Origin of the sequence: Pseudolabrys sp., assembly GCF_035943735.1 — a bacterium.
In the GTDB taxonomy this organism is placed as follows: domain Bacteria; phylum Pseudomonadota; class Alphaproteobacteria; order Rhizobiales; family Xanthobacteraceae; genus Pseudolabrys.
Map to the genome: position 1 here is coordinate 1 of NZ_DASZBV010000020.1, position 56443 is coordinate 56443.

Annotated in this window: 53 protein-coding genes and 1 tRNA gene (1 of these 54 cut by a window edge); 27 read left to right on the forward strand and 27 right to left on the reverse strand. The window is 65.5% G+C overall.

All coding sequences use genetic code 11. The features are described 5' to 3' along the window. Window positions 1-424 precede the first annotated feature (424 nt). Window positions 425-2236, reverse strand: coding sequence for a gamma-glutamyltransferase family protein (locus VGV41_RS15405; protein WP_326864777.1), 1812 nt, complete (start codon window positions 2234-2236; stop codon window positions 425-427). A gap of 109 nt (window positions 2237-2345) precedes the next feature. Between VGV41_RS15405 and VGV41_RS15410 the strand changes: the two genes are divergently transcribed. Beyond that, entirely contained in the window at window positions 2346-3623 is a 1278-nt protein-coding gene (locus VGV41_RS15410; RefSeq protein WP_326864778.1) for an MFS transporter, read from the forward strand. On the opposite strand, the gene VGV41_RS15415 is transcribed toward VGV41_RS15410, so the two are convergent. The 5 genes from VGV41_RS15415 to VGV41_RS15435 all read right to left on the reverse strand — a co-directional run bounded on the left by VGV41_RS15415 (window position 3620) and on the right by VGV41_RS15435 (window position 9174). Beyond that, window positions 3620-4585, reverse strand: coding sequence for a dipeptide ABC transporter ATP-binding protein (locus VGV41_RS15415; RefSeq protein ID WP_326864779.1), 966 nt, complete (start codon window positions 4583-4585; stop codon window positions 3620-3622). The two genes, VGV41_RS15410 and VGV41_RS15415, sit on opposite strands and share 4 nt — an antisense overlap. Next, window positions 4582-5637: an ABC transporter ATP-binding protein gene (locus VGV41_RS15420; protein WP_326864780.1), complete on the reverse strand. Its 1056-nt coding sequence runs from the start codon at window positions 5635-5637 to the stop codon at window positions 4582-4584. The genes VGV41_RS15415 and VGV41_RS15420 overlap by 4 nt, the downstream gene beginning before the upstream one ends. Further along, window positions 5637-6539 (reverse strand): ABC transporter permease, encoded by a 903-nt coding sequence (locus VGV41_RS15425; protein WP_326864781.1) that lies wholly within the window; start codon window positions 6537-6539, stop codon window positions 5637-5639. The genes VGV41_RS15420 and VGV41_RS15425 overlap by 1 nt, the downstream gene beginning before the upstream one ends. Before the next feature lie 10 nt (window positions 6540-6549). Beyond that, window positions 6550-7497, reverse strand: coding sequence for an ABC transporter permease (locus VGV41_RS15430; protein ID WP_326864783.1), 948 nt, complete (start codon window positions 7495-7497; stop codon window positions 6550-6552). Window positions 7498-7575: 78 nt separating this feature from the next. Continuing rightward, the gene (locus VGV41_RS15435) at window positions 7576-9174 is read right to left on the reverse strand and encodes an ABC transporter substrate-binding protein (RefSeq protein WP_326864784.1); all 1599 of its coding nucleotides are present in this window, start codon (window positions 9172-9174) and stop codon (window positions 7576-7578) included. A gap of 219 nt (window positions 9175-9393) precedes the next feature. Here VGV41_RS15435 and VGV41_RS15440 point away from each other — a divergent pair, with 219 nt between their 5' ends. From VGV41_RS15440 to VGV41_RS15455, 4 genes are read left to right on the forward strand one after another with little or no spacing between them, the layout of a single operon-like run. After that, complete coding sequence (locus tag VGV41_RS15440) at window positions 9394-10455, forward strand: acyl-CoA dehydrogenase family protein (protein WP_326864786.1); 1062 nt, start codon at window positions 9394-9396, stop codon at window positions 10453-10455. After that, a complete protein-coding gene (locus tag VGV41_RS15445; protein ID WP_326864787.1) occupies window positions 10452-11612 on the forward strand; it encodes an acyl-CoA dehydrogenase family protein in 1161 nt (386 codons plus the stop codon). The genes VGV41_RS15440 and VGV41_RS15445 overlap by 4 nt, the downstream gene beginning before the upstream one ends. Window positions 11613-11627: 15 nt before the next feature. Next, complete coding sequence (locus VGV41_RS15450) at window positions 11628-13808, forward strand: acetate--CoA ligase family protein (protein WP_326864789.1); 2181 nt, start codon at window positions 11628-11630, stop codon at window positions 13806-13808. 10 nt (window positions 13809-13818) lie between these two features. Further along, window positions 13819-14619, forward strand: coding sequence for an enoyl-CoA hydratase/isomerase family protein (locus VGV41_RS15455; RefSeq protein WP_326864790.1), 801 nt, complete (start codon window positions 13819-13821; stop codon window positions 14617-14619). A gap of 5 nt (window positions 14620-14624) precedes the next feature. Here the strand turns inward: VGV41_RS15455 and VGV41_RS15460 are convergent, their stop codons facing one another. Further along, complete coding sequence (locus VGV41_RS15460; protein ID WP_326864792.1) at window positions 14625-15386, reverse strand: Crp/Fnr family transcriptional regulator; 762 nt, start codon at window positions 15384-15386, stop codon at window positions 14625-14627. Window positions 15387-15740: 354 nt separating this feature from the next. Between VGV41_RS15460 and VGV41_RS15465 the strand changes: the two genes are divergently transcribed. Both VGV41_RS15465 and VGV41_RS15470 read left to right on the forward strand, forming a co-directional pair. Next, the gene (locus VGV41_RS15465; protein WP_326864793.1) at window positions 15741-16730 is read left to right on the forward strand and encodes an extradiol ring-cleavage dioxygenase; all 990 of its coding nucleotides are present in this window, start codon (window positions 15741-15743) and stop codon (window positions 16728-16730) included. Window positions 16731-16759: 29 nt separating this feature from the next. Further along, window positions 16760-19081, forward strand: coding sequence for a xanthine dehydrogenase family protein molybdopterin-binding subunit (locus tag VGV41_RS15470; protein WP_326864795.1), 2322 nt, complete (start codon window positions 16760-16762; stop codon window positions 19079-19081). Window positions 19082-19378: 297 nt separating this feature from the next. Here the strand turns inward: VGV41_RS15470 and VGV41_RS15475 are convergent, their stop codons facing one another. From VGV41_RS15475 to VGV41_RS15485, 3 genes are all read right to left on the reverse strand, one after another. Continuing rightward, entirely contained in the window at window positions 19379-19981 is a 603-nt protein-coding gene (locus tag VGV41_RS15475; RefSeq protein WP_326864797.1) for a hypothetical protein, read from the reverse strand. Window positions 19982-20022: 41 nt separating this feature from the next. Beyond that, a complete protein-coding gene (locus tag VGV41_RS15480) occupies window positions 20023-21921 on the reverse strand; it encodes a hypothetical protein (protein ID WP_326864798.1) in 1899 nt (632 codons plus the stop codon). Between the two features lie 64 nt (window positions 21922-21985). Then, the gene (locus VGV41_RS15485; protein WP_326864799.1) at window positions 21986-22879 is read right to left on the reverse strand and encodes a c-type heme family protein; all 894 of its coding nucleotides are present in this window, start codon (window positions 22877-22879) and stop codon (window positions 21986-21988) included. 82 nt (window positions 22880-22961) lie between these two features. Between VGV41_RS15485 and VGV41_RS15490 the strand changes: the two genes are divergently transcribed. Continuing rightward, window positions 22962-23732 carry a toll/interleukin-1 receptor domain-containing protein gene (locus VGV41_RS15490; protein WP_326864800.1) on the forward strand — a complete coding sequence of 257 codons (771 nt, stop codon included), beginning with the start codon at window positions 22962-22964 and terminating at the stop codon, window positions 23730-23732. 264 nt (window positions 23733-23996) lie between these two features. On the opposite strand, the gene lepB is transcribed toward VGV41_RS15490, so the two are convergent. The 4 genes from lepB to VGV41_RS15510 all read right to left on the reverse strand — a co-directional run bounded on the left by lepB (window position 23997) and on the right by VGV41_RS15510 (window position 28879). After that, a complete protein-coding gene (lepB, locus tag VGV41_RS15495; protein WP_326864801.1) occupies window positions 23997-24866 on the reverse strand; it encodes a signal peptidase I in 870 nt (289 codons plus the stop codon). 148 nt (window positions 24867-25014) lie between these two features. Beyond that, on the reverse strand, window positions 25015-26823 hold the full coding sequence (locus VGV41_RS15500; RefSeq protein ID WP_326864802.1) for a hypothetical protein: 1809 nt from the start codon (window positions 26821-26823) through the stop codon (window positions 25015-25017). Between the two features lie 15 nt (window positions 26824-26838). Beyond that, window positions 26839-27483, reverse strand: coding sequence for a hypothetical protein (locus VGV41_RS15505; protein WP_326864803.1), 645 nt, complete (start codon window positions 27481-27483; stop codon window positions 26839-26841). Window positions 27484-27490: 7 nt separating this feature from the next. After that, on the reverse strand, window positions 27491-28879 hold the full coding sequence (locus VGV41_RS15510) for a caspase family protein (RefSeq protein ID WP_326864804.1): 1389 nt from the start codon (window positions 28877-28879) through the stop codon (window positions 27491-27493). 318 nt (window positions 28880-29197) lie between these two features. Here VGV41_RS15510 and VGV41_RS15515 point away from each other — a divergent pair, with 318 nt between their 5' ends. Continuing rightward, window positions 29198-29695: a hypothetical protein gene (locus VGV41_RS15515; protein ID WP_326864805.1), complete on the forward strand. Its 498-nt coding sequence runs from the start codon at window positions 29198-29200 to the stop codon at window positions 29693-29695. Between the two features lie 53 nt (window positions 29696-29748). On the opposite strand, the gene VGV41_RS15520 is transcribed toward VGV41_RS15515, so the two are convergent. Together VGV41_RS15520 and VGV41_RS15525 are read right to left on the reverse strand one after the other, a co-directional pair. Continuing rightward, window positions 29749-30804, reverse strand: coding sequence for an OmpA family protein (locus VGV41_RS15520; RefSeq protein ID WP_326864806.1), 1056 nt, complete (start codon window positions 30802-30804; stop codon window positions 29749-29751). A gap of 49 nt (window positions 30805-30853) precedes the next feature. Further along, window positions 30854-31561 carry a hypothetical protein gene (locus VGV41_RS15525; RefSeq protein WP_326864807.1) on the reverse strand — a complete coding sequence of 236 codons (708 nt, stop codon included), beginning with the start codon at window positions 31559-31561 and terminating at the stop codon, window positions 30854-30856. Between the two features lie 588 nt (window positions 31562-32149). Between VGV41_RS15525 and VGV41_RS15530 the strand changes: the two genes are divergently transcribed. Continuing rightward, complete coding sequence (locus VGV41_RS15530; RefSeq protein ID WP_326864808.1) at window positions 32150-33073, forward strand: hypothetical protein; 924 nt, start codon at window positions 32150-32152, stop codon at window positions 33071-33073. Between the two features lie 120 nt (window positions 33074-33193). Here VGV41_RS15530 and VGV41_RS15535 read toward each other — a convergent pair whose 3' ends face one another. Beyond that, on the reverse strand, window positions 33194-33469 hold the full coding sequence (locus VGV41_RS15535) for a hypothetical protein (protein WP_326864809.1): 276 nt from the start codon (window positions 33467-33469) through the stop codon (window positions 33194-33196). A gap of 340 nt (window positions 33470-33809) precedes the next feature. On the opposite strand from VGV41_RS15535, the gene VGV41_RS15540 reads away from it, so the two are divergent. Next, complete coding sequence (locus tag VGV41_RS15540) at window positions 33810-34577, forward strand: type II CAAX endopeptidase family protein (protein ID WP_326864810.1); 768 nt, start codon at window positions 33810-33812, stop codon at window positions 34575-34577. Window positions 34578-34753: 176 nt separating this feature from the next. Here VGV41_RS15540 and VGV41_RS15545 read toward each other — a convergent pair. The 4 genes from VGV41_RS15545 to VGV41_RS15560 all read right to left on the reverse strand — a co-directional run bounded on the left by VGV41_RS15545 (window position 34754) and on the right by VGV41_RS15560 (window position 38639). Further along, window positions 34754-34830 (reverse strand) — tRNA-Arg (locus tag VGV41_RS15545). Window positions 34831-34912: 82 nt separating this feature from the next. After that, window positions 34913-36292, reverse strand: a complete 1380-nt coding sequence (locus VGV41_RS15550) for a HAMP domain-containing sensor histidine kinase (protein ID WP_326864845.1) — start codon at window positions 36290-36292, stop codon at window positions 34913-34915. A gap of 118 nt (window positions 36293-36410) precedes the next feature. Continuing rightward, window positions 36411-37841 carry a dihydrolipoyl dehydrogenase family protein gene (locus tag VGV41_RS15555; RefSeq protein ID WP_326864811.1) on the reverse strand — a complete coding sequence of 477 codons (1431 nt, stop codon included), beginning with the start codon at window positions 37839-37841 and terminating at the stop codon, window positions 36411-36413. 9 nt (window positions 37842-37850) lie between these two features. After that, window positions 37851-38639 (reverse strand): TVP38/TMEM64 family protein, encoded by a 789-nt coding sequence (locus tag VGV41_RS15560; RefSeq protein ID WP_326864812.1) that lies wholly within the window; start codon window positions 38637-38639, stop codon window positions 37851-37853. 249 nt (window positions 38640-38888) lie between these two features. Here VGV41_RS15560 and rpmH point away from each other — a divergent pair, with 249 nt between their 5' ends. The 14 genes from rpmH (at window position 38889) to dapE (ending at window position 50958) form a co-directional block, all read left to right on the forward strand. Then, complete coding sequence (rpmH, locus tag VGV41_RS15565; RefSeq protein WP_326864813.1) at window positions 38889-39023, forward strand: 50S ribosomal protein L34; 135 nt, start codon at window positions 38889-38891, stop codon at window positions 39021-39023. A 30-nt stretch (window positions 39024-39053) separates the two neighbouring features. After that, entirely contained in the window at window positions 39054-39389 is a 336-nt protein-coding gene (gene rnpA, locus VGV41_RS15570) for a ribonuclease P protein component (protein WP_326864814.1), read from the forward strand. 10 nt (window positions 39390-39399) lie between these two features. Then, window positions 39400-41289 (forward strand): membrane protein insertase YidC, encoded by a 1890-nt coding sequence (yidC, locus tag VGV41_RS15575; RefSeq protein ID WP_326864815.1) that lies wholly within the window; start codon window positions 39400-39402, stop codon window positions 41287-41289. Between the two features lie 64 nt (window positions 41290-41353). Then, window positions 41354-42001 (forward strand): ribosome biogenesis GTP-binding protein YihA/YsxC, encoded by a 648-nt coding sequence (yihA, locus tag VGV41_RS15580; protein WP_326864816.1) that lies wholly within the window; start codon window positions 41354-41356, stop codon window positions 41999-42001. A gap of 133 nt (window positions 42002-42134) precedes the next feature. Next, entirely contained in the window at window positions 42135-42677 is a 543-nt protein-coding gene (locus VGV41_RS15585) for a PRC-barrel domain-containing protein (RefSeq protein ID WP_326864817.1), read from the forward strand. A gap of 80 nt (window positions 42678-42757) precedes the next feature. Then, on the forward strand, window positions 42758-43123 hold the full coding sequence (locus tag VGV41_RS15590; RefSeq protein WP_326864818.1) for a DUF423 domain-containing protein: 366 nt from the start codon (window positions 42758-42760) through the stop codon (window positions 43121-43123). A 62-nt stretch (window positions 43124-43185) separates the two neighbouring features. Beyond that, window positions 43186-44070, forward strand: coding sequence for an acetylglutamate kinase (gene argB / locus VGV41_RS15595; RefSeq protein ID WP_326864819.1), 885 nt, complete (start codon window positions 43186-43188; stop codon window positions 44068-44070). Window position 44071: 1 nt separating this feature from the next. Further along, on the forward strand, window positions 44072-45019 hold the full coding sequence (locus VGV41_RS15600; protein WP_326864821.1) for a phosphoribosylaminoimidazolesuccinocarboxamide synthase: 948 nt from the start codon (window positions 44072-44074) through the stop codon (window positions 45017-45019). A 10-nt stretch (window positions 45020-45029) separates the two neighbouring features. Continuing rightward, a complete protein-coding gene (locus tag VGV41_RS15605; RefSeq protein ID WP_326864822.1) occupies window positions 45030-46028 on the forward strand; it encodes a DUF1036 domain-containing protein in 999 nt (332 codons plus the stop codon). Beyond that, a complete protein-coding gene (locus VGV41_RS15610) occupies window positions 46028-46741 on the forward strand; it encodes a pyrimidine 5'-nucleotidase (protein WP_414705132.1) in 714 nt (237 codons plus the stop codon). The genes VGV41_RS15605 and VGV41_RS15610 overlap by 1 nt, the downstream gene beginning before the upstream one ends. A gap of 333 nt (window positions 46742-47074) precedes the next feature. After that, window positions 47075-48367 (forward strand): oxalate/formate MFS antiporter, encoded by a 1293-nt coding sequence (gene oxlT, locus VGV41_RS15615; protein WP_326864824.1) that lies wholly within the window; start codon window positions 47075-47077, stop codon window positions 48365-48367. Window positions 48368-48499: 132 nt separating this feature from the next. Then, window positions 48500-49345 (forward strand): 2,3,4,5-tetrahydropyridine-2,6-dicarboxylate N-succinyltransferase, encoded by an 846-nt coding sequence (gene dapD, locus VGV41_RS15620; RefSeq protein WP_326864825.1) that lies wholly within the window; start codon window positions 48500-48502, stop codon window positions 49343-49345. An 84-nt stretch (window positions 49346-49429) separates the two neighbouring features. Then, window positions 49430-49732, forward strand: a complete 303-nt coding sequence (locus VGV41_RS15625; protein ID WP_326864827.1) for a TM2 domain-containing protein — start codon at window positions 49430-49432, stop codon at window positions 49730-49732. Window positions 49733-49788: 56 nt separating this feature from the next. Continuing rightward, complete coding sequence (dapE, locus tag VGV41_RS15630; protein ID WP_326864829.1) at window positions 49789-50958, forward strand: succinyl-diaminopimelate desuccinylase; 1170 nt, start codon at window positions 49789-49791, stop codon at window positions 50956-50958. A gap of 3 nt (window positions 50959-50961) precedes the next feature. On the opposite strand, the gene VGV41_RS15635 is transcribed toward dapE, so the two are convergent. Together VGV41_RS15635 and truA are read right to left on the reverse strand one after the other, a co-directional pair. Further along, window positions 50962-51387: an OsmC family protein gene (locus tag VGV41_RS15635; RefSeq protein WP_326864830.1), complete on the reverse strand. Its 426-nt coding sequence runs from the start codon at window positions 51385-51387 to the stop codon at window positions 50962-50964. A 61-nt stretch (window positions 51388-51448) separates the two neighbouring features. Then, window positions 51449-52189 (reverse strand): tRNA pseudouridine(38-40) synthase TruA, encoded by a 741-nt coding sequence (gene truA, locus VGV41_RS15640; RefSeq protein ID WP_326864831.1) that lies wholly within the window; start codon window positions 52187-52189, stop codon window positions 51449-51451. Between the two features lie 68 nt (window positions 52190-52257). On the opposite strand from truA, the gene VGV41_RS15645 reads away from it, so the two are divergent. Next, complete coding sequence (locus tag VGV41_RS15645) at window positions 52258-52770, forward strand: pyridoxamine 5'-phosphate oxidase family protein (RefSeq protein WP_326864832.1); 513 nt, start codon at window positions 52258-52260, stop codon at window positions 52768-52770. A 3-nt stretch (window positions 52771-52773) separates the two neighbouring features. Here the strand turns inward: VGV41_RS15645 and VGV41_RS15650 are convergent, their stop codons facing one another. From VGV41_RS15650 to VGV41_RS15665, 4 genes are all read right to left on the reverse strand, one after another. Then, complete coding sequence (locus VGV41_RS15650) at window positions 52774-53802, reverse strand: fatty acid desaturase (protein WP_414705131.1); 1029 nt, start codon at window positions 53800-53802, stop codon at window positions 52774-52776. A gap of 138 nt (window positions 53803-53940) precedes the next feature. Then, window positions 53941-54267 (reverse strand): hypothetical protein, encoded by a 327-nt coding sequence (locus VGV41_RS15655; RefSeq protein ID WP_326864834.1) that lies wholly within the window; start codon window positions 54265-54267, stop codon window positions 53941-53943. An 83-nt stretch (window positions 54268-54350) separates the two neighbouring features. Further along, window positions 54351-55271, reverse strand: a complete 921-nt coding sequence (gene fmt / locus VGV41_RS15660; protein WP_326864835.1) for a methionyl-tRNA formyltransferase — start codon at window positions 55269-55271, stop codon at window positions 54351-54353. A 6-nt stretch (window positions 55272-55277) separates the two neighbouring features. Beyond that, entirely contained in the window at window positions 55278-55835 is a 558-nt protein-coding gene (locus VGV41_RS15665; protein ID WP_326864836.1) for a peptide deformylase, read from the reverse strand. A gap of 139 nt (window positions 55836-55974) precedes the next feature. Between VGV41_RS15665 and VGV41_RS15670 the strand changes: the two genes are divergently transcribed. Then, window positions 55975-56443 carry the 5' portion of a DNA recombination protein RmuC gene (locus VGV41_RS15670; protein WP_326864838.1) on the forward strand. Its footprint extends 668 nt past the window's final position, so 469 of the gene's 1137 nt are visible here — the first part of the coding sequence; it begins with the start codon at window positions 55975-55977; its stop codon lies beyond the right edge, outside the window.

Sequence of the window (56443 nt, forward strand, 5' to 3'; positions counted from 1 at the left end):
GCTGCCCGCAGTTCTACGGAACGATGGGCTGCACGCGGCGGCGACGAAGGAGCGGTGGCCACCGCTCCGGATCGGGGGCTTGAACACGGGCCCCGTCGCTGCCCGGAAGTACGGCCCAAAGGGTCTTCAAGAACGCCGCAAGTGGAGCGCCGGGAGGCGCCTCGTCCCGATCGCAAGGGATGAGGAGACGCCTCGCAAGCGTCTCATCGGGCGGCTTCGCCAGCCGCCCCGGGAGCGATCGCAAGCTCCCGCGTCTGCCGGCGCTCCGCTCCCCTTAAGGGAGCGAAGAATTGGACTGCGGACTGCGGCGTACCCGACGCCGACCAAACAATACGGGCGATGAGTCATGCCCGGCGCGAAGCCGGCAAGCCCGCCACGCGCTGCATTGGCTGTTTGAAATTTGAATCGGGACAGCGCGCAAAACTTACCGTCCCGCCGCGTACCCCTGCATGCCGCGCGGATTGGCGGCGGCGCGGCGCCGCGGGCCGACGCGCGAGGCCGCCGTCAGCCGCCCTTCCGACCAGCCCGGCCCGACCTCGACCTCATGGCCGCGCGCACGCAATTCCTTGATCGTCGCCTCCGGCACGCGCGACTCGATAACGAGCACGCCGGGACGCGCGGTGCGCGGCCAGAACGAAATCGGGAAATGCTCGGAGTGCCAGGCCGGCGCGTCGATCGCTTCCTGCAAATTCATGTCGCAATGGACGTGGCGCAGGAAGAACTGCGTCGTCCATTGATCCTGCTGGTCGCCGCCGGGCGAGCCCCAGGCGAGATACGGCTCGCCGTCGCGCAACGCCATCGTGGGCGACAATGTCGTGCGCGGTCGCTTGCCGGGCACGAGCGCGGCCGGATGCTTCTCGTCGAGCCAGAACATCTGCGCGCGCGTGCCGAGGCAGAAGCCGAGCTCCGGGATCACCGGCGACGATTGCAGCCAGCCGCCGGACGGCGTCGACGAGATCATGTTGCCGTCGCGGTCGACGATGTCGAAATGCACCGTGTCGCCATTGACCTCGCCGAGGCGGCCGACGGTCGGCTCGCCGGCGCCGAAGGCGCCGACCGCGCCGCGTGCCCCCTCTGCGCGCCGCATCGCGACCACCGCGCCGAAGCCTTCGATCGAGCCGGGCCGCAAATCGAGCGAGGCCTTGTCGGTCACGAGCTTGCGCCGTTCGTCGTTATAGCGATCCGACAGCAGCGTCGCCGCAGGAATGTCGGAGAAGTCCGGATCGCCGTAGAACTTCTCGCGGTCGGCGAAGGCGAGCTTGGCGCATTCGACCTGCAGATGGATGAACTCGGTGCCGGTCGGATCGAGCCCGTCGAGATCGAAGCCCTTCAACAGCGCGAGCTGCTGCAGCAGCACCGGCCCCTGACTCCAGATGCCGGCCTTGCACACGGTATAGCGGCCGTAGTCGTAGGTGAGCGGCGCCTCGACATGCGCCTGCCACGCCGCCATGTCGGCGCCGGTCAGCACGCCGCGATGACGCTCGCCGGTGACGTCCATCACCTCCTGCGTACGGCAGAATTTGTCGATCGCCTCGGCGACGAAGCCCTGCGACCAGATTTTGCGCGCGCGCTCGATCTGCGCGACGCGATCGGAGCCGGCGCTCTCCGCCTCGCGCAGCACGCGTTCATACGTGTCGGCAAGTGTCGGGTTGGTGAACAGGACGCCGGGCTGCGGCACCTTGTCGTCCGGCAGATAGACCGCCGCCGAGGTCGGCCAATGGTCGCGGAAGAGATCGGCGACCACGCCGATCGTGGCGCTGGCGCGCTCGACCAGCGGATGTCCGTTGCGCGCATAGAAGATCGCCGGCGTCAGCACGTCGGCGACGCGCATCGTGCCGTAGTCGCGCAGCAGCAGCATCCAGGCGTCGAACATGCCGGGCACGCAGGCGGCGAGCAGGCCGGTGCCCGGCACCATGTCGAGGCCGAGGCTGCGGTAATGGGCGATGGTGGCGCCGGCCGGCGCGGGCCCCTGCCCGCAGACGACCTCGGTCTTGCCGCGCTTCACGTCGTGCACGATGACCGGCACGTCGCCGCCGGGACCGTTCAGATGCGGTTCGAGCACCTGCAGCGCGAAGGCCGTTGCGATGCCGGCGTCGAAAGCGTTGCCGCCCTTCTCCAGCACCGACATGCCGACCGCCGTGGCGATCCAGTGCGTCGAGGTGACGACGCCGAAGGTTCCCTCGATCTCGGGACGGGTGGTGAACGGATTGGGATTGATCTTGGAGACTTCTGCCATGGCCACACACTAATTGACGCCCTGCGAGGGCGCCACCTTGTCGCAGGCCGGGCTTCGCGGCAACCTTGCCCTACCGGTAGAGGGGGGCTCGCCGGCCGAGGGGAAACACATGTCGTCAGCATCAGCCGCGGCGTCGGGCGCGCCGCATCAAGCAAGCACGTTCCGGATTCTGGCCGCCGCGTCGATCGGCAATGCGCTCGAATGGTACGACATTCTCGTCTACGGCTATTTCGCCGTCACCATCTCGCATCTGTTCTTTCCGAACGCCAATCCGACGACGGCGCTGCTTCTGACCTTCGGCACCTTCGGCGTCTCGTATCTGGTGCGGCCGCTCGGCGCGCTGGTGTTAGGGGCCTATTCCGACCGCAAGGGCCGCCGCGCCGCGATGCTGCTGTCGATCGTCATCATGGTCATCGGCACCGCGCTGATGGCCGTCATGCCGACCTACAGCATGATCGGCATCCTCGCGCCGATCGCAGTGCTGATCGCGCGGCTGTTGCAGGGCTTCGCCGTCGCCGGCGAATTCGGCAGCGCCACGGCGTTCCTGGTCGAGCATTCGCGCGAGCGCAAAGGCTTCTTCGCCGCCTTCCAGTGGTTCGGCCAGGGGCTCGCCGCCATGCTCGCCTCGCTGTTCGGCGTGATCCTGTTCGGCCTGTTGACGCCGGAGCAGTTGAGCAGTTGGGGCTGGCGCGTGCCGTTCTTGTTCGGCCTCCTGATCGGGCCGATCGGCTATTACATTCGTCAGCACGTCGGCGAGACGCCGGAGTTCGAGGCCCAGGGTCCGGCGCGCGCACCGATCCGCGAACTCTTCCGCGATCACTGGGACCGGCTCTTGATGTGCATCGGCATCGTCGTGCTCTCGACCAGCGCAAATTACATCATCCTGTACATGCCGACCTATGCGATCCGGCAATTGCACCTGCCTCAAACGCTTGGCTTCATCGCCACCACCGTCGGCGGCGCGCTGCTGATGGTGGGCGCGCCCTACTTCGGGCATCTGTCGGATCGCATCGGCCGGCTGCGGCTGATGGTCGTCGTCTGCGTGCTGTTTGCCGTGTCCGCCTATCCGGCCTTCGTGCTGCTGGTGGCGAACCCGTCGCTCGTGGGCATCGTCGGCATCGTCTGCTGGCTGAGCATCCTGAAGGCCGCCTACAGCGGCGTGCTGCCGGCGCTGATGTCGGAGCTGTTCCCGACGGCGACGCGCAGCACCGGCATCGCGCTCGCCTACAATATCGCGGTGCCGATCTTCGGCGGCTTCGCGCCGCTGATCGCGTCGTGGCTGGTGGCGGTGACGCACTCGTCGCTGGCGCCGAGCTTCTATTTGATCGCGACGTCGCTTTTGAGCCTGATCGTGCTCGGCATCATCCACTGGCGCGTGCGGCTCTAGCGCAGGTGACAGGCGACCATCTGCCCGGGGCGTACCTCGCGCAGGGCCGGCGACTCGGCGCGGCAGCGGTCGACCGCGTAGGGACAGCGCGTGTGGAAGTGGCAGCCGGACGGCGGGTTGACCGGGCTCGGCACGTCGCCCTGCAGCACGCGCTTCTGGCGCTTCACGCGCGGGTCCGGCACCGGCACCGCGAGCAGAAGCTGCTCGGTGTAGGGATGCAGCGCGCGCGTGAACAAGGTCTTCTTGTCGGTGTATTCGACGATGCGGCCGAGATACATCACCGCGATACGATGGCTGATGTGCTCGACCACCGCGAGATTGTGCGAGATGAACAGGTAAGCGAGCCCCATCTCCTTCTGCAGGTCGAGCATCAGGTTCAAGACCTGCGCCTGGATCGAGACGTCGAGCGCCGACACCGGCTCGTCGCCGACGATCAATTTGGGTTGAAGCGCGAGCGCGCGGGCAATCCCGATGCGCTGGCGCTGGCCGCCGGAGAACTGGTGCGGGTAGTTGTCCATCTGCGCCTTGCGCAGGCCGACGCGGTCGAACAGTGCCGCGACCTGCTTCTTTACCTCGCCGCCCTTGGCGATGCCGTGCACGCGCAACGGCTCGGCAACGATGTCGCCCGCCGACATACGCGGGTCGAGCGAGGAGAACGGGTCCTGGAAGATGATCTGCATCTGCCGCCGGAACGGGCGCAGCTCGGCCTTGGACAGTTTGGTGATGTCGCTGCCGCCGACGCGGATCTCGCCGGCGGTCGGCTCGATGAGCCGCAGCACGGTGCGGCCGACCGTCGACTTGCCGCAGCCGGATTCGCCGACCAGCGCCAGCGTCTCGCCGTGACCGATCGAGAAGCTGACGCCGTCGACCGCGAACACGGTGCCGCCGGCGCGCTGCAGCAGGCCGGTGCGCACCGGAAAATGCTTCTTGAGATCGCGGACCTCGAGCACGGGTTCGGTCATGGCGCGTCCCCGAACAGTTCGCGCGAGCGCCAGCACGCGGCCCAGTGCCCCGGCCGCTTCTCTTCGTACGGCGGGTATTCGGTGCGGCAGCGGTCGATCGCGTGCGCGCAACGCGGCGCGAACACGCAGCCCGGCGGCAGGTTTGTCAGCGCCGGCACCGTGCCGGGGATTTCCTGCAAGCGCTCGCCGGCAGCCTCCGTGTCGCCGCGCATCAAAGGCAGCCGCGGGATCGAGGCCATCAGCCCGTGCGTGTAGGGATGCTGCGGCCGCGCGAACAATTCCTCGACCGCCGCCTCCTCCACCTTGCGCCCCGCATACATGACGATGACGCGGTGCGCCGTCTCGGCCACCACGCCGAGATCATGCGTGATGAGGATCACCGCGGTGCCGAGTTTCTGCTGCAGGTCGAGGATGAGATCGAGGATCTGCGCCTGGATGGTGACATCGAGCGCCGTGGTCGGCTCGTCGGCGATCAGCACCTTCGGATTGCATGCCAGGGCCATGGCGATCATCGCCCGCTGGCGCATGCCGCCGGAGAGCTGGTGCGGATATTCGTGCGCGCGCTGCTCCGGCGCCGGAATGCGCGTCAACCGCAGCATGTCGACCGCCTTGGCCCAGGCCTCCTTGCGGCTGACGTTCTCGTGCAGCAACACGACCTCCGCGATCTGGCTGCCGATGGTCAGCACCGGATTGAGCGAGGTCATCGGCTCCTGGAAGATCATTGCGACGTCCTTGCCGCGGACGCCGCGCATCGCTTCCTCGTCGAGCGCCAACAGGTCGCGGCCGTCAAGCACGACGCGGCCGCCGGCGATACGCCCAGGCGGCTCGGGCACCAGCCGCATCAGCGACAAGGCCGTGATGCTCTTGCCGCAGCCGGACTCGCCGACGATCGCCAGCGTCTCGTGGGGCATCACGGCGAACGAGACGCCGTCGACCGCCTTCACCTCGCCGTGGCGCAGGTCGAACACCGTGCGCAGGTCGTCGACGACGAGCAGCGGCACGGCCGGTTCGGCCGCAGGCAGCGCATGTGCTGTGTCGGTTGCCAAAGCCATCAGTCGCGCAGCCGCGGATCGAGGATGTCGCGCAAGGCGTCGCCGAACAGGTTGGTGCCGAACACGGAAAGGCTGATGGCGATGCCGGGGAAGATCACCAGCCATGGCGCCGTGCGTACGTATTCGGCGGCCGATTCCGACAGCATCCGGCCCCAGGACGGATGCGGCTCCGGCACGCCAAGACCGAGGAAGGAGAGCGACGCTTCGGTCAGGATCGCCGCGCCGAGCTGCGCCGTCATGATGACGATGAGCGGCGCCAAAGTGTTCGGCAGCACATGGCGCACGGCGATGCGGAATTCGCTCATGCCGATGGCGCGTGCCGCCTCGACGAACGGCAGTTCGCGCAGCGCCAAGGTGTTCGAGCGGATGACGCGCGCGGTGTAGGGAACGAGCGGGATGGCGATGGCGACGATGGTATTGTCGAGCGCCGGGCCGAGCGAGGCGGCCATCACCAGCGCCAGCACCAGGAGCGGCACCGCCTGCAGCACGTCGACGATGCGCTGGATGATCAGATCGACCCAGCCGCCGATGTAGCCGGAGGCCAAGCCCAGCGCGACGCCGAACACCGAGCCGAGGAAGGTCGAGCCGACGCCGACGGCGAGCGAGATGCGCGCACCGTAGACGATGCGCGAATAGATGTCGCGGCCCATGGCGTCGGCGCCGAAAATATGCACCGCGCTCGGCGGCTTCAACGCCACCGCCGGGCTGGTGGCGGTCGGATCGTAGGCGGTCAGCAACGGCGCGAACAGCGCCGCGAACACGAACATCAGCATGATCAGCGCGCCGACGACGCCGAGCGGATGCGAAGCCGCGTAGTAACGCAGGTTCGACCACACGCTTTCGCCGCGATCGGCGGCAGGCGCGAGCGGCGCGGGCGGCGGAGCGATGTCGATGCTGGCCATTCGTGTCACCTCACCCCGAATACCGGATGCGCGGATCAAGCACCGCGTAGAGCACGTCGATGAGGAAATTCATGCCGACGGCGACGACGGCGATGAACATCACCAGGTTCTGCACGATCGGATAATCGCGCCAGCGGATTGCCTCGACCAGGAAGCGGGCAACGCCGGGAATATTGAATACGGTCTCCGTGACGATGAGCCCGCCCATCAGGAACGCAGCCTCGATGCCGATGACGGTGACGACCGGCAACAGCGCATTGCGCAGCGCGTGGTGATAGTTGACACTGCGCAGCGAGGCGCCCTTGGCGCGCGCCGTGCGGATGTAGTCCTGGCGCAGAACTTCGAGCATCGACGACCGCGTCAGCCGCATCACCAGCGCCGACGAGCGGAAGCCGACAGCCGCGGCCGGCACGCTGTAGAGCCAGAGCGTATTCCAGAAACCGACGGGCGGATCGGTGTAGATGGGAATCTCGCCGAACCAGGCGACGAAGGCCATCAGGATCAACAATCCGAGCCAGAAGGCCGGCATCGACAGACCGCTCAGACTGATGACGCGCAATACGTAATCGATGGCCGAGTTCTGCTTCACGGCGCTGATGACGCCGAGCGGCACGCCGAACATCACAGAGAACGCCAGCGCGAGCCCGGCGAGCTTGGCGGTGATCGGAATGCGCGGGGCGATCTCCTGCAGCGCCGGCTTCTCCGACACGTAGGAATAACCAAGATCGCCGTGCGCCAGCCCGTTCACCCAGTGCGCGTACTGGATGACGATCGGCTGATCGATGCCGAGGTCGTGCTCGAGCTTGGCCTTGTCGGCGGTGTCGATCAGGCCGGCGGCATCGAACAGGATGTCGGCGATGTTGCCGGGCACCAGCCGCAGCATCACGAACACCAGCACCGAGATGCCGAACAGAGTTACGAGCATCAGGCCGAAGCGCCTGATCAGATAGCCCGCCACGATGACCTCCCGCCTCGCGCGACGAAAATAAAGGCGCCCGGCCGTCCCACCACGGCCGGGCGCAGACCGGTCAACCGCTTATTTGTCGAGCCACAGGTCCTCGTAGCGGTAGCCGTTGTAGGCGCTGTTGGTCATGATCGTCAGGTTCTTCACGTAGGGCTTCCAGCAGGTGCCGGTGCGCGCATGGAACAGGATCGGGCGCGCGACATCCTCCTGGATCTTCTTGTCGATTTCCCAGACCAGTTTCTTGCGCTTGGCGAGGTCGGTCTCCTGTGACTGCTGGTCGAACAGCTTCTGCAGGTCGCGATTGCAGTAGTGGGTGTAGTTGCGCTGCGAACCGCAGCCGTAGTTCTCGTAGAAGGCCTGGTCGGGATCGTCGATACCGTTGCCGGTGAGGTTGAGGCCGACGGCATAGTCGCCGCGCGCCACCTTGGCGAACCACGCGCTCGACTCCACCGGATCGAGCTCGGCGTCGATCCAGATGGTCTTCAGCTGGTCGATCAGCACGACCGCCGGATCGCGATAGGTGGCGAGATTGCGCGTCGACACCTTGATCTTGAGCGGCTTGTCCTTGCTGTAGCCGAGCTTGGTCATGATCGCGCGCGCCTGCTCGCGATCCTTGGCGACGTCGCCGTAGCCGGGGATCGTCTTGAGCATGTCCGGCGGCATGCCCCAGACGCCTTCCGGCGCCGGCAACAGCGAGCCGCCGGCATCGCCCTGCCCCTGCAGGATCAGGTCGATGAACGCCTTGCGATCGAGCGCCATGTTCATCGCCGAGCGCAGCTCGGCATTGTTGAACGGCGGCTTGTCGCGGTTGATGATCAGGTTGGTATTGACGTTGATCGGCGCCAGTTCGCAGATCGCCTTCGGATCCTGCTTCTTGATGTCGTCCTCGAGCGCCTTGGTCATCTCGGTCGGGAAGGTCACGTCGACCTTGCCGGCGACGAAAGCGAGCACCGCGGTCGCGCGACTCTTGATGATCGTGTACTCGATGCCGTCGAGATAAGGCAGGCCCTTCTTCCAGTAGTGCGGGTTTTTCACGAGCTTGATCGACTCGTTCTGCTGCTCGCTCTGGAACATGAACGGCCCGGTGCCGATCGGATGCGTGCGCTGCTGCGCCGACGGTACGTGGCACGGATACATCGGGGTGTAGCCGGAAGCGAACATCGCCAGCAGCGACGGCTGCGGCCGCTTGAGGTGCATCGTGACCTCGAAGTCGCCGTTCGTCGTCACGTCGCTGATTTCCTCGAACCAGCCCTTGCGCGGATTCTTGCGCAATTTGTCGTTCGGATTTTTGTCGAGCAGCAGGTCCATGGTGCACTTCACGTCTTTCGCCGTGAAGGGCTTGCCGTCGTGCCAGGTGACGCCCTGCCGCAGCTTGAAGGTGAGCGCGGTGTTCGTCTTGTCCCAGGACCAGCTCGTCGCCAGCTCGGGCACGATCGTGTCCATGCTGTTCTGCGGCTTGTGCTGGTCGTACACGATCAGATTGTTGAAAAAGGCCATCGCCGGCGCGTTGACCGAGAACGTCGCCTCTTCGAGGATCGACAGGCTCGGCGGCGTTTCGCGGTGATAGAAGCGCACAATGCCGCCGTGCTTCGGTTGGTCGGCGGCGTGCGCGGCGGCGATGGACGCGACCGCCATTGCGGCAGCCGCCAAGGCGGAAAGCCCGGCTTTCATCATATCCTCCCCTGGTCTGTACGACGATGCGGGCCTCGCCCGCTCGCTCTTTTTCTTGACGAGCACGCTAGCGTGGCGGCATCGCACGATCAACCGCACAATGCGGCCGCAACGCAGCAAATGCGCACCGCGCGAACCGCCTTGCCAAGCCGCCCGCTTCGCCTCACCATGCCTGCGATAAAAAGAAGTGACAGGGCGGAAGGCGGGAGCGGATCGAACGTGGCGGAGGGTAGTGACAGCATCGTCGCCGACACCGCTGCACGCATTTTTGCGGATCTCGCCGAGCCGCAGGCGGTTAACCGGGCAAAAGACGGCGCCTGGAAAATGCCGCTCTGGAACGCGCTGTCCGAAGCCGGCCTGCCGCTTGCCTGGGTGCCCGATCGTCTTGGCGGTTCCGGCGCCGATTTGACGGACGGTTTCGCCGTGCTCGGCGTTGCCGGCCGCTATGCGCTGGCCGTCCCCTTGGCGGAAACGCTGCTCGCCGGCTGGCTGCTGGCGCGCGCCGGGATCGTTGCGCCGGCAACCGCGATGACGGTCGCGCCGGTGCGCTTGCACGACCGCATCACGCTCGATGGCGCTGGCAGACTTGCCGGACACGCCAGCGCCGTCCCGTTTGCGGCCGAGGCGGAACATGTCGCCGTGCTGGCCGACGGCGCGCAAGGTCCCGTCGTCGCGCTCGTCGCGACGCGCGATTGCCGCGTCACTCCGCGCCGTGGCATCACCGACGATGCCGGCGCAATGATCGGGTTCGATGGCGTGACGCCGCTCAAGCATGCACCGGCGGGCATCGACCGCGACACGCTGATGCTGATGGGTTCCGTCGTGCGCGCGGTCGAGACCGCCGGCGCGCTGGAAGCGATTTTGACGATGAGCGTCGCCTACGCCAACGAGCGCGTCGCCTTCGAGCGGCCGATCGGCAAATTCCAGGCGGTGCAGCAGAACCTCGCGCGCCTCGCCGGCGAGGTGGCGGCGGCGCTGGCCGTCTCCGGCTCAGCCGCCGACGCGATGGCTCAGGCGGACGATATCGACGAAGGCGTCTTCCTCGAAGCCGCATCCGCGAAAATTCGTTGCGCCGAGGCCGCGCAGGAAGGCGCAGCCATCGCGCATCAGGTGTTCGGCGCCATCGGCTTCACGCAGGAGCATGTCCTGCACCGATTCACCTTGCGCATGCTCGCCTGGCGCGACGACTTCGGCAACGAAAGCCATTGGGCAGCCGAGCTCGGCAGGCGCGTCGCCGCCCGCGGGGCCGACGATTTCTGGCCTTTGGTGGCGTCGCGATGACGGCGGTTTTGCAATTCGACCAGATCCGCCTGCCCGGCGAATGCGAGGCGTTGCGCGAAGAGGTGCGCGCCTTCCTCGCCGAGGAGATCGCCGCCGGCACCTTCGATCCGTACCGGCCGGGCCACGGCGATTCGCACAATCCTGCCTTCAGCCGCCGCGTCGGCGCCAAAGGCTGGATCGGCATGACCTGGCCGAAGCAATACGGCGGCCGGGCGCGCTCCTTCCTCGAACGCTACGTCGTCACCGAGGAATTCCGCGTCGCCAATGCGCCGGTGCGGCTGCATTTCGTCGCCGACCGGCAGAGCGGGCCGGTGCTTTTGAAATACGCGCCCGAGCACATCAAGCAGGACATCCTGCCGCGCATCTGCCGCGGCGAACTCTGCTTCGTCATCGGCATGAGCGAGCCGAATTCCGGCTCTGACCTGTTCGCCGCCACGACCAAGGCGACCAAAGTCGATGGCGGCTTCAGGATCAACGGCACCAAGATCTGGACCTCGAACGCCCACATCGCCGACTACATGCTCGGCCTGTTCCGCACCTCGCCGTCGACCAAGGAGAACCGCCGGCACGGCCTGACGCAGTTCCTGGTCGACATGAAGACGCCGGGCATCGCCGTCAATCCGGTGTACCAGATGAGCGGTCAGCACGACTTCAACGAGGTCGTGTTCGACGACGCTTTCGTCCCGGATGATCACGTGCTCGGCGAAATCGACGGCGCGTGGAAGCAGGCGACCAGCGAGCTCGCCTACGAGCGCAGCGGCCCGGAGCGCTTCCTCGAGACCTTCTACGTGATGCTGGAGCTGATCCGCGCGCTCGGTCCGGAGCCGGACCTGCGCGGCGCCGAAGGCCTCGGCCGCCTGGTCGCGCAACTGCATACGTTGCGGCGGATGTCCGTGTCGGTCGCCGGCATGCTGCACGCCGGCAAGGAGCCGGTGGTGGAAGGCTCGCTGGTGAAGGACGTCGGCACGATCTGGGAGCAGAAGCTGCCGAACCGCGTGCGCGAGCTCACTGCGTTCCTCGCACCGGAGGCCGGCAACCGCGAGACGCTCGAAGAGCAGCTCGCCTTCGCCACCATGATCGCGCCGAAGCTGACCATCCAGGGCGGCACCACCGAGATCCTGCGCGGCATCATCGCGCGCGGCCTCGGACTGCGCTGACAGCGGAGCGTCACCGTGCCGGATTTGCAGAAACTGCTGTGGCCGAAATCGGTGGCGGTGGTCGGCGCGTCAAACGATCTGCATAGCCTGCGCGGCCGCATCTTCGAGACCATCCTCAGCCATCCGTACGAGGGCCGGCTCTATCCGGTGAGCCGCAGCGCCGTCGAAGTGCAGGGCCACAAGGCTTTTCCGTCGGTCGAGGCGCTGCCGGAGACCGTCGACATGGCGGTGCTGATCATCCCCGCCGTGCACGTCGCCGCCGAGCTCGAACGCTGCGGCAAGGCCGGCATCAAGGCAGCCGTCATTCTCTCCTCCGGCTTCGCCGAGGAGCCGGGCGGCGGCGGTGCGCGCATGCAGACGGAGATCGCGGCCATCGCGCGACGCTACGACATGGCCGTCACCGGGCCGAACTCGGAAGGCTTCGCCAATATCGCCGCCGGCTTCTGCCCGACCTTCTCGCCGGCGCTCGACAAATCCGCCGGTGCGATAAGACCGACGCAGTCGATCGGCAGCGGCCAGATTTCGGTGATCTCGCAGAGCGGCGGCGCGGGCTTTGCCTTTTTTGATCGCGCGCGGCCGCGCAATCTCCTGTTTCGCCAGGTCATCACCACCGGCAACGAAGCGGCGCTCGACGTCGCCGACGTGCTCGATTTCCTGCTCGACGAGGGCGGCACCGATGTCTTCCTGCTGCTGGTCGAGGACGTGAAATCGCCGGACAAATTCCGCCGCGCGGCGGCGAAGGCGCTCGCCGCCGGCAAGCCGCTGATCGTCGGCAAGATCGGGCAGTCGGAGCCGGGCGTGCGCGCGGTCGCCTCGCACACCGCCTCGCTCGCCGGCTCGCAGGCGGCCTACCGCGCCATCTTCGAGCATGACGGCCTGATCGAGGGCCGCGACTTCGACGAAATGCTCGATCTCGCCGTCGGTTTTCTCGCCTGCGGCGACCGGTTGCCCGCCGGAAAGCGCATCGGCATCTGCACCGCCTCCGGCGGCGCCGGCGTGTGGATGGCGGATGCCTGCGCCGCGGTCGGGCTCGACGTGCCGGTGCTCGACGGCGCGACGCGCCAGGCGCTCGATGCGCAGATCCCCTCCTACGGGACGTCGCAGAACCCGGTCGATTCGACGGCGCAGGGCGTGCAGAAGATGGGCTACGCCGGCCTCGCCCGCGTCGTTGCGGATTCGCCGCTGATCGACGGCGTCATCGTCGTGATTACCGCACGCCGCTCGGCCTTCCTCGAAGGCGATTTGCAGAAGCTCAAGGATCTGCGGCGCGACGTGAAGAAGCCGGTATTCATGTGGACCTACACGCTGCCGTCCGAGCGCAGCGTCGAAATCCTGAACGAGGGCGGCTACCCGCTGTTCACCGGCGCGCCCGGCTGCGCGCGCACGATGCGGGCGCTGTGCGATTATCGCGAGCGGCGCGCGCGGCTGACCCGGCGGCCCGCGGCGCGGGTGTCATCGCCGCAGGCGCGCAATGCCGTGCGCGCGGTGCTGGCGACCGCCGCTCCGGTGCTCGGCGAATGGCAGGCGCGGCCCCTGCTCGCCGCCTACGGCATCGACGGCGACGACGGCGCCGTGCTGGCGCGCTCGGCGGACGAGGCCGAGGCCGCCGCCCGCGCGCTCAACCGTCCGGTGGCGCTGAAAGTTCAGTCGCCCGACATTCTGCACAAGACCGAGGCCGGCGGTGTGGCGCTGAACGTCGCAGCCAACGACGTCCGCGCCGCCTACGAGCGCGTGCTCGCGTCGGCGCGGCGGCACGCACCGGCGGCAACGATCGACGGCGTGCTGGTCGCGCCGATGGCGCGGCCCGGCCGCGAGGTGATCCTCGGCGTCAATCGCGATCCGCGCTGGGGGCCACTCCTGATGGTGGGCCTCGGCGGCGTGCTGGTCGAGGCGATGGCCGACACGGCGCTGGCGCCGATGCCGCTCGACCATGACGCCGCGCTGGCGCTAATCGGACGCCTGAAGGGCGCGCGCCTGCTCGGCGCCCTCCGCGGTGCGCCGGAGGCGGACGTCGACGCGCTGGCCGCGCTGATGGTGACGCTGTCGCAACTCGCCGCCGACCACGCCGACACCATCGCCGAGATCGACCTCAATCCGGTGATCGTGCATGCCAAGGGCGATGGCGTCACTGTCGTCGATGCGCTGATCGTCAAAGGCGCCGCGCCGCGGGCACAGGGCCGCGACGCGGCCGAATAGGAGATTCGCGATGGGTCCGTTCAAGGATATCGGCGTCGAGAAAAGCGGCCGCGTCGCGCTCGTCGAAATCCGCCGTCCGCCGCACAATTTCTTCGACGTCGCGCTGATCCAGGAGGTCGCCTCGGCGCTCGAGGCGCTTGACGACGACATCGGCTGCCGCGCCGTCGTGCTCGCCTCGCAGGGCAAGTCGTTCTGCGCCGGCGCCAATTTCGGCGACGGCTCGACGCTCGACGACCAGGGTCAGCGGCCGGGCGAGCTCAATCGCGCGCAGGCGGTGCAGCACCTCTATCTCGAGGGTAACCGACTCTTCCGTACCAGGAAGCCGATTGTCGCCGCCATTCATGGCGCCGCCATCGGCGGCGGCCTCGGGCTCGCAATGGTGGCGGATTTCCGCGTCACCTGCCCCGAGGCACGCTTCGCCGCCAATTTCACCCGGCTCGGTTTCCATCCCGGCTTCGGCCTGACCGTGACGCTGCCGGCGGTGATCGGCGCGACGAAGGCGGCGCTGATGTTCTACACCAGCCGCCGCGTCACCGGCGAAGACGCCTACGCCATGGGTCTTGCCGACGCGCTGGTGCCGCAAGGCGAGGTGCGCCAGGCCGCGCTCATGCTGGCTTCGGAGATGGCCGAGAACGCGCCGCTCGCGCTCGTCTCCACCCGCGCGACGATGCGCGGCGATCTCGCCGACCGCGTGCGCAAGGCGACCGAGCACGAGCTCGCCGAGCAGACGCGGCTGCGCAAGACCGAGGATTTCAAGGAAGGCGTGAAGGCGATGGCTGAACGCCGCATTCCGGATTTCACCGGCCGCTGATCGGCTCAGCGTATATTGGCGGCGGCGCGGAAACCCGCCGGATCGAGGATGACGAGCGAACGCTCACTCAACCGGATCAATCCCTTGCGCCGGAATTCGGACAGCAATTTACTGACATGCACCGGCGTCAGGCCGGTGGCATCGGCGATGTGATGCTGGCGCAGCGGGAAATCGATCTCGTGGGGGCCCGCGGTCATGCTGCGCTCCTGCAGCCGCTGGAAGAGGCCGAGGATGAGGCGGGCGATGCGCTCCGCGGCGGAGCGGCGGCCGAGATCGACGACGAGCTCGTCAGTACGGCGCTTCTCCTGCGTCCACACACGCGCCAGCGTCCCCAGAGCCGAGGGATCGGCCGCCATGAGTTGCTTGAGGTCCGCGCGGTTGAACGCACGATAGGTCACATTCGTGATCGCCTCGACGAAGCAGTTCGGCTTCGGCTCGAGCAGCAAGGACGACGAGGCCGCATCACCCGGAAGGAGAAAGGACAGAATCTGGCGGCTGCCGTCGGCGAGCATAACCGCCGAAAGCGCCCAGCCGCTGCAGATGATCGGCACCGCCGCCAACTCGTCCTGCTCGCGACAGATGATCCGGCGCGCCGCAACCGTGTGCACGAATTGATCGACGCTCGGGATCCGGTCGCGCGGAATACCGGCTTTCCGTGCGATGGCCCGACAGAAGGTCAGCTCCAAGGCAGGGCACTGCGCACATGAAGCATGCTCCGCCGGCGGCGCCGTATCCGGCGGCCGCACGAGCGCGATAACAGCAGTCATTCTGGGTCCGTCTCGAAGCCGGCTTGCACCGCTTTTATTGGCCGCCCCCGCGGCTGCCCCACTCCGGCGCCCGCCTCACGGGCGGGTCGCCATACATTCAGTTCAGTGAATTTAGGGAGATTGCGCGCAAAAGTAAATGATTACCGCAATTACCACCGCGGCAGCTCGTCGCAGGCGACGAACCACATAGATATCAAGGGAAATGGCGCGCTGCCGGAGGCCCCCCGCTTCCCTCAATGCGGAAAGGCCGGTAACGCCGGCAAATTCCGCCGGTTCGCAAGGGCCGGGACCATGATCTTGCCGACCTGCACCCGCGAACGCAGGATCTCTTAATCAACGCGCAGGAGAAGATTGATGGCCGATATCGTGCTGGGAGTGGGCGCATCGCACAGCCCGCTTCTGAACAGCCCCGCTGAGGATTATCCGAAGCACGCGGAGATCGACGCCAGCGGCCGCAAGCTGCTCGACAAGCACGGCCGCGCCGTGAGTTATGGCGAACTGCTCGAGCGCGCCGATCCCTCGATCCGCGAGCAGATCAAGCACGAGGTGCTGGAGCAGCGCACGGCGGCCTGCACGGCGAACATCAACCGTCTCGACCGCGAAATCCACGAGGCCAATCTGGACGCGCTCGTCATCGTCGGCGACGACCAGAACGAGCAATACGGCGACGACAACATGCCCGCGATCCTCATCTATCGCGGCAAGACCATCGTCAACAATCCGCTGATGATGGCCGAGGACGCGCCCGAGTTCTGGCGCCACGCCCGTTCGCAGTATCACGTCAAGAGCGAGCCGATCGAATACCCGGTGGCGCACGAGCTGGCGTCGCATCTGATCGATACGCTAATGGACGACGAGTTCGACATCGCACAGTCGACGCGGTTGACGAAGGCGCACGGCGAAGGCCACGCGTTCGGCTACGTGCATCAGCGGCTGATGAGCGCAAAGGTGGTGCCGATCGTGCCGCTGGCGCTCAACACCTACTTTCCGCCCAACCAGCCGCGGCCACGCCGCTGCTACGAGCTCGGCCAGGCGATCGCCAAGGCTGTTCGCAGCTTCCGGGGCAACGCCCGCGTCGGCATCCTCGGCTCGGGCGGGCTGAGCCACTTCGCCGTCGACGAAGAACTCGACCGCATGGTGCTCGACGCCTGCCGCAACAAGGACGCCATCGCGCTCTCCACGATCGACCCGGCGCGGCTGAATTCCGGCAGCTCGGAGATCAGAAACTGGATCACAGTCGCCGGCGCCTGCGAGCGTCTGGATACGGCTTGGCAAGAGTACATTCCGTGCTATCGCTCTGCGGCAGGAACGGGCTGCGGCATGGGCTTCGCCGTGTGGCGTTGACCGCTGCCGCCCCTTAAAGGGCGCAGGGAATGAGCACGACCAATTCGGCCTACAAGGGCCGGCGCGAAGACGCCCGCCTCGTCACCGGGGCGGGCCGCTACACCGACGACTGGAAATTGCCCGGCCAGGCGCACGCATTTTTCCGCCGTTCGGACCGGGCGCATGCCACCATCAGGCGCATCGACGTCGCCGCCGCGCGCAAGAGCCCCGGCGTCCTCCTGGTGCTGACCGCGGACGATGTGCGCGACGCCGGTTTCGCCACGCTGCCGCCGCTGCAGCCACCGCCGGGCCGCGGCGGCCAGAAGATCAGGATGCCGGAGCGCCCGATGCTGGCGAGCGGCCGCGTGCGTTTCGTCGGCGACATGATCGCCGTCGTGATCGCCGAGACCGCCGCCGCGGCGCGCGATGCGGCGGAACTGATCGAGATTGACTTCGAGGACCTCCCGGCCGTCGTCAGCTTCGAGCAGGCGCTCGCGGCGGACGCGACCGTGATCCACGACAACATTCCCGGCAATGTCTGCTTCGAATTCGAGTATGGCGACGAGGCGAAGACCACCGCGCTGATCGCCCAGGCGCACGGCACCGTGACGCTGACGATCGACAGCCCGCGCGTCGCACCGACGCCGATGGAGGTGCGCGGCGCGCTCGTGGCCTACGAAACCGCCAGCGAGAGCTACGACGTCTACACGCCGAACCAGGGCAACTGGGCGCTCCGCGATGGGCTGGCAAAGATGGCCGGCGTCGCGGCCGACAAGATCCGCGTCCACATGGTCGACGTCGGCGGCGCCTTCGGGGCTCGCACGGCGCCATTTCCGGAATATCCGGTGCTGATGTTCGCCGCGCGCAAGCTGCAGCGGCCGGTGAAATGGCTGTCGACGCGCACCGACGACTTCCTCACCGACAATCACGGCCGCGCCATCACGCTCACCGGCACGCTGGCCTATGACGAGAATGGCCGCTTCCTCGCGCTCCGCACGGACTGGCTGTGCGATTCCGGCGCCTATCTGGCCGAAGCCGGTGTGCTGACCAATTCGGTCAACGGGCTTGCCATCGGCGCCAGCGTCTACGAGGTCGACAGCCTTTACGGCCGCCATCGGCAGGTCATGACCAACACGTCGCCGACCAACGCCTATCGCGGCGCCGGGCGCCCGGAAGCCAATTTGATCGTCGAGCGCTTGATCGACGAGGCTGCGGCCAAGCTCGGCGTCGACCCGTTGAAGCTGCGCGCGCGCAACCTGATCAAGAAGAAACGGCTGCCCTATCGCACCCTGACCGGCATCATGTTCGACAGCGGCGATTTCCCCGGTCTGTTGGACAAGGTGAAGGAACGGTCGGACTGGGCGCACTTCAACGCGCGCCGGCGGCAGTCGCGCAAGGCCGGCAAGCTGCGCGGGATCGGCTGCGCGATGTTCATAGAACCCTCCGGCGGCGGCCATGCCAAGCAGGACGAGGTGGCCGCGTTCTTCAAGGCGGACGGCTCGCTCGTGCTGCACAATGTCGCCGGCGCCAGCGGGCAAGGGCATGAAACGGTATTTCCGGAATTGATGGCGGGCTGGCTCGGCATCCCGGCCAATCGCATCATCTCACATGGCGGCGATCCGGCCGGGCCGCAATTGCACGGCAATCCGTCGATCGGCTCGCGCTCAGCCATGTCGCAGGGCAGCGCCTTCAAGGTCGCGAGCGAGGTCATTGTCGAAAAAGCCAAGCGGCTCGCGGCCGACATGCTGGAAGCCAATGTCGGCGACATCGGCTTTGCCGACGGCGTGTTCACCATCGCCGGCACCGACCGCTCGGTGACGATGACGCAGGTCATCGAGCGCCATGCCAAAGACACGCCGCATCCTCTGGACACGATAGCGGCGAAAGACATCTCGCGCGCCTTCCCGAGCGGCGCGCACGTGGTCGAGGTCGAGATCGCGGAGGACACCGGCGCGGTCGACGTCGTCAGCTACACCGCCGTCGACGATGTCGGCAACGTGATCAACCCGACTTTGGCGAACGGTCAGCTCTATGGCGGCATTACGCAAGGCGCCGCGCAGGTCTTCGGCGAGCGTTGCCATTACGACGAGGGCAACGGCCAGCTGGTCACGAGCAGCTTCATGGATTACTTCATGCCGCGCGCCGATCTGCTGCCGACGCCGAGCCTCGCTTCGCACGGCGTGCCGAGCCCGAACAATCCGCTCGGCGCCAAGGGCGTCGGCGAGGCGGGGACCACCGGCGCGCTCGCCGCCTGCATGAACGCCGTGATCGACGCGCTGCGCACGGCGGGCGTGACGCAGTTCGACATGCCGGCCACGCCGCCGCGGGTGTGGAGCGCGCTGCAAGGCGCGCGGCAGGCTAGGACGGCCTGAAGGCGGCCCCAACGCTCGTCCAAAAAAAAACACCGCGCCGGCGACGGCGCGGTGTTTCTCGATCGAGACGGAGGAACGGCGTCGGTTATTTGCCGAGATTCGGATCCGGGTAGAAGTCGGCCAGTTGCTGCTGCGTGAGCGGCATGTCGATGAACTCCCCGCAAATGAGGCCGTCGTGACGGCCAACATAATCGTCAGCGCAAGCGCCACGCGCATGATCTACTCCCGATCGCGGCAGGGCTATCGGTCGATTACCACGCTCGTTCCGCCACCGGCCGGTGGCTAAAGCCGTTGCCGCTAGGTATGTGCCGATAATCTAACGGCTCGGAGATCGTCGGGCAGGCTCTCTGGGCTAAGGCGGCGTCGCCGACCGCGAAAAACCGTCTTCGCAATGCCGACTGCGGGCACAATCAATACGCCCATCAGGATCAGCGAGGTTGTTGCGCCGTCCGAACCTGTCCGCCAGTCGACGATCACCTGCACAAGTTCGGAGATAATCAGCAGGCTGACAACAGCCAGCGCAATGGCTTGTCCGATGTATGCGGCGGTTGGCAGACCGTCGAAAATACGAACCTGCGGCGCGGCCGAGGAAATGCGATCAAGCAGTTCGCGGACGAACGGCCCGTAGTCAGCGGCGCGATCTTCGATCCGCCCCCAGGATCTGGCACTTTTTGATTTCAAAACGCAGCGGCTGCCTGCGCGGGTGCGAAGGGAGCAGACGCGCGTTGCGGATCCATTCGGGGGGTACGCGGAAAACAAATGCACGCTCTCGACATCGGCATAGGCGATGCTCCCGCTATGGCGGGCGTCGTGCCAATCGAGAGCGTGCGCACCGAGTCGAAAGACCCGTTCCCGACTGAATACGCCGGCTGCGAATGCGTATGACAGATCGTCGGTCATTGCCGATTACTCCCCTCTCTTCGTGCGCATGAAACGCCGCCTCAGCCAGGCGCTGGGAGCGGGCGGTAGCTGAACAAAAGGCGCCACTGGCCAAGTTCCGAGTTCATCGCGTCGGCGACCGCCTCAAGGAAGGCACAGGCCTCCGGATAATACGTCGGCATCTGGGTTTCGGCCCGATGCAGCAATCCCCTGAGCTCCTTCTCGGTCGCTACCGACTGCTGCGCGGACGCGCGAAAATCGCCTTGTCCCCGAATGCCTGCGAGGGCGCTGGCAAATGCCGGCAGAACCGCACCGAGGAAGGTGAGGATCGACTTCAAGGTGTGGGAAATCCAGTGGGTGTGGTCGGCGGTTTGGAAACCATAGACCGCCACGATGGAGAACCAGAGAAGGCACATGAAGATCGCCGTATAGAAAAGCACCTCGCCTGCCCGATCCAACCTGTGATGCGCTTTTTCCAGCGATTTGTGGTTTTCGTGATGGTAGGCAATTTGACCGGCCAGTTCATGGCGAACGACCGCGGTTATGCTGTCGCGAATGAATGCGGTGTCCACGCGTGCATTGGGCAGCGGAAGCTCACGGATGGCGGCGCGCGCGTACCAAAGCGTCCAACTGTCTCCGCCTCTCCCCGCAGCGGCATGTCCCGAGAAGATGCGTCCGACCCTTCCGACAGGGGCGAGCACGCGGGCATGCCGAAGCATTTCAGCCAAGCCTCGCACGTCGAGAAACCGTTCGTGCCACCGGCCTCGCCGTCCGGCGACCGTAATGCTGATGATCAGCGCAATGAAGAACAGCTCGGCGCCCGCGCAGACCGTCTTGGCGACTGCGATGTTATCGCCAAACAGCGCGGCCCAGCCGTCCAGAATCGTCAGCAGTCCCACGAAGACGGCGAGTGCGGCGAATAGAAAACTCAGCACATAGGCGCTGCGGTACAGACGCCCGAGCTCTGTCGCCTTGCGATCGGCCCATAAGAAGCGCTTCCGCAGCACCTCTTCCATCGCGTTGCCGAGCCGCGCCTTCGGCGGCAGGCCGTCGAGAAATTCGCTCCATTCGTTTTGCCGCTCGACGACCCGTCCTGGTGCGGCCGCCGGCTTTCCCGTCAACAGTCGGAGCAGCAAATCGTGCGCCCACGTCCACGGCGCCGGATGACGCTCTTCTTCCGAAAGGAAGCGCTTCAGCCGCGCCAATTCGCTTTGACCCGATTCATCGGCCGCGGACTCCGGCGGTCTGAGCGTGTCCATGATCAGCGCCGCGAAGTCGTCGGAGGCTTTGCTGCCGGCAAAAACCGGAACCGGCTCACGCTGCTTCCAGCGAACCGGTTGGCGGTCGACGGCCGACGAGATCCAGATGATCGGAAGATTGCGCCGCAACGCCTCGTCCATGATTTCCCGCGTGCCGCCCCGCCCGCCGCTCGCGCCACCGTCCCAGATCGCGAGCACCACATCGACGTGGTCGAGCATGACGAGGCCGGCTGTTTCGTAGGCCACGCTGCGATCGTCATCGGGGCAGATGCTGTCGATTTCAAAAACCGCCCGCGCACGAACCGCCAACTCCCCGAAGCGGTCCCGCGATTCCGGCGTGCTGAAGTCGCGTTCATAGACTTCGCGCGCAAAGGGCAGCACGACATCGAGCTGCCAGCCGGCGCGCAGGGCTTCTTCGGCGAAGATCCGATCGCCGCCTTCGGCGAGTGCGGATAAAGCGACCAGCAGCGGCGGCTCGGCCGAATAGGCAAACTGGTATTGTTGCTGGATGCTACGGGCCGCCTTTGCGGCGCGGTCAACCAACTCCGCCACCTGGGCGCGGATGCGATCCAGCTCCGACGCGGGCAAGCTCGAGCCCGGCCGGTGAGCGGTCACCCCGAGCCGGAGCACAAGCCGCGGGCGCGGCGGCCCTGCCGGCTCGACCGCTTCACGCGTGCTGTCTGCGGTCACCGCCATGTTCATGATGCGCCCAAGATTGAATGACGATTGCGTCCGGAATGGCGCTGCATGCGAAGACCTGTCGGCGTCACGATACCGGAGCCGGATCCCGCTCTTCCAGCATGTGGAGCGCGGTCTCGAGACTGTGGCGCATGCGGTTGAAGGCCGCCGACAGCGCCGCGACCTCATCCTGACCGTTCGCCTTGAATTGCTCTGCCGACATGTTGCCGAGGCTCACGTCCGTCGCAATTCGCGACATCCGCGTCATGGGACGGATGACAAGATAATGCAGCAGCACGTTCAAGATGCCCAACATCAGGACGAATACGCCGGTGAGCATGGCGAGAAACAGGTAAAGCGAGTGGCGCGCCTGTTGCAGAGGCATCGACAATGGAAGCGATATGATCTGCGCGCCGATGACCTCGTGCAGCTTCCAGCCGAATCCATTGGCGCTTCCATAGGATGCGAGCATGGCGGCGGGCGCCACCGACGCCGTGCTGTGACACGCCAGGCAAGCGCCTTCGTTCACGGGGATCGGCCGCGCCAGACTCAGCGTGACGCCCATCGGCGTTTCGCGCTCGGAAACGATTTCCTTGCGCGCCGCGTCTTGCCGGAAGGCATTGATGATGTCGGCTTCCCAGTCGGTCGCACGGTCCGCCGGATTGGTCGGATTGAGGGCCGCCTCCTTGTAGGCATAGGCCGGGAAGTCGGCGCCAAGTCCGTGAAACGTCGATTGGGCGGCGAACGATGGCACTGAGGCCGCAATGAACTTGCCGTCCCGTTCGGTCCCGGAAACAGGTTCCACCTGCTTGACAGTGTAGTCGCGAACGGCGTCCGCCTCCGACAGCATGACCCGGGCATTGGCCATCACCTGCTCGCGCGCGGCGGCGACAAAGTTTCGGTTCAGCAGGAAGGCGGTGGCAAAAAAGCCGAGGACGAAGGCGGCCAGGATCGCGAGGTTGAATTTGGTTCGCAGGCCCATTGACGCCCCCCGGGGCGGGCGAATGAAACCGCGTTGAAGCGACCTGCCCTGTACCCCACCTTTCATATTCCAGCGCTCTAAAATGCTCAAGCATTTCGGCGCGAAAGACGCAGAAGACGCGCTTCAAAAATCGACCCTGACGCCGTCTGGCGCTATAGTGCGCATGCGCAAATGGCAAGTTCCGTCAGGCGAGCCCAGGATGGCCGATCGGATTTTCATCAGCTTTGCTTCCGCCGACAAGTCGCGGGCGGCGGCAGCGTGCGCGGCTCTCGAACGCGCCGGTCTGCCCTGCTGGATAGCGTACCGTGACGTGCTCGCCGGGCAGAACTATCAGGGCGCCATCGTCCATGCCCTGGAAACTGCCAAAGCAATGGTTCTGGTCTTTTCGGCACGGACGAACGAGTCCGACGAGGTCAGCAAGGAGCTGTCCTTGGCCAGCGCCTTCAAGATTCCTGTCATTCCGCTGCGCGTCGAGGAAGCCCTGCCCAGGGGTGCGCTCCATTACGAGCTTGCCACCCGACAGTGGATCGATGGTTTTGACGATTGGGATCGCGCCATGGCTGAACTCGTGGCCGCGATCGGTATGACTGGCGACCGGTCGTCGGTCCGGAAGCCGGTGACCGCGCCGCTCGCCGCGGCGAACGGCGTGAAGCCGCGGATTTCCGAACAGGCGATCGAAAGCGCACAAACGGCGCTGATGATCTATATCGGGCCGATCGCCCCGGTCCTGGCGCGAAAGGAAGCGGCGGCCGCGGCTTCGCTCGATGACTTCCACGAGCGTTTGTCACGCCGGATTCGGTCATCCGAAGACCAGGCGGCTTTTCTGGCGCGTGTCAGGCGGACTCCGCATTAGGCGGTTATTCGATGCGACCCGTGTGGCCCCAGATGAGGATCGCCGTCGGCGCTCGACTTATTTCACGCGCTTTCCATTTTCCCAGCAATCGGAAACGCAGCGCGGATTGTTGAGCAGATTATTGAAATCATTGAAATACCGATGTCCGACGTAGAGGACGCCGCCGATCACGCAGGCGACGACTAACAGCATCCGAATGCCTCTTCGTCTCATCGTCGCACCCTCGGCGCAGCTCGGTCGCGCGCAGCAGCGGAAACAAGCCGGTCACTGGGCATGGTCAGGCGGCGTCCCGATCCATTGTCCGACGCGATCAAAATGCTCCGACAGGGCGATTTCGGTGACCCGGCCGATGAGGCTGCCGATCGGCACGGGACCGTAGAGGCGGCTGTCGACGCTGTTCGCGCGGTTGTCGCCCAATACGAAGACCGCACCCTGCGGCACGACCCACTCGCCCGTCGTATTGGTGAACGCGGCCGGATCGCCCAGATCGGCATAAGGCTCGTTTGAGGACGTGCCGTTCACCACCGCGCGACCGCGAACAACGGAGACGCGGTCGCCGCCGAGCGCGACCACTCGCATGATCGAACGCGCGCCCGGTTGCCTGGGCCGATTGAAAACGACCACGTCGCCACGCCTCGGCGCATGCCGGCGGAAATAAAGCACGTCGGCCATGAAAGCCTCGCCCGGCCGCACCGTCGGCGCCATGCTGGCGGACGGGACCCGGTAGAAACCTGGGCCGCCCAGGAGTGGATCTGCCGCGTGCGAGAGGGCGGTCTTCCCCAAAAGAAGAGCGATGGCGATCGCCGCATAAAAATACCAGCGATTGAACCCTCGGGGCACGTAGGCCTCGATCTTGCCAGCCGCGGTGACGGCATCGATGAGGGACGCGAGGTAAACACAGAGCAACGCGGCGATCGCGGCAGCGAGTATCCAGAGGCGCGGCAAAATGCCCGCCAGGCAAAGCCAGACCCAGAAACTCGACAGCACGTAAAGAGCGACCAAAACGAACCCGCGGTCCCGGCGGCCGGCATAGAACTGGCCGAATCCGGGCACGATCAGCGAGAGGATGGCGGCGGAAAACCGCGACCGCCGCAGCGGCTCCCTCTCGTTTATCGGCGCGCTCTGCGCGGTCATCCGATTTGCCCTGTCGCGGGAATAGCACCCCGTGCTCGTTTGTGCGCGTCCTCAGGGTTCTCGTTGACGGACATGTTCAAATTCGAGGCCTGGGAACGTGCCGCCCCGTCCGCCTCAAGTTCGAACGCCACGACCCGCATGCCCGTGGTCAATGTACGCAACGGCCTTCGATGAAGCGGCTTCCCGGTGGGCATGAGGGCGGATGATTCGCCTGCGCGCGCTGCTGTTGCGCTCGCTGCGCCGCCTGCTGTCGAGCCCGCTCCGCTGCCTGCTGCTGAGCCCGCTGCGCGGCCTGCTGCCTGGCACGCTCTTGCGCCTGCTGTTGAGCCCGCTGTGCCGCCTGCTGCCTGGCGCGCTCTTGCGCCTGCTGTTGAGCCCGCTGCGCCGCCTGCTGCTTGGCGCGCTCTTGCGCCTGCTGTTGGGCCCGCTGCGCCGCCTGTTGCTTCGCGCGCTCTTGCGCCTGCTGTTGGGCCCGCTCCGCCGCCTGCTGCTTGGCGCGCTCCTGCGCCTGCTGCTGGGCCCGCTGCGCCGCCTGCTGCTTGGCGCGCTCCTGCGCCTGCTGCTGAGCTTGCTGCGCGGCCTGCTGCTTGGCGCGCTCTTGCGCCTGCTGCTGAGCTTGCTGCGCGGCCTGCTGCTTGGCACGCTCTTGCGCCTGCTGCTGAGCCTGCTGCCCCGCCTGCTGTTTGGCGCGCTCTTGCGCCTGCTGCTGAGCTTGCTGCGCGGCCTGCTGCTTGGCGCGCTCTTGCGCCTGCTGCTGAGCCTGCTGCCCTGCCTGCTGTTTGGCACGCTCTTGCGCCTGCTGATTCTGCTGCAGCCGCTGCTGCTGTGCCTGCTCTTGCTGCTGCTTGAGCCGCTCCTGCTGCAGCTTCTGCTGAGCCTGTTCTTGCTGCAGGTTCCGCTCCTGCGGCGGATGAGAGATATTGACCGCCCCCTTTGGCTCGGCTGCTTGGGCCGGCGGCTTGCCGATGGCCAACCCGGGATGCTGGTTCGCCGGTGGCGGCTGACGAACGACGTTGACAGGTTGCTTCGGCTCAATCGCCGGCGACGCCGGCTTCGCGATGGCCATGCCGGGATGCTGGTTCGCCGGCGGTGGCTGACGAACGACGTTGACCGGTTGCTTCGGCTCCTCGGGATGCGGCGTCCTGGTCGTGATGTTCAAGCCGCCGGGTTTGCCGGCTGGCTGCTGTGCCGATTTGCTTTGCTCAGCCTCCCTTGCCTTCAGCCGCTGCTGGACTTGCTCCATCAGCCGCTTTTGCTCGGCCGTCGCCGCAGGCATCACCACCTTCGGCTGCTCTGCCGTCTTTGACGGAATCGTCAGGCCAGGCGCCTTGCTGGCTGCGTTCTTTTGCGCGGCCTCCGATGCCTTCAGCCGCTGCTGGACCTCCTCCATCAGCCGCTTTTGCTCGGCCGTCGCCGCAGGCATCACCACCTTCGGCTGCTCCGCCGTCTTTGACGGGATCGTCAGGCCGGAGGGCTTGGTCGCTGCGTTCTTTTGCGCGGCCTCCGATGCCTTCAGCCGCTGCTGGACCTCCTCCATCAGCCGCTTTTGCTCGGCCGTCGCCGCAGGCATCACCACCTTCGGCTGCTCTGCCGTCTTCGACGGAATCGTCAGGCCGGACGGCTTGGTCGCCGCATTCTTTTCCGCGGCTTCAGATGCCTTCAACCGCTGCTGGACCTGATCCATCAGCCGCTTTTGCTCGGCCGTCGCCGCAGGCATCACCACCTTCGGCTGCTCCGCGCTTTTGGACGGGGATGGATTGACGCCGCCGCCAGGCCGCTGGCCGGCGGCCTGTTGGAATGCCGCATGACTGCACAAGGGGTGCCCCTGGTACTCGCCGGCCGGAAGCGTGCCGGCCGGACACCCCGCCGCCCGTGCGAATTCAGGCGCGGCCAACGTCAGCGCGGCGCAGGCGCCGAGTCCGAAAATTCCAAGCTGAAACGACTTGCGAGCAAACATGTCGCCCATCCTTCCTCAGAAACAGGGTCGCGGGCGATCCAATTTGTGCCCGTTCGCGTCGTCGGCGCAGTACGGTTGATCGGCCAGGCGCTGCCTGAGCTCGGTTATTTGCTTGAGTTGTTCCGCGGTTGCCGGCTGGCTGTGCACCACAGCCACCTCCGATGGCTTCTGCTGCTTGCCTTTCCAATAAGCCTTGCACCAGTCGAGATCGGATTTCGACATTCCTGTCGCCGACTGCAACGCGTTCGACTCGCACTTCGCATTTCTCTGTTGCACCAACTCTTGCCAGCGGTTGGGTTGACCGTTGTCGTTCAGCCGCGGTGCCGGGCTGTTATCCGGAGGAAGAGCGACCTGCTGGTTGGCGGCGGCCTTCGCGGCATCTTCCTGCTTTATCTTCGCGTCCAACTGCTTCTGTATTTCTTTCTGCAGTTGATCGGCACTGATGGGATGGCTCTGATTTTGTCCGGTAGCCCTTCGGTAAGCGGCGTGGCTGCAGATGATATGGACAATAATGCCGCCAGACGTCTGCTGCTGCCATTGTCCGTCTGGCGCGCTGCCTGCTTCGCAAGCCGCCAGTGCCATGTCCGGTGCCGCAATGGTGAAGAACCCGATAGCGGCGAGCAGACTCATACCGATCTGAAAACGTTTGTTCATCGACATGACAATCTCACTTGTCGGTAGGACGGTCGTAGACCGTTGCGATAATTTTCGTGCTTTGCGCCGCCTGCTTTTTGTGGTGGTGGTTGTTTCCGAATTTGAAGATAAGGTTGACCGAGCGGTCTCTCGGCACTGGCACGAATTCCGCATCCGGACTGCCGAAGAATACGGAGGCAGGCCGGTCGAACCCGTCCGGCACCAGATCGGGCAAACCGGTGGCTTCGTCGTAGTAGCCGGAAGGAAGTTCCAGCGGCTCGGCTATGTAGCCCGAAGGCAATGGCTCGCCGCGATCGGCAAGGACGCTGCGCGCCAGATCGGCATGGGGCCCGTCCGGATAGCGATCGAGATAATTCCAATAGGCGCGCGTCGAGTCGAGCTTCAGGGTCCGCCGCCAAAGGACGCCTTCACGACGGCTCTCGATGATGCCCCAGACCTGTCCAACGTGGTGATCGTAAGGGTGGGTTTCGACGAACCATTGATAGTCCCTGAGCGAGTCCTGCTCGATCGCCAGGTCATACGCCTTGTCGCTGGACATCCGGCGCATCGAGGCTTTGGTGACGCTCTGCCGCTTGCGCGGCGGCACGGCGATCTTGGCAACGCCGAGCGCCGGGGCAAGCGTCTGCGGAGCGGACGCCGCCGGGGCCGCGACCAACTTGACCTCGCTATCGAGCCCCGATGTCGTCCACGGAAGCTGCGCTCCGGTCGTGGCCTGGTTCACCTGCAGACGCACGCCCTTGAAAACCTGCTCGATGTCGAGCCCCGGCTGCGCCAGCAAGGTCGCAAGGGCGGTGGCGTAGGAGCTGTTCGGCCCACTGGCTGCCGGCGCGTAGCTGTCGGGCGCCGCCGAATAGGCGAGCAGGAAACCGGCTGGGGCGGTTGTCAGCGCGAGCCCCGGCGGCAGCGGTTGGCCGCCGGCCTTGCCAAAGCCGCCATCGCGCGCTGCGTCGAGCACGATGATCCGTGCGGATGACGGCACGTCGCCGAGCGCCTTGATGAGAGCCGACATCGGCAATGTGGTCGGCGCGACGTCCGCGGCGCTGTTGATCTGCGCGTCGACGGGGACCAGATGATCGTCGGCGCTCCCCTGCACGGCGTAGCCGGAAAAATAAACGAACACGACGGCGTTCGGTCCGGCCGCCTGGACCTTGCCGATGAAGGCGCCCAGGGTGTCGCCGATATTCTGTGTGGTCAGGTCATTGCTTCGCGTCACGTCGAAGCCCGCGGTTTTCAACGCCGTGGCGACGAGGCCCGCATCAGCCGCGGCTGTCGCGACGGGCGGCGCGTTTTGATAGGCGCTGTTGGCGATCACCAATGCGACGCGGGACTGCGCCAGTGCCGGAACGACCGAACACACCGCCATCACTGCGGCAGCCGCAGCGGCGACACAGATACGTCGCATGAATCCCCCCCTTCGACGCCCGCATCCCGCTTTAAGTGCAGCGGGTTCTGACGTCGCGACCCGTACTTTATGCCCGCAGAAACGTACCATGGCGGATAAATAAAGCACTATAATAATGCAATTGGCCAAACCGGCCGCGAAATGGAACTTGTCGCTCAAGGTCAAATTGGCTGAAGCGCCGGCGGCGCGCGCTGGATTTTCCACGGGCTGGACTCTTTTCGTCAACGTGTGAACCATGCTTCGGCTGTTGCGCACGTGTCCAAAAGGCGAGACCGTCCCGCAACGCGGCCTGGTCCGCCGGCCCTCCGGAGCACGCGCATGAACGTCTTGCAGTTTGGCCTGAAAAGCTTCTTCCGGCCGCGGATGTACAGAATCGACCGCGAAGGCGCGCAGGTCGGCGAGATCGAATGCACGAGGCTGTGGGAAGGCGCGACCATCACGCTCGGCGGGACCCGGTATACCGCCGGCCGCGAGGGCAAGATGAGCGGCGTGTTTTACCTCGAGACGGACGGCAGCCGGCTTGCCAGCGCCGATAAGCCGAGTGCCAGAAAGCCGCTGTTCACCGTGCGCGCCGGCGGCCGAACGTTCGCGCTGAAGAAAGCCTCGATGTTTTCGCGCGCCTATATCGTGACGGAAGGCGCGGTGCAGATCGGCTCGATCGCGCCGATTGGCTGGTTCTGGGGACGGTGCAAGGCGGAGTTCCCGGACGATCTGGAGCCCGGAGTCCAGGTATTTCTGATCTGGCTTGTCATCGTCATGACGCGCCGGGCAATGGTCCAAAGCGCTGCGGTCAGCGGCATCATCGCGCAATCGTAACGGTAGCGGCGGCGCGTGCCTTGCGTGCGGGCGGTCCCTTGCCGGAGTCATGGCTACTTCACCACCTTGAACTCGATACGGCGGTTTTTGGCGCGATTGGCCTCGGAGTTATTCGGCACGGCCGGGTGCGATTCGCCGTACCCGGTCGCTTTGATGCGCGCGGCCTCGACGCCTTTCGCCACCAGATAGTCGACGACCGACTTCGCCCTGCGCTCGGAAAGCCGTTGATTGTAGCGCCTGCCACCGACATTGTCGGTGTAGCCGTTGACCTCGAACTTCACCGACGGGCAGCGTTTGGCGATATCGGCGCCGCTGTCGAGCAACGGCTCGCTCTTGCTGTCGAGCTCGGCGCTGTCGGTCTTGAAATAGATCGCGCCCGTTTCCGAGATCACATTGAAGCGGGTTTCGCAGGCTTCCGCCGTGATCGCCTTGGTTTGCTGTTCGGCGCTCTCCTTGTTGCGCTGCGCCTGCACCGCCTCGAGTGCCGGCTTGAGATCGCCGGACGCGAAGGTCAGATCGAAGGTGATCGCCGCCGACGGCACGATATTGATGCCGCCCATGGCATCGGACAGCTTGGCGAGGCCGCCGCCGAAGCCGAAGGTTTCGGCGCCGACCACAATCGGCTTGACCGTGGCGACCGTCACCGTGTCGTCACCCGCGCGCGTCACCGACACGTCCGTCGTGAATTCGTGCGACACGCCATGCATTTCGACCTTCATCGTCAGCGGGTAGGTCACGCTGGACTTGGTCGCGAGGCCGCGCAGCCTCGATTTGTCCAGCTTCGCCGTGATAAGCGCGTTGGGAAATTTGTAGGTTTCGAACAGCAGAAAGCGCATCCGCACATTGCGGATGTCGGTGCCGGTATCGAGCGACGCCAAGTCGATCTTGATGCTGGCCTGACCGTCTTGATCGACCTTGCCCTCGACCCGGGCGAATGCCTTCTTCTCGATGACTTTTTCGAGCTTCTCGGTCTCCATGTAGACGTGGGAGCGGCCCGGATCGAGCACCCAGTCCCGGTTCACGACATCCTGTGCGTTGGCGCCGCCCATTCCGGCCGCCGCCGCAAGCAGCGCAACAACCAGAAAAACGCGTGCGTTAGTCGCAGGCATGAAGAACTCCCTCTGACATTCGGGGCGGCCTGGATTGCCGGTCAATGCTCTATTGGCAGCCGCTTCTCGCCCACCTCATCAGCGCGACCTTCAGAGTGCCTCCAAAGGGATGCTGAATGCGGAGAACATCCTTCGGCGCGCGCAGATAGGTTTGTGCCTGCTGGCACAGCACGTCCTTGTTCCACTTATGGCAGGAGGTGCACTTTTTCTTCCAGAGGCTTTCGTCGAGGCCCTCGACCGGCGAGAACATCGGCTCGGTGTTGATCATCTCTTTGATCGAGTGCCCATTCACAGGGAACGGACCGAACGGAATCGGCTGGTCAAAATGCAGAACGTCCTCGGGGTGGCTGGTGGCAACTGCGGCCGCCTTCGGGGCGGCGGGGCCAGCCGCGGACGGAGCTTTCGCCGCGGGAGCCTGCTCTGGCGGCGCGCCGGCAGCCAGGAGCGCGGCCGCCTGGGCCGCCGTTATCTGCTGAAGGCGCTGAAGCGGCGACCAGCCATTGACGGCAGTGATCTTTTCCGGCGGCTCAACCTTTTGCGCGACGAACCCCCATTCGACTCCCTTGACGGTGGTCTTTTTGGTCACGCATGCAACGTCGCCTTCAAAGAGCGCATCGATGACGCGATCGCCTCCCGCGTCTTTCGAAATCGGAAGCGTGTTGGTATCCACTTTGTAAAACGTGCATGCAGGCTCCTGAGCCCACGCCGCGCTCGCAGAGCAGACAAGCGCCAGAAACAAGAACATGCGCGCAATCATCACCGTCTCCTTCATACGTCTGCGACTTTGCCGATCGGCGCTGCTCGCCCCGGGCGGTCGGGCCCACCACGATTGCAGGAGTTCGTGGGATGAGCCGGTCAGTGTGTTCGGCGGTCAGGTCGGGTTGTCCGCCACAACCGCGACAAGCGGACGATATTGAACGCGCACCTCGCCTACAAACGGAAAATGCAAAAGCCTACTTGGACGGTCATCTTCGATCGAAGGAAATGCCGCCGTGCGGCGGCGCCCGACAGGTCGCCGATCGCGATGACAAAACCGAACTCGTGTCACCGGCCGCCGTTCGGGAACACATAGGGTCCGGTCGTTGGGGCGAAGAACGACCCGATCAGCGAGAAGGGAGCGATGAACCCGTGCTGCGACCGGGATCGTCGACGGTCTCGGCCGTCGCCTTCGTAGCGTCCGCATGCAAACAGGAGCCGGCAAACGTGTTGTCGAATCCCGCGCCGCTGTAATAGCTTGAACGCAACGGGGCGGGCACCATGAACCCTTTCCGACGTCTGCAGGAGGACTGCCCCGCCGGCTTGCGGCGGCGCTTTTGCCTGGCTTGCTGGCCGAAAGGGAATGCGCATGCAGACTGCCGCCGGAACAGAGCCGCCCCAACTTTCCATTGATGAAATTCTCGCCCATCCCCGCTTCCCGGAAGCCCGCGTTGCCATGGTGCGGGAAATGCTCGGCCTCTACGAACATGACACTTTTCTGAACCGGCTGCTGCTCGAGGTCGGACGCAATCTCGTATTCGTCGTGATGATGTGCCTCGACGCGCGTTACGACGAAAGCGACCGCGACACATGGCCGACGCTGGGCGCGCTCACGCGCGCGATGGCCGGCTTCAATCTCGCAAGCCCACGGCGCATTGCGGACCTCGTCGCCCGCCTGATCAAGATCGGCTACCTCGAGCAAATCCGTGCGGTAAAGGATCGCCGCGTCCGCATTCTCCGGCCGACGCGCAGGATGATCGCTCAGGACCAGGATTGGCTGCGATCGCACTATGCGCCGCTGCAGGTTCTGTTCCCGCGGCCGGGCTACGCCCGCATCATGCAGCGCGATCACGCCTTTCAGCGCGCGCAACGGCTCGTGTCCGCGAGCTTCTTCCCCTTTGCGGCGCAGACGATGGCGCGCCATCCGATCATGATGCAATTCATGATCCGGGAAGGCGGGGTGATGATCGTCATCAAGCTGATCGAGCTGGCCGGGCCGGACGTGGATACCAGACGGAAGATCGTCTATTCCGACATCGGCGCCCGCTTCGGCATCTCGCGCACCCAGGTGCGCAAGCTGCTGCAGGATGCGGAAAAGAGCGGGCTCGTGCGGCTGAGCCAGGAGGGCGGCCGGTTCGTGCAACTGACGCCGCAATTGCTCGAAGCCTTCGACCGGTTCATCGCCGACACGATGGTCGGGCACGACCTCATGTACAAGCTCGCCCAGCGTGGCGAAGCCGCAGCCAGCGCGATGTTCGACTCCGTGACGAAAGCTCCGGCCATGGCCGGCTAACACCAATGGCCTCTCAGCGCCGGGCCGTCCGGCGCTGCAATCGGCCTCGCGGTGGCACGCTTGGGCCAGGTCGATTGTGAATGTCGCTTCCGACACAGCCCCAGATTCTCCCGTGCCGCGTCACACAGCGTGCGGCACGATCGCCAGCCTGAATTCGCCGTACTTCTTCCTGAGCGCCATTCGGATAACGAACAGGCTCCAGATGAGATTGACGATCGCGCCGGCAATGGCGGAGGTCAGCGTGATCATCTGCGGCGACACGTCAAACGCAGCTTCGATAAAACCCATGACGAAGCCGACCAGCGCGCCGAGAAGGCCGCCGCCAACAGCCGCGCGCCAAACGATCAGCCACCAGACGCTCCGCACGCGCCGCCATGTCGCATCCAGCTCTTGCATCGGTGCCCCCCGAAGTTGCGTTCCTCGCAAGCGAAGAAAGCACACATGCCGGCCAGCGGACACGCGAAAAGACGATCGATGCAAAAAGTTCCGTTGATGTCGCGCGCGGCCTCATTAGTTTGCCTTGAGGCTGGCCGTTCCGGGTGGGGGAATTCCATAAGCCCGTGCCGGCAAAGGCCACAATGGCGGCGCTCGCGGCGACGGGCGCCGGGTACGCGCAGCGGATTTTCATAAAAGGTTCGAGGCCGAGCGTCGGTTTCAGAGATAGCAAGCACGTCAGGCACTGCGCGGCCTGTGCCCTGGTGTTCCTGGGCCGAATGACAGGTGTTCCGAGCTTGGCATGTCCGAACTGATCGACAAGACCGCCGATGGCGCCACGAGCGTCGATGATTGCCGCGGCCCGCTTATCCGCGGCTGGGCGACAATTGCATTCGTGATCCTGGCGGAAGGGATTCGCGACGCCGTCGATCTTGGCTTGGACTCAGCCCCGCTGCAGGCCCTCGGCGCGGCCCATTATTTCTGGCACGCCGTCATCATCACGCTCTCATGGGCCGTACCGATCGCGGTTCTGGTCATCGCGGTCCGATCGGCCGGCGGCTCCCTCCGCGACTATTTCGCCTGGAGGCGCCCGCGAACGGGCGACGTCGTGTTCGCCATCGTCGCTATATTGCTGTTGCAAGCTTTGGGCGTCGGCTTGGTCTACGTGACGACCGGCCAATTGGGGTTCGCGGCGGATCAATATCGCGCTGACATGGCCGCCGGCATGTCGCCATGGTGGTACGTGTTGAGGACATGGCCGGCGGTTGTCTACGCACCATTTGTGGAAGAATCGATTTACCGCGGCTTCCTGTGGCGCGGGCTTGCGCCCTCGCGTGGAGGAAATTTCCGGACCTTGCTGCTGACGTCGTTACTCTTCGCCGGCATCCACTGGCGCTACTATCTGCAGGGCGGCCAGTTCGATGTGCCCGCCTTCGTCAGTCCATTTATCGTTGGCCTGGTCCTGGGCTGGATCCGCTGGCGCAGCGCGAGCACGGTCGCCTCCATGATCGGACACTCCCTGTCCAATCTGTGTCTGCCGGTCGGCGCGATATTGGCGGCATCGCTCTAGGACCGGCCCCGGATGAAAGGGCGACGTGCAGGGCGACGCTGCAACGAGAGCTTCCGCGTTGCTCTCTCGCGAAGCCGATCGTCAGGTGCGCATCAAGGGAAGCAAGGAACTGCCAGAACGGGCGGCGCTAACCAGCCAATCCAGGGCGAATTTGGCGTTTGCAGACGAGTGTGAAATGGCGCGCCCGAAAGGATTCGAACCTCTGACCCCCAGATTCGTAGTCTGGTGCTCTATCCAGCTGAGCTACGGGCGCTTTTGGCCATCATTGCCGCCTCGAAAGGGTGGCGGGCCGGGGCACTAGCTATCGTCTTGCACCCGGATTGGCAAGGGCGCGTTCAGGCCAGCGCCCGAGCCCCGCGATGGGCATCCAGTTCGACCGCCCGGTCCGGAATGGTGATGCTGAAGGTGGCGCCAATGGTACCCGGCACCAGGCGGATATCGCCGCCATGCGCCCGCACCAGTTCGGCGGCGATCGCCAGTCCGAGTCCGGAGCCGCCGGGCCGTGTCGTGCCCTGAAAGGCCTGGAACAGGTGGGCGCGCGCCTTCTCCGGCACACCGGGGCCGGTGTCCGAGACCTCGATCACCGCCACGCTGCCTTCGCGCCGCCCGGTGATGCGAATCTGATCCCGCGCCGGATCGCGGCTGCCGCGCGACTCCAGCGCCTGCATCGCGTTGCGCGCGAGGTTCACCAGCACGCGGAACAATTGGTCGTGGTCCGCCTCCACCGTCAGCCCCTTCTCCACGGCGACGATCCAGCGGATCGGCACGTCGAGGCCGAGACCGAGCGCTTCGTGCACCTCGTCGATCAGCGGCTCGACCGGAATCGTCTTCCGCTCCGGCGGCGGCTCCTGCACCGCGCCGTAGGACAAGGTCGACTGGCAGAAGGCGATCGCCCGCTCGAGCGCGCGCATCAGCTTCGGCGCGAAACGCTGCACCTTCGGGTCCGGCAGCGTCGAGAGCTGATCGGAGAACAGCTGCGCGGACGCGAGCAGGTTGCGCAGGTCGTGATTGATCTTGGAGACGGCGAGACCGAGCGCAGCGAGACGGCTCTTCTGATGCAGCATCGAGGCGATCTCGCGCTGCATTGCCGCCAGCTCTTCCTGTGCGACGCCGATCTCGTCATTGCGGCCGGAGGACGCGATGACGCGCGCAGGGTTCTCCGGGTCGGCGCGGAACGCCACCATGTTCTGCGTGATGCCTCCCATCGGCCGCACCAGCAGATAATGCAGGGCGAAGTACACGAGCATCGCGGTGATGCCGGAAATCGCCAAAGACAGGAGCAGGATGTTGACCGAGAAGGTCCACATCGCGTTGCGCAAGGGCGTTTCGTCGAGCACGATTTCGAGGAAGTCGCCGTTGGTCATCGGCGCCGGCCCGACCAGGCGCATCACGTCCCCTGTCTTGCAGTTGAGCAGCGTGTCGAACGCCTCGGTGATGGAGCTCCACCAGGTCTCCGACCGCACGTCGACGCTCTGCTCGACCTCCGACGGCATGTCGGTTGACGCCAGCAGCCGGCGCTGATTGCCCATCTTCATCGCCACGGCGCGCGCGCCGACGCTGGCGAGGATCTTCCTGGCGAGGCTCTCCGGCACCATGCCGCTCGGCGCCGCTTCGAGCACCAGCGCGGCGGTGTGCGCGGCGGCGAGCCGGTCGTTTAGCCAGTTCAGCCGGAAATTGGCGACCGACGGCACATAGATGAGCACTTCCGCCAGCATGACGAAGAGGATCGTCAGCACCAGCAGCTTGCCGGAGAGACCCACGCGCCATCTGCGGCGGGGCGACACCACCGGCGCAGTCGTTTCGAATGGCTCAGGGCCCGGTTCCAAGACCGCCTCAACCGAAAATTCGGAGATAGCCAATGATGCGCCGCAGCAACGGCCGCGTCAAACCCGGCAGGTAGTACTCGATTGCCGCCCGTTTGCCGATCTCGGACAAGGTCGGATACGGCACGACGAGGTCGGTGAAGGCGCGCACGGTCAGTCCCTGCGCGATCGCCAGGCTCCAGGCGGTAATCAGTTCTCCCGCCTGTGCGCCGACAATGCTGGCGCCGAGAATGCGACCCTTTTTGTCGACGATGACCTTGATGTGACCGTGCGGCGTGCGCTCGGCCTGGGCGCGGTCATTGTCGTGATAGGGCCAGCGCAGGATGCGGATCGTCAGGCGCCGCGCCCGCGCCTGCGCTTCGGTGAGACCGGTCTGCGCCAGCTCCGGCTCGGTGAAGGTCACGTGCGGAATGGCGGTGTTGTCGGTGCGCACCGGCAGCCGGAACAGCGCGTTGCGGATGACGAGACCGGCCTGATGGTTACCGGCATGCGTGAACCGCGGCTGCCCGGCGGCAACGTCGCCGATGGCATAGACGCGGCGATTGCTCGTCTTGAGTTTGCGGTTCACCTCGATGCCGGCCGCGTCATAGCGGATGCGTGCGGCATCGAGCCCGAGGCCGTCGAGCACCGGCTTGCGCCCGGTGGCGACGAGAAGATGCGTGCCGCCGACGTGCTCTTCCTTGCCGTCGGTTTCGAGCGTGACGGCAAGATGGCCGATGGCATGCGCGATGCTCAGGATCTTCACGCCGGTACAGACCACGACGCCCTCGCGCTCGAGTTGCGCCAGCACGATCGCCGTGCATTCGGGCTCGTCCTGCGCCAGCGCCTCGGCGGCATCGAGCACGGTGACGTGACTGCCGAGGCGGCGAAAGGCCTGCGCCATTTCAAGGCCGACGGGACCGGCGCCGATCACCACGAGATGGCTCGGCAGGTCCGTCAGCGTGAACACCGTTTCGCTGGTGAGATAGGGCCCGCCATCGAGCCCTGGAATCGGCGGCACCGCGGGTGACGAGCCGGTGGCGACGATGAAGCGCCGCGCGCGCACCTCGACGTCGCCGACGCTGACCGTGCGGCGGTCGATGAATTTGGCGCGGCCTTTGATCACACGCACACCGAGGCCGGTCAGGCGCTCCACCGAGTCGGTCGGCGCGATCGAGGCGATGACCTCCTGCACGTGCGCCTGCACCTTGGCGAAATCGACATGGATCTCGGTGGCGCGCACGCCGAATTCATGACCGTGGGCCATGTGTGCGGCATGCTTCGCCGCGGCCAGCAGCGCTTTCGACGGCACGCAGCCGCTGTTCAGGCACTCGCCGCCCATCGCGCCGCGCTCGATCAGCACGGTCGGAACGCCGAAGGCGGCGGCCGCGGTGGCGACCGAGAGGCCGGCCGCGCCCGCGCCGATGACACAGATATCCGGAGTGATCCGTTCGCTCGCCATGCACCAACTCTAGCGTAAGTCGCTCGGCCGTGCGCGGCGCGCACGCCAACGCTTCACCAGGACCGGCAGCAAAGCCAGCAGCCCGAGCGCGGCCAGCGCGCCGATCACGTGCGGCGTCAGCGCGTCGCGCGCGTTGAAAGCGAGCATGCACGCCGGCGCGCCGGAGGCGAGGCAGTCGGCGTGCGCTTTTTCCTGCGCGGCGATGATGCTGTCGAGCATAGTGCCCGTGAAGGCAAAGACGACCGCGCCAGGGATGACGCCGAGCGCCGTCGCCGCCACGAAGGGGCCGAGCCGCACGCCGGCGAAGGCCGGCACCAGATTGACCAGGAAGAAGGGAAAGGCCGGAACCAGCCGCAGGAAAAGGAGATAGCTGAACGCATCGTCGCGGAACCCACGCGCCAGTTCCGCGAGACGCGGCCCGGCGCGGGCCAGAAGTGGCTCGCCGAAGGCGGTCCGCGCCACGAGGAAGATCACGGTCGCCCCCACCGTCGCCCCAACCACCGAGGCAGCGGCACCGAGCCAGACCCCGAACAGGAAGCCTGATGTTACGGTCAGGAAGGTCGCCCCCGGCACCGACAGGGACACGGCGACGATATAGATGCCGGTATAGGCCAGGATGGCCGCCACCGCATGGCGCCCCACGAAGGCGTCGATCTCCGCCCGGTGGCGGATCAGCGCCTCGAGGCTGATGGCCCGCGGGCCGGCGACCCAATAGACGGCGATCGCAGCAGCCAGCACCACCGCGAGCGGCAGCAGGCGGCGCCAGACACCGGAACCGGAGGGAGAAGCGCCCGACATTTCCGTTATATACACGGAGTCGGCCGACCGCCGGGCCGCTCTCACCGGCTTGTGACGGCTTGTGACCGCCGGCGTAATCGACCGTCCCGGCGCGACCGAGAGCCACGGTCGCATCGCATTGACGGCACGCCAGCCCTCCCTTATAAGCCGCGCAAATTCGTGTGCCGGCCCGGACGAAGTTCGGGCTTTTGGCGGTTTTGGGGTCCTGAAGGCCAACCTGCCACGGCGCGACCAGCGGAGAATTCGATCGTGAAGCGGACCTATCAACCGAGCAAGCTTGTACGCAAGCGTCGTCACGGTTACCGCGCGCGCATGGCCACCACGGGCGGACGCAAGGTCGTCGCCGCGCGGCGTGCGCGCGGGCGCAAGCGCCTGTCCGCCTAAGCGCGGATCCCTCTAGCCCGCGCGCTTCCAATGGAACGATTGAGGCAACGGGCGGACTTCCTGGCCGCGGCGACAGGAGTCAAGGCGCCCGCTGCGGGCTTTGTGTTGCAGGCGCGCGAGCGCGCCGACGGCGGGCCTGCGCGCGTCGGCTTCACCGTTTCGAAAAAGGTCGGCAACGCCGTCGAGCGCAATCGGGTGCGGCGCCGCCTGCGGGAAATCGTCCGGCTGGCGCATCTCCCGTTGCGGCTGGGCCATGACTATGTGCTGGTCGGCCGTCGCGCGGCGTTGAACCTGCCATTTGCGCGGATCGCGCAGGACTACGAGGGGGCGTTGCAGCGCGTGCACAAAAGGCGCGCAACGGCATGACAGGATCGAAATGACCGACAACAAGAACACCATCCTCGCCATCGCGCTCTCGGCGCTGGTGCTGATCGCCTGGCAGTATTTCTACGGCATCCCGCAGGAGAAGACGCGGCAGCAGCAGCTCCAGCAGCAGCAGTTGAAGCAGACCGCGCAGACGACGACCGCGCAGCCGGGCCAGGCCGCGCAGCCGAACCAGCCGCAACCGCAGGACGTGACACCCCCTGTGCCCGGCGCGGCGCAGACGGCGGCACCGGCCTCATTGCCGCGTGCCGACGCGCTCGCCGCCTCGCCCCGCGTGCCCATCGACACGCCCAGCATCCGCGGCTCAATCAATCTGAAGGGCGCTCGCATCGACGACATCTCGCTGGTCAAGTTTCGCGAGACCGTCGACCCCAAGTCGCCGCCGGTCGTGCTGCTCTCGCCTTCCGGCAGCCCGGACCCGTTCTATGCAGAATTCGGCTGGACCGGCGCGAGCGGTGCCAGCGTCAAGCTGCCGACCGCCGACACGGTGTGGACGCAGGAGGGCTCCGGCGCACTCGGCGTCGGCCGCCCGGTGACGCTCACTTGGGACAATGGCGCGGGCCTGATCTTCCGCCGCATCATTTCGATCGACGACGAGTACATGTTCTCCGTCAAACAGGAGGTGGTGAACAAGAGCGCCAATCCGGTGACGCTGTTCCCCTACGCGCTGGTGTCGCGGCACGGCACGCCGAAGACGCTCGGCTACTACCTCCTGCATGAAGGCCTGGTCGGGGTCCTTGGCGACAAAGGTCTCCAGGAAATGACCTACAAGAAGATGGAGGACCTGAAGCCAGATGCCCAGGGCAACCGGCAGGAGACGTTCGACGTTACCAACGGCTGGCTCGGCATCACCGACAAATACTGGGCGGCGGCACTGGTGCCGGACACAAACGCGCGGCTGAAAGCGCGTTTCACTTTCGATCCCGCCGCAGGCGGAGCCAAGGAGCGGTATCAGACCGACTACCTGCTCGACAGTGTCACAATTGCGCCCGGCGCGACCGGTACGGTCGACGGGCGGCTGTTCGCCGGTGCCAAGGAAGTTTCCGTCGTCGGCGTCAGCTTCCCGATCGGCGGCGTCGGCGGCTATAACGACGCGCTGCACCTGAACCACTTCGATCTTCTGATCGACTGGGGCTGGTTCTACTTCATCACCAAGCCGATGTTCATCGTCATCGACTGGCTGTACCGGGTGGTCGGCAACTTCGGCATCGCCATCCTCTTGGTAACCCTGCTGATCAAGGCGATCTTCTTCCCGCTTGCCAACAAGTCCTACGCCTCGATGGCGAAGATGAAAGCCGTGCAGCCGCAAATGAAGGCTCTCCGCGAGCGCTTCCCGGACGACAAGGTGAAGCAGCAGCAGGAGCTCATGGCGCTCTACAAGAAAGAGAAAATCAATCCGATTGCCGGTTGCCTGCCGATCGCGATCCAGATCCCGGTCTTCTACGCGCTCTACAAGGTGCTCTACGTCACCATCGAGATGCGGCACGCGCCGTTCTTCGGCTGGATTCACGATCTCTCGGCGCCCGACCCGACCAACGTGTTCACGCTGTTCGGACTGCTGCAATACGACCCGACGGCGCTGCCGATGATCGGCCACTTCCTGCATCTCGGTATCTGGCCGCTGATCATGGGTGTGACCATGTGGTTCCAGATGAAGCTCAACCCGACGCCGCCTGATGCGACCCAGGCGATGATCTTCAACTGGATGCCGGTGATCTTCACCTTCATGCTCGGTTCGTTCCCGGCCGGCCTCGTCATCTACTGGGCCTGGAACAACTCGTTGTCGGTCACGCAACAGTCGATCATCATGCGCCGCCACGGCGCCAAGATCGAACTGATCGACAACATTAAAGCGCTGTTCGGCAAACGACGAACGCAGTAGCTGAGCCGATAAACGACGCGATCGCCGGGCACCGCCCGGCGATTTCGTTTAGGATGCACCCCGCATGAACGACTTCACCCGCGCCGAGATCGAGGAAGGCCGCCGCCTGTTCTGCGGCAATTGGGACTTCGTCGCCGCCGCAGGCTCGGCCGCCTCGCTGCCGCCGATGCGCGGCACCGAGATCGCCTTCGCCGGCCGCTCGAACGTCGGCAAGTCCAGCCTGATCAACGCGCTGACCGGCCGCAAGGCGCTGGCGCGAACCTCGCGCACCCCAGGGCGCACGCAGGAACTCATCTTCTTCACCAACGGTGCAGGGCTAAACCTCGTCGACATGCCCGGCTACGGCTATGCCGCCGCGGCGAAGAGCAAGATCTCGGCCTGGACCGAGCTGATCCACGCCTACCTGCTCGGCCGGCGCAACCTGGCGCGAGTCTACGTGCTCGTCGATGCACGGCACGGCCTGAAGGACACCGACAAGCCGACGCTCGACGCGCTCGGCCAGGCCGCGGTCAGCCACCAGGTGCTGCTGACCAAGGCCGACGCGGTGAAGAAGTCCGAGCTGGCCGACCGCATCGCCGAGGTCGAAGCGCGCCTCGCCAAGCGGCCGGCCGCCTTTCCCGGCGTGCTCGTGACCTCGGCCGAGGAAGCGACCGGTATCCAGGATGTGCGCGCCGCCGTAGCGCGGCTCCTGGCCGAACGTAAGGGCAACTAGCCGGAACCCTCGCCGCAGCGCAGCGGGAACCGGATTCTTGCAAATCGACCCTGGAACAATGACTGCTTCTCCGCATTGGCAGGACACACGATCGGTGTTCCCGAAATCGGTGTTTCCCAAGGAGGCAATCATCATGAAGACTTTCACCGCGGCCGTTATCGGCTTCGCTCTGCTCGCCGGCCCCGCGCTGGCGCAGTCCACTGCCCCCGCCAGCAAGGCGCCTGCCGCATCGAGTTCCTCGAGCACATCGAGCTCGAGCACCAACAAGGCCGAACAGAACGCTTCGACCATGGACCTCTGGCAGGGCTCGAAGCTGATCGGCCTCAATGTCTACGATCAGCAGAATGAGAAGATCGGCGATATCAAGGAGCTGTTGCTCAACAAGGACGGCAAGGTCGACCAGGTGGCGATCGGCGTCGGCGGTTTCCTCGGCATGGGCGAGCACGACGTTGCCGTGAAGTGGGCCGACCTGAAGTTCACCGACGAGCCGGTGAAGAGCACCACGACGTCCAGCAATACGATGGGCGGCTCGGCCAAGACGACCGGCAGCGCCTCTTCCGAGAGTTCCTCGGCTTCGTCGACCAGCAGCGCCAAGAAGAACTATCCGGACCACGCCGTGCTGAGCGCCACCAAGGATCAGCTCAAGGCGATGCCGCAGTTCAACTACAGCAAATAATCGCTTCCGCGATCGCTTGCGCAAAGCCCGGCCTCGCGCCGGGCTTTGTCGTTTGCGGGACGTCGCCCTAGGATGCCGGCATGGACCAGATCCTCATCGCCCTTGCCGGCCTCATGGGCGCCGCCGGCATCGTGCTCGCAGCCGCCGGCGCGCACGGAAAGCCGGGCGTCGGCCTCGATAGCGCCGGATACCTGCTGCTCATCCATGCGCTGGCCGTGCTGGCCGGTGTGGCGCTGGCGCGGCAGGGGCTGATCGCTCGCTCGCTCGGACTGGCGACGTTGTGCGGCTTCGTCATCGGCGGCGCGCTGTTTGCGGCGGACGTCGCCGCCCGCGCCTATCTCGGCTCCCGTCTGTTTCCCTTCGCCGCGCCGCTCGGCGGGCTGATCATGATCGCGAGCTGGCTGGCGCTGGTCGCTGCGGCTCTGGCGGCCACGCGCATGCCCTGACGGGCCTTCCGCCGCGCGCCGCCGCCCGCTAAAAGGGCGCCACCCGCAACCGAGAGCAGCCCATGGCCACCGACCCGCAAGAGCAGGCGCGCATCCTGTCGGAAGCGCTGCCGCACATGCAGCAGTATGACGACGAGATCGTCGTCGTGAAATACGGCGGGCACGCCATGGGCGAGGAGCAGATGGCGCGCGATTTCGCCCGCGACATCGTCCTGCTCGAGCAGACCGCCATCAATCCGGTGGTCGTGCACGGCGGCGGGCCGCAGATCGCGGCCATGCTGAAGAAGCTCGGTATCAAGTCGGAATTCGCCGCCGGCCTGCGCATCACCGATGCCGCCACCGTCGAAATCGTCGAGATGGTGCTGGCCGGCTCGATCAACAAGCAGATCGTCGGCTACATCAATGCCGCGGGCGGCAAGGCGGTCGGCCTCTGCGGCAAGGACGCCAACATGGTACGGGCGAAGAAGGTCACCCGTACCGTCACCGATCCGGATTCGAACATCGAGCGGGTCGTCGACCTCGGCTTCGTCGGTGAGCCGGACAAGATCGACGTCACGATGCTGAACCAGATCATCGGCCGTGAGCTCATTCCGGTGCTGGCGCCCCTCGCCACTTCCGAAAGCGGCGGCACCTTCAACGTCAACGCCGACACTTTCGCCGGCGCCATCGCCGGCGCGCTGAAGGCCAAGCGCCTGCTGCTGCTGACCGACGTGCCGGGCGTGCTCGACAAGTCGAAGAAGCTCATTCCGCAGTTGTCGGTCGCCGAGGCGCGGCGGCTGATCGCCGACGGCACCATCTCCGGCGGCATGATCCCCAAGGTCGAAACCTGCATTTATGCGCTCGACCAGGGCGTCGAAGGCGTGGTCATCATGGACGGCAAGGTGCCGCACACAGTGCTGCTCGAACTGCTGACCGACCACGGCGTCGGCACGCTGGTGCACCGCTAAGATGACCGCCATCCTCGAAGGCACGGATTTCGATTTCCTCGGGCGGAAGTACACCGGCAAGGTGCGCGACGTCTATGAGCAGCCGGACCGGCTGATTCTCGTCTCGACAGATCGGCACTCCTCGTTCGATCGCATCATCGCGCATATCCCGCACAAGGGGCAGGTGCTGAACGAGATCAGCGCCTTCTGGTTCGACAAAACGAAAGACATCGTGCCGAACCACGTGATCGCGGTGCCGGACCCGAACGTCACCGTCGGCCGGAAGTGCAAGACGGTGCCGGTGGAAGCCGTGGTGCGCGGCTACATCACCGGCGTCACCGACACGTCGTTGTGGACGCATTACGCCAAGGGCAAGCGCGACTTCGGCAATTTCCGCCTGCCCGACGGCATGAAGAAGAACGAGAAGCTGCCCGAGCTGGTGTTCACGCCCTCGACCAAGGAAGAGGCGCACGACCGGCCGATGAGCCCGCAGGAACTGATCGCCGAGGGCATCGTCTCTCAGGAGACCATCGCCGCCGTCGAGCGCACCGCCATCGCGCTCTATCGGCGCGGCGCCGAAATTGCCGAAAAATGCGGCCTCATCCTGGTCGACACCAAATACGAATTCGGCACCGACGCCGACGGCAAGCTTGTCCTCATCGACGAGATCCACACGCCGGATTCGTCGCGCTACTGGCAGCGCGAGACCTATCGGCCGCGCTTCGACAAAGGCGAGGAGCCGGAATATTTCGACAAGGAATTCCTACGGCTCTGGTTCAGGGACCATTGCGATCCCTACAGGGACGCGACGCTGCCGCCGGCGCCGCGCGAGCTGGTCGAGGAATTGTCGCGCCGCTACATCCGCATGTACGAGCAGATCACCGGCATGCCGTTCAAGCCCGGCGAGGAGCCGATCGCCGCGCGCATCGCCCGCAATCTGAAGCCGTACGCGGTTCCGCCGTCGCGCTAACATCGGTGCGATGATTCGCGCGCGGACGTCTTGCCTACTCGTCGCCGCACTGCCGCTTCTCGCGGCGGTCCCGGCGCGGGCCGATCTGACGGCGTGCAATCGCACCAGTTACCGCATGCAGGTGGCGATCGGCATCGAGCGCCGCGCCAATGTTGAAACGCGCGGCTGGTTCCGGCTCGATCCCGGCCAATGCGGCAAGGTGCTGGACGGCGCGCTCGAAGCCGACATGACCTACGTGCATGCGCGCACGCCGCCGGCCTACGGCAGCGCGCCGCTGCCGCAGAACGGCAACGAGTCGTTCTGCGTGCGCGATAGCGATTTCGAATTTCCCGATGCGCGCGGCTGTCCGCTGTCGCAGCAGGCGCGCTTCGCGCCGGCCAAGCCGTCGGATTCCGACAAGGGGCCGACCATCAGTCTCGCCGAACAGGCCGACTACGACGCCGGTCAGGCGCGACTCGCCGGCATCCAGCGTCTATTGAGCATCGCCGGCTACGATGCCAATCCAATCGACGGCGTCGATGGTGCGAAGACACAAGGAGCGCTCGCGCGCTTCCTGGGCGATCGCAAACTTGCGCCGGAGGCGGTGTCGCAGCCGGACTTCTTCGATCGTCTGATCGCGGCTGCGCGCGACCCGCAGGGCCCAGGCTTCGTCTGGTGCAACGACACGCAGTACACCGTGATGGCCGCCGTCGGCACCGTACAGATGGGCGCGATCGTCACGCGCGGCTGGTATCGCATCGTCGCCGGGCAATGCCTGCGCCCGGAGACGGCCGGCGGCGCGCAGCGTTTCTACAGCTACGCGGAGGCGGTCGATGCCGAGGGCCGCACCGTCAAGCGCGGCGACGCCGCGCTTGCCTGGGGCGGCCAGGTCGCGCTGTGCACACGCGATAGTCGCTTCGAGATTTCCAACCAGAAGGATTGCGTCGCGCGCGGCTTGAACTCGGCGGGTTTTGCGGTCATCGATCTCTCGACGCAGCCATCCGCCATCATTCGCTTCAAGGAACCCTGATTGTGACGGACTCTTCCGCGCCGCGCGGCTTCGGCCACGTCGAGACATGGGTCTTCGACCTCGACAACACACTCTATCCGCATCACCTCAATCTCTGGCAGCAGGTCGACGAGCGCATCCGCACCTACGTCTCCGGCTTCCTCAAAGTGTCCAAGGAAGAGGCGTTCCGGGTGCAGAAGGACTACTACAAGCGCTATGGCACGACGATGCGCGGACTGATGGCCGAACATGGCCTCAAGCCCGACGACTATCTCGAGTTCGTGCACGAGATCGACCATTCACCGCTGGTGCCGAACCCGGCGCTCGGCGCCGCGCTGGAGCGCTTGCCCGGTCGCAAGCTCATCCTCACCAACGGCACGCGCAAGCACGCGGAGAATGTGATGCGGCGGCTCGAAGTGCACCACCATTTCGAGGACGTGTTCGATATCGCGGCGGCGGACCTCGACCCTAAGCCGTTACCGCGCGTCTACGAGCGCTTCCTCGCGCGGCACACGGTCGACGCAAAGAAGGCGGCCATGTTCGAGGATCTAGCGCGCAATCTGGAAACGCCGTACGCGCTCGGCATGACCACCGTGCTGGTGGTGCCGGAAGGGCAACGCGAGGTGTTCCGGGAGCACTGGGAACTCGAAGGGCGCGACGCGGTCTATGTCGATTATGTAACCGAAAATATTGTCAGCTTTCTCGAGAACTTACTGGCAAAACTACGACTTTAGTAGCGGCCAACGGAACGTGGACCGGCACCCATCGGGGTCACGTGTATACATAATAATTGGTTCTTGACCCTCCCGCCGGCAATGACCCTAATAGCCGCACAAGCGGAGTGGCTTACTGCTTGAAGTGTTGGAGTTTGAGCCGTCGCGGTCTTTGCCGGTGAGGCAATAGACCCGGCTTATCGGCACCATCACGTTCGGTGTGGGAGGTGGAGAACTGAGCTCGGCGTAATTTGCACTCGTAAACGCGCGAGATCAGGCGATATCATTGGTCACTCCGGTATCGTCCAACAAAAAAAATCAGAACTTGAAAGAAGCAACCAAGGAGAGCGCACAATGGCCAATAGTGCAGTCAGTCCATCATCGTCTTTGAGCAAGGAACGCTGGACCCAACTCATCGCCGGCATGATCTGCATGATCATGATCGCCAACCTGCAATACGGTTGGACGCTGTTCGTACACCCGATCGCCGCCAAGCACGGCTGGTCGGTCGCCGCCATCCAGGTCGCCTTCAGTGTCTTCATCGCGCTCGAGACCTGGCTCACGCCGGTCGAGGGCTGGCTGGTCGACAAGATCGGCCCGCAGAAGGGACCGAAGCTGATGGTGGCAATCGGCGGCATCGGCATCGCCGCTGGCTGGATCGTCAACTCGTACGCCAACTCGCTCGAGATGCTGTATTTCGGCGCGGTGCTCGGCGGCATCGGCGGCGGCGCAGTCTATGCGACCTGCGTTGGCCAGGCGGTGAAGTGGTTCCCCGACCATCGCGGCCTCGCCGTCGGCCTGACCGCAGCCGGCTACGGCGCCGGCGCCGCACTTACCGTCGTGCCGATCCGCGAGATGATCGCCACCGCCGGTTACGAAAGCACCTTCTTCTGGTTCGGCCTCGGCCAGGGCGCCATCGTCTTCATGATGGCCTGGCTGCTGCGGGCTCCTGAGACGGGTGAGCTCATCGGGCTGGCCCCGCCGAAGGTCGCTATTTCCGCGCGCAGCTTCACCCCGGCCGAGGTACTGAGGTCGCCGATCTTCTGGGTCCTCTACATCATGTTCGTCATGGTGGCGGCCAGCGGCCTGATGGCGACCGCGCAGGTCGCGCTCATCGCCCGCGACTACAACATCGCCAACCTCGCGATCATCGGCGGCGCCACGGCGCTTTCGGTGGCGCTGATCGTCGACAACGTGTGCAACGGCCTCGCTCGCCCGCTGTTCGGCTGGGTGTCCGACAATATCGGCCGCGAATACACGATGGCGATCGCCTTCACCCTCGGTGCCGCCTCCTACTGGCTCCTGGGCTCGGCGGGCGGATCACCGTGGGCTTTCGTCACCTTCGCGGCGATGATCTTCCTGACCTGGGGCGAGATCTACAGCTTGTTCCCGTCGACCTGCACCGACAGCTTCGGGCCGAAGTTCGCGACCGTGAACCTGAGCCTGCTGTACACCGCCAAGGGCGCCTCGGCGTTCCTGGTGCCCGTGGCCAACATGATCAAGTCCTCGACCGGCTCCTGGCACATGGTGTTCGTGATCACCGCGATCATGAACCTCGTCGTGGTGGCGCTGGCCCTGTTCGTGCTCAAGCCGATGCGCGCTCGCGCCTCGGCGCAGGAAAGCGGCAACCTCGCGCACGCCGTCTAAAGCCTGGGACAACTTGATAACTGGCAAGGCCCCGCTCGCGCGGGGCCTTGTTTTTTGTGCTAATCGCGCGCGGCTTGACATCCCCTGCCCCGCCCCCGACAAACCGCGGGACATCAGGGGCCGGGAACGACCATGACCGACGTGACGCTTGCCAGAACCATCGATGACGCCTTCGATAATCGCGAGCAGGTCGGGGCTTCGACCAAGGGCACCGTGCGGGAGGCGGTCGAGACGGCGCTTGCCATGCTCGACGCCGGCAAAGCGCGCGTCGCCGAGCGGCAGGCCGACGGGCAATGGCACGTCAATCAATGGCTGAAGAAGGCGGTGCTGCTATCGTTCCGCCTCAACGACATGAGCGTCATTCCCGGCGGACCCGGCAAGGCCGTGTGGTGGGACAAGGTGCCGTCGAAATTCGACGGCTGGAGCGCCAGTGAATTCCGCGCCGCCGGCTTCCGCGCCGTGCCGGGCGCGGTGGTGCGCCGCTCGGCCTTCATCGCACCGAACGTCGTGTTGATGCCGTCCTTCGTCAATCTCGGCGCCTATGTCGACACCGGCACCATGGTCGACACCTGGGCGACCGTCGGCTCCTGCGCGCAGATCGGCAAGCATGTGCACCTCTCCGGGGGCGTCGGTATCGGCGGCGTGCTGGAGCCGCTGCAGGCCGGACCGGTCATCATCGAGGACAACTGCTTCATTGGCGCGCGCTCGGAAGTGGTCGAGGGCGTCGTCGTGCGCGAAGGCTCGGTGCTCGGCATGGGCGTCTATCTCGGCCAGTCTACCAAGATCGTCGACCGCGCGAGCGGCAAGGTCATGTACGGCGAAGTGCCGCCCTACTCGGTCGTCGTCTCCGGCACGATGCCGGGCAAGCCGCTGCCGAACGGCGAACCGGGGCCGAACCTTTACTGCGCGGTCATCGTCAAGCGCGTCGATGAAAGGACGCGCTCGAAGACCAGCATCAACGACCTCTTGCGCGACTGATATCTCGTTCTGGTTGCCGCACTGCGTATTGACAAGCCGGCACCAACGGCGCGACTCTCGGTTCCGCTGTAAGGGGGGCCGCGCATGTCGCAGCAGTTGAATACACGCGTGCAGGGGGTCAGTAGCGATGCCCGCGCGATGATGATGTACGAAGCCAACAAGAAGTCGATCGTTGTCGCTTACCTTTTTTGGTTCTTTCTGGGCATGTTCGGCGCCCACCGCTTCTATTTTGGCAAGACGGGTAGCGCGATTGCGCAACTCATCCTCACGATCACGGTGATCGGATCTGTCGTCACGTTCGTTTGGATGATCATCGACGCCTTCATGATCCCGGACTGGCTGCGGTCGCAGAACACCATGCTGGCCGCCCAAATTGCCGGACCTTGATGACCAGCCACCAAGAACATTGACGGCGGCCTGTACCCACGGCTAAAGCGCGGTCCATGTCCGCCGATCCCGTCGCCCTCACCCGCGATCTCATCCGCTGTCCGTCGGTGACGCCGGCGGAAGGCGGCGCGCTCGCTTATCTCGAAAGCGTGCTGACGGCGGCCGGCTTCCGCGTCCACCGCATGACCTTCCACGAGCCCGGAGCCGAGGACGTCGAGAACCTCTACGCCCGCATCGGCGACACGGAGCCGAACCTCGTCTTCGCCGGCCACACCGACGTCGTGCCGCCGGGCGACGAGACGACGTGGACGCACCCGCCGTTCTCCGGCGACGTCGTGAAGGGTGAACTGTTCGGCCGCGGCGCCGTCGACATGAAGGGCGGCATCGCCTGCGCGGTAGCCGCCGTGCTCGACCACCTCGCCGCCAATGGCGGCAAGCCGCGCAAGGACGGCGCGGGCTCGATCTCGTTCCTGATCACCGGCGACGAGGAAGGCATCGCCGTCAACGGCACGCCGAAGCTCTTGGACTGGTGCGCCAAGCAAGGCGAAAAGTTCGACCATTGCGTGCTGGGCGAACCGAGCAACGTCGAGAACCTCGGCGATACCATCAAGATCGGCCGCCGCGGTTCCCTCAACGGCACCTTGATCGTGCACGGCAAGCAGGGCCACGTCGCCTATCCGCAGCGGGCCGACAACCCGATCCGCGGCCTCGTCGCGCTGATCGCCGCGCTGCAGGCAGAGCCGCTCGACGTTGGCAACCCCAACTTCCAGCCCTCGCATCTGGAATTCACCTCGGTCGACGTCGGCAACAAGACGGTCAATCTCATTCCGGGCGAGGCGCGGGCGCGCTTCAACATCCGCTTCAACGACTACCATACACAGGAATCGCTCAAGGCCCTGCTCGAAGAGCGTGCGCTGAAGGTGGCCGGCAATGCCATCCGTTTCACCTTCGAATGGCAGCCGTCGAACGCCAACGTCTTCGTCACGTCGCCCGGGCCGTTCACCGAGATGGTGGCGACCGCCATCAACGACGTCACCGCGCGCTCGCCGACCTTGTCGACGACCGGCGGCACCTCCGATGCCCGCTTCATCACGCATCATTGCCCGGTGGTGGAATTCGGCCTCGTCGGCCAGACCATGCACCAGGTCAACGAGCGCGTGCCGATCGCCGACCTGCGCGCGCTGACGGTGATCTACCGCAAGATCGTTGAGCGCTATTTCACCTGACCCTCAGCCGTCGAGCTTCGCATCCAGTGTGATGTTCGCCTTGAGCAGCTTCGACACCGGACAGCCGGCTTTCGCCTTGGCGGCACAGTCCTGGAACGTCTTGTCGTCGGCACCGGGGATCTTCGCGCGCAGCGTCAGATGCACAGCGGTGATGGCATAGCCGTCGGCCTGCTTCTCCAGTGTGACATCGGCCTTCGTCTCCATCTTCTCTGCCGTCAGCTTGGCTTCGCCAAGGATGAGCGACAAAGCCATGGTGAAGCAGGCCGCATGGGCCGCACCGATCAACTCCTCCGGGTTGCTGCCCTGCTTGCCTTCGAAACGGCTGGCGAAGCCGTAAGGGTAGTCCTTCAGCGCGCCGCTTTTGGTCGAGATCGCGCCTTTGCCGTCCTTGATGCCGCCGGACCAGATGGCCGAACCGTACGTGCTCATCGCGTGCTCCTGTGAAGCCCCCCCCGGCATATAGGCAGCGTCGCAGGCGCCGCCACCCGGCTCACGGATAGTCGACGCTCATAAGATACAGCCCGTCGGGCGGCGCCACCTGGCCGCAGGCGGTGCGGTCGCGCGCGGCGAGCGCGCCGGCGAGATCGTCCGCGCTCCATTTGCCATCGCCCACCATGACCAGCGAGCCGACCATCGAGCGCACCTGGTTGTGCAGGAACGAACGCGCCGAGGCGATGACGTAGACGCGATCGCCCTCGCGCACGACGTCGAGCTGATCGAGCGTCTTCACCGGTGACTTCGCCTGGCATTCGGTCGAGCGGAAGGTGGTGAAGTCGTGCTTGCCGACGAGCCGCTGTGCGGCCTCATGCATCGCCGGCACGTCGAGCGGACGCGGAATGCGCCAGGCCTGGCCGCGCTCGAGCGTCAGGTCCGGCCGGCGGTTGACGATGATGTAGCGATAGTGGCGCTTGATCGCGGAGGTGCGCGCGTTGAAGTCGTCGCCGACGCGCTCGGCCGCCAGCACCGCCACGGGATGCGGCCGCAAATGCGCGTTGAGCGCGTCGCGGATCGTATCGGTCTCCCAGTCGCGGGAGAGATCGACATGCGCGACCTGCGCTCGCGCGTGCACGCCGGCATCGGTGCGGCCGGCGCCCTGCACCAAAATCTCCTCGCCGGTCAGCGCCGCCACGGCCGTGGTGAGCGCGCCCTGCACGGTGAGGCGGTCCGCCTGGATCTGCCAGCCGGAGAACGGCGTCCCGTCGTATTCGATGATGAGCTTGTAGCGCGGCACGATTGATCCACCTCAAATCCCGGCACGGCGGCGCTTCCTACTATGCCGCGTACGTCGAGGGCGGTTCCATGAAGCACGAATTCAAGCGTCGCACCATTGCGTTGCTCGACCAGCATCGCATCATGACCATCGCCACCAACCGGCCGGACGGCTGGCCGCAGGCGACCGTGGTCAGCTACGTCAATGACGGCCTTATCATCTATTGCGTCATCGGCCGCGACAGCCAGAAATACGCCAATGTCGTGCACGATCCGCGCGTGTCGCTGGCCATCGCCAACGACTATCCGCAGCCGCTGCAGATCAAGGGCCTGTCGATCGCCGCGCGCGCCGAAATCTCGACCGACCCGGGCGAGCGCGAGCACGTCCAGGAAATACTGCTCAGACGCTATCCCGAGTACAAGATCATGCCGCCGCCCGATCCGGCCGAGCTGCCGCTCTTGCGCATCACGCCGCAGATCGTGTCGCTGCTCGATTATTCGCAAGGCTTCGGTCACACCGACCTGCTGCAGGTGACCGACAACGATCTCGCCGAATTCGTCGAGGCGCGGCGCCACCACTGGGCGAGCTTTCACGCCGCCTGAGATTCAGGTCGCAGCTCTCGCTTCGCGGAACGACACCAGCCGGCGCTGCGTCTCGTCCCACAAAGTCAGGCGCACGCAGCCGAAGCTTTCCAGCAAGGTGATTCGGCCGATTTGGCGCAGCTCCGGATGGTCACGCAGCACGTTTGGCAGCCGGTAGTATGGAATGCGGCTGTGCAGGTGATGCACGTGGTGGATACCGATATTGGCGGTGAACCAGCGCAGCAACAGCGGCAGATCGTAATACGACGAGCCGTGCAAGGCGGCTTCATGCAGATCCCAGCCGCGGCTCTCGTTCCAGAACGTATCCTCGAACTGGTGCTGCACGTAGAACAGCCAGACGCCGAACACGGCGGACAGCAGCAGGATCGGCAGATGGACCAGGAAGAACGCCTTGACGCCGATAAGCAGGATCAGCGCGATTGCGACCATCGCAATCGCCGCATTGGTCGCCTGCGTGCTGACCCAAGGCTGCCAGCCGGCGCGCATGAATCCGACCGGCAGGCGGTGTTGCAGCAGGAAAAGATAAGCGGGCCCGATACCGAACATCACGAGGGGATGCCGGTAGACCCGATATTTGAATCTGCCCCATCGTGAGCGGGCGAGATATTCGCGCACCGTCAGCGTATCGACATCGCCGATGCCGCGCCGGTCAAGATTGCCGGATGTGGCATGATGGATCGCATGTGCGCGCCGCCAGAAATCGTACGGCGTCATGGTGAGAACGCCGATGACGCGGCCGATCCAGTCGTTCACCGCCCTGTTGGGGAAGAAGGAGCCGTGGCCGCAATCGTGCTGGATGATGAACAGCCGCACGAGGAATCCCGAGGCGGGGAGCGCGACCAGCAGCGATGCCCACCAGAAGCCGAACGAATAGAGCAGCCAGGCCGCCGCCCACAGCAGCATCAAGGGCAGCGCAGTGATCGCCAGTTCGACCACGCCGCGCGCGCGGCTCGGCTCGCGGTAGCGGTTCAGGATCGGGGTCCAGAGGCGCGCTTGGGCGGGCGAGATTTCGGAGTTGTGGCCAATGCTCAAGCTGATGTTTCCAGATCGTAGCGCCGGGCGCCGGTTGGGCCGCGTCCAACTATGTCGCGATACAAGGGAAGAAAGCAATTCCTGCCCGATAATCGGGGCTTTTTGGTGATCGTGGACGGCAATCATCCCGTTCTGATGTCAGCCGGCCGGCTGCTCGAGACCCACGGCCGAGCGCACGATCAGCGCCAGCCGGCCCTTCAGCGTGACGCGGAAGCCGCCGAACAGGCCTTTGCGCATGAAGCCGCGCTGGTGCAGACGCTCGATCTGATCGGCATCGATGTCGAACGTGTTGCCGTGCCGGGCGCAGGCGAGCGCCGAGAGGTCGCCGCGATAGAGCCCGCGCGTCACCCAGAGGCGGAAGGCAATCGCGGCGCGCCGTGCGCCGCCGGGACCGCGATTGCGGAGATTGACGGCAATCGCCAGGCTAACCAGGCCGCAAGCGATGAGGATGTAGCCCGTATTCATGCTGCTCCCTCGAATGGCGACAGGCGCAACGCGGACAACACCGGAATACATCTGTTAATTGATTCGCGCCCGAGCCAAAAGACTTAAGCCACGTGGCTGCCGGCCTCGACCTTGGTGCCGCGCAGGAAGTCCTCGGCGCTCATCGGCTGTTTGCCGGCGCGCTGCACCTGCATAAGCCGCACGGCGCCGTCGCCGCAGGCGATGGTCAGCGAATCGTCGAGCGCGGTGCCGGGCGCGCCAGATCCCTCGCCCCTGGTCGAGCGCAGCACCTTGATGCGGACGCCGTCGAGTTCGAACCAGGCGCCGGGGAACGGCGACAGGCCGCGGATGTGGTCGTGCACCTGCCGCCACGGTTTGCCCCAGTCGATGCGCGTCTCGGACTTGGAGATCTTCTCGGCGTAGGTGATGCCGTCCAAGGGCTGCGGCGTCAGTGTCAGCGTAACGCGCTCGGCGGCGGCGAGCGCGCGCGCCATCAGGTCGGCGCCGAGCGGCGCCAGCACGTCGTGCAGATCGCCGGCGGTCATGTCGGCTTGAATCGGCGTACGCTCGATCATCGCCATGGCGCCGGTATCGAGGCCTTCGTCCATGCGCATGATGGTGACGCCCGACTCCGCGTCGCCGGCCATCACCGCGCGATTGATCGGCGCGGCGCCGCGCCAGCGCGGCAGCAGCGAAGCATGCACGTTGAAGCAGCCTAGCTTCGGCGCATCGAGCACCGGCTTCGGCAGGATCAGTCCGTAGGCGACGACCACCGCCGCGTCGGCTTGATGCGACTGGAAGGTGAGCTGCGCCTCGGTGTCGCGCAACGTCTTCGGCGTGAACACCGGCAGCTTGAGCCGCCGCGCCTCGCGCTCGACCGGCGTGACCTGCACGTCCATGCCGCGCCCGGCCGGCTTCGGCGCGCGCGTATAGACGGCGGAGATGTCGTGCCCGCGTGCCGCGAGCTCGATCAGGGTCGGCACCGCGAAATCCGGCGTGCCCATGAAGACGAGGCGAAGAGGCATCGGAGCTTACCCGATGTGGTGCGAGGGCTCTTTGTCCTCGGCGAACTTGGCCGGCTCGCCGCGCTTGGCCGCCTTCTTGAACTTCTTCATCACCATGTTGCGCTTGAGCTTGGAGATGTGGTCGATGAAGAGCACGCCGTTGATGTGGTCGATCTCGTGCTGCAGGCAGGTGGCGAGCAGGCCCTCGGCCTCGATCTCCTGCTGCTTGCCGTCGAGGTCGGAATATTTGACCCTGACCTTCGCCGGCCGCTCGACCTCCTCGTAATATTCGGGGATCGACAGACAGCCTTCGTCGTAGGCCGACTTGTCCTCCGAGACCCATGTAATCTCGGGATTGATGAAGACCTGCGGCTCCTTCTCGTCGTCCTTCTTGGCGAGGTCCATGGTGACCACGCGCAGCGGCACGCCGATCTGGACGGCCGCCAGCCCGATGCCCGGCGCGGCGTACATCGTCTCGAACATGTCGTCGACGAGCGTGCGGATGCCCTTGTCGACCGTGTTGACCGGTTCGGATTGGAGCCGCAGGCGCGGGTCGGGAATGATGAGAATGTCGCGGATCGCCATGGCCGCGATGTAAGGGCTTGCAGCGAAACGGTCAATGGAACCGGAAAGACACGGAAAATAGGCCCTTGAGGCCGTCGCGCCGCAGCCCTACCGTTCGCCGTTCGTTCACCCGCTCCCCGAATCGCGGTAGAGAAGGCGCATGGCGGAAACACCTTTACTCATCGGTCTCGGCGTCCTGCTGCTCCTCGGCCTTGCCGCGGTCATCGCCCTGCTCTTGCGGCCGCGCGCGCCGGTCGCCGATCCGGCCGCCGAACAGCGCCTCGTCGCGCTTAATTCGCGCCTCGACGGCATGGCCTCGTGGCTGCAGAGCGCGCACGGCCAGTTGCAGCAGACCATGCAGACCTCGCAGGGCCAGTTCCAGCAGACGGTGAACCAGCGCCTCGACGCGGTGACCGCGCGGCTCGGCGAAAGCCTCACCGCCTCGACCAACACGACGGCCGAGCACCTGCAGAACCTGCACACGCGTCTCGCCGTCATCGACAACGCGCAGAAGAATATCGCGGAGCTGGCCACGCAGGTGACCATGCATGTCGGCTCGCTCAACAACATCCTCGCGAACAAGCAAACGCGCGGCGCTTTCGGCCAAGGCCAGCTCGAAGCGATTGTCA

Excerpts from the sequence above, each read along its gene's own strand:
- VGV41_RS15530 (WP_326864808.1), top strand. The coding sequence starts at position 32,150 with ATGCAGACTGCCGCCGGAACAGAGCCGCCCCAACTTTCCATTGATGAA.
- VGV41_RS15415 (WP_326864779.1), bottom strand. The coding sequence starts at position 4,585 with ATGACCGAACCCGTGCTCGAGGTCCGCGATCTCAAGAAGCATTTTCCG.
- dapE (WP_326864829.1), top strand. The coding sequence starts at position 49,789 with ATGTCCGCCGATCCCGTCGCCCTCACCCGCGATCTCATCCGCTGTCCG.
- VGV41_RS15515 (WP_326864805.1), top strand. The coding sequence starts at position 29,198 with ATGAACGTCTTGCAGTTTGGCCTGAAAAGCTTCTTCCGGCCGCGGATG.
- VGV41_RS15605 (WP_326864822.1), top strand. The coding sequence starts at position 45,030 with ATGATTCGCGCGCGGACGTCTTGCCTACTCGTCGCCGCACTGCCGCTT.
- VGV41_RS15505 (WP_326864803.1), bottom strand. The coding sequence starts at position 27,483 with ATGTCGATGAACAAACGTTTTCAGATCGGTATGAGTCTGCTCGCCGCT.
- VGV41_RS15470 (WP_326864795.1), top strand. The coding sequence starts at position 16,760 with ATGAGCACGACCAATTCGGCCTACAAGGGCCGGCGCGAAGACGCCCGC.
- VGV41_RS15645 (WP_326864832.1), top strand. The coding sequence starts at position 52,258 with ATGAAGCACGAATTCAAGCGTCGCACCATTGCGTTGCTCGACCAGCAT.
- VGV41_RS15435 (WP_326864784.1), bottom strand. The coding sequence starts at position 9,174 with ATGAAAGCCGGGCTTTCCGCCTTGGCGGCTGCCGCAATGGCGGTCGCG.
- VGV41_RS15510 (WP_326864804.1), bottom strand. The coding sequence starts at position 28,879 with ATGCGACGTATCTGTGTCGCCGCTGCGGCTGCCGCAGTGATGGCGGTG.
- dapD (WP_326864825.1), top strand. The coding sequence starts at position 48,500 with ATGACCGACGTGACGCTTGCCAGAACCATCGATGACGCCTTCGATAAT.
- VGV41_RS15655 (WP_326864834.1), bottom strand. The coding sequence starts at position 54,267 with ATGAATACGGGCTACATCCTCATCGCTTGCGGCCTGGTTAGCCTGGCG.
- VGV41_RS15460 (WP_326864792.1), bottom strand. The coding sequence starts at position 15,386 with ATGACTGCTGTTATCGCGCTCGTGCGGCCGCCGGATACGGCGCCGCCG.
- VGV41_RS15585 (WP_326864817.1), top strand. The coding sequence starts at position 42,135 with ATGAAGACTTTCACCGCGGCCGTTATCGGCTTCGCTCTGCTCGCCGGC.
- yidC (WP_326864815.1), top strand. The coding sequence starts at position 39,400 with ATGACCGACAACAAGAACACCATCCTCGCCATCGCGCTCTCGGCGCTG.
- VGV41_RS15625 (WP_326864827.1), top strand. The coding sequence starts at position 49,430 with ATGTCGCAGCAGTTGAATACACGCGTGCAGGGGGTCAGTAGCGATGCC.
- VGV41_RS15465 (WP_326864793.1), top strand. The coding sequence starts at position 15,741 with ATGGCCGATATCGTGCTGGGAGTGGGCGCATCGCACAGCCCGCTTCTG.
- VGV41_RS15425 (WP_326864781.1), bottom strand. The coding sequence starts at position 6,539 with ATGGCCAGCATCGACATCGCTCCGCCGCCCGCGCCGCTCGCGCCTGCC.
- oxlT (WP_326864824.1), top strand. The coding sequence starts at position 47,075 with ATGGCCAATAGTGCAGTCAGTCCATCATCGTCTTTGAGCAAGGAACGC.
- VGV41_RS15635 (WP_326864830.1), bottom strand. The coding sequence starts at position 51,387 with ATGAGCACGTACGGTTCGGCCATCTGGTCCGGCGGCATCAAGGACGGC.
- lepB (WP_326864801.1), bottom strand. The coding sequence starts at position 24,866 with ATGACCGCGCAGAGCGCGCCGATAAACGAGAGGGAGCCGCTGCGGCGG.
- VGV41_RS15410 (WP_326864778.1), top strand. The coding sequence starts at position 2,346 with ATGTCGTCAGCATCAGCCGCGGCGTCGGGCGCGCCGCATCAAGCAAGC.
- VGV41_RS15445 (WP_326864787.1), top strand. The coding sequence starts at position 10,452 with ATGACGGCGGTTTTGCAATTCGACCAGATCCGCCTGCCCGGCGAATGC.
- VGV41_RS15600 (WP_326864821.1), top strand. The coding sequence starts at position 44,072 with ATGACCGCCATCCTCGAAGGCACGGATTTCGATTTCCTCGGGCGGAAG.
- fmt (WP_326864835.1), bottom strand. The coding sequence starts at position 55,271 with ATGCCTCTTCGCCTCGTCTTCATGGGCACGCCGGATTTCGCGGTGCCG.
- VGV41_RS15665 (WP_326864836.1), bottom strand. The coding sequence starts at position 55,835 with ATGGCGATCCGCGACATTCTCATCATTCCCGACCCGCGCCTGCGGCTC.
- rnpA (WP_326864814.1), top strand. The coding sequence starts at position 39,054 with ATGGAACGATTGAGGCAACGGGCGGACTTCCTGGCCGCGGCGACAGGA.
- VGV41_RS15485 (WP_326864799.1), bottom strand. The coding sequence starts at position 22,879 with ATGGGCCTGCGAACCAAATTCAACCTCGCGATCCTGGCCGCCTTCGTC.
- VGV41_RS15535 (WP_326864809.1), bottom strand. The coding sequence starts at position 33,469 with ATGCAAGAGCTGGATGCGACATGGCGGCGCGTGCGGAGCGTCTGGTGG.
- VGV41_RS15590 (WP_326864818.1), top strand. The coding sequence starts at position 42,758 with ATGGACCAGATCCTCATCGCCCTTGCCGGCCTCATGGGCGCCGCCGGC.
- VGV41_RS15560 (WP_326864812.1), bottom strand. The coding sequence starts at position 38,639 with ATGTCGGGCGCTTCTCCCTCCGGTTCCGGTGTCTGGCGCCGCCTGCTG.
- argB (WP_326864819.1), top strand. The coding sequence starts at position 43,186 with ATGGCCACCGACCCGCAAGAGCAGGCGCGCATCCTGTCGGAAGCGCTG.
- VGV41_RS15520 (WP_326864806.1), bottom strand. The coding sequence starts at position 30,804 with ATGCCTGCGACTAACGCACGCGTTTTTCTGGTTGTTGCGCTGCTTGCG.
- VGV41_RS15405 (WP_326864777.1), bottom strand. The coding sequence starts at position 2,236 with ATGGCAGAAGTCTCCAAGATCAATCCCAATCCGTTCACCACCCGTCCC.
- yihA (WP_326864816.1), top strand. The coding sequence starts at position 41,354 with ATGAACGACTTCACCCGCGCCGAGATCGAGGAAGGCCGCCGCCTGTTC.
- VGV41_RS15555 (WP_326864811.1), bottom strand. The coding sequence starts at position 37,841 with ATGGCGAGCGAACGGATCACTCCGGATATCTGTGTCATCGGCGCGGGC.
- VGV41_RS15525 (WP_326864807.1), bottom strand. The coding sequence starts at position 31,561 with ATGATTGCGCGCATGTTCTTGTTTCTGGCGCTTGTCTGCTCTGCGAGC.
- VGV41_RS15475 (WP_326864797.1), bottom strand. The coding sequence starts at position 19,981 with ATGACCGACGATCTGTCATACGCATTCGCAGCCGGCGTATTCAGTCGG.
- VGV41_RS15550 (WP_326864845.1), bottom strand. The coding sequence starts at position 36,292 with ATGCTGGCGGAAGTGCTCATCTATGTGCCGTCGGTCGCCAATTTCCGG.
- VGV41_RS15500 (WP_326864802.1), bottom strand. The coding sequence starts at position 26,823 with ATGTTTGCTCGCAAGTCGTTTCAGCTTGGAATTTTCGGACTCGGCGCC.
- VGV41_RS15455 (WP_326864790.1), top strand. The coding sequence starts at position 13,819 with ATGGGTCCGTTCAAGGATATCGGCGTCGAGAAAAGCGGCCGCGTCGCG.
- VGV41_RS15540 (WP_326864810.1), top strand. The coding sequence starts at position 33,810 with ATGTCCGAACTGATCGACAAGACCGCCGATGGCGCCACGAGCGTCGAT.
- VGV41_RS15420 (WP_326864780.1), bottom strand. The coding sequence starts at position 5,637 with ATGGCTTTGGCAACCGACACAGCACATGCGCTGCCTGCGGCCGAACCG.
- VGV41_RS15490 (WP_326864800.1), top strand. The coding sequence starts at position 22,962 with ATGCTCAAGCATTTCGGCGCGAAAGACGCAGAAGACGCGCTTCAAAAA.
- VGV41_RS15480 (WP_326864798.1), bottom strand. The coding sequence starts at position 21,921 with ATGAACATGGCGGTGACCGCAGACAGCACGCGTGAAGCGGTCGAGCCG.